This window comes from Pseudomonas lactucae, assembly GCF_016937615.1.
Lineage (GTDB): Bacteria > Pseudomonadota > Gammaproteobacteria > Pseudomonadales > Pseudomonadaceae > Aquipseudomonas > Aquipseudomonas lactucae.
In genome coordinates, this window is record NZ_JAFHKI010000024.1 from 1 (window position 1) to 56,448 (window position 56,448).

Consider the following 56,448-nt stretch of genomic DNA (forward strand, 5'->3'; position numbering starts at 1 on the left):
GATGGCGATCAAAGTGCGGCAACTGATCGCCAGCGACCTGGCAAACGACTGGAGTGCGCTGGATGTCGCCTCCACCTTTGCGCTCAGCGAAGCCACGCTGCGGCGCAGGCTCGCGGAAGAAGGCACCACGTTCAGTCGCTTATTGATCGATGCACGCATGACCCTTGCCCTGCAACTGTTGCAATCATCCGCGCAGACCGTCATGCAAATAGCGCTTTGCGTCGGCTACCAGACGCCGTCGCAATTTGCCGTGCGTTTTCGTGATCGGTTCGGCTTCCCACCCACGGCGGTCAGAGGGCATCGACGCTGATGTTGCAGACCACCAATTCAACGGGTCGGCGCCATAGCAGGCTTGAGTCCGCACGGCACGCCGAACTCAGAATGCCATTGGCGGCGACCCACAACGAGAGCGTTGCCAAATCGCGTCTACAGGCCTTGTTTCGTGACAGGCGCCAAAGCGAATGGCCCTCATCAGTCCAGAATCTGATGCCCCGCCACGCGGAGCACAGCAAGCCCTTCGGCAAACTGATCGGCCTTGAGCAGCAGGAAGTCGCCGTCGAATGTCGACACCACAAAAACCCCAAATCCGGCTTCGCTGAGAGGGCGCACCACTGACAGCACGATACCGGTTTCGTCGAAGGCGAAAGGGCCGACAAATTGCACACAATTCCAGTCCCGGTCGATTTTGACACCTTCAGGCACTCGGCTCTGATGGCAGACAATCGACAGTTCATCGGCAGAGCGGGCAATGTTTACAAACCCGTCACCATCGGCCCAAGTCGGGATCGGGGCTTTACTGTCCAACCTGGAAATTGAGTAGCGTTCGGGTAGGACTTTAAGGCGGATGCTTTTGACCAGTTTCATAAAATCTCCAGTTAGATAAGGTTAACGCTATTTCAAGTGGGTAATGGCAGACAGGCCTCTGCCAGACGAACCCAATAGGTCGCGCCGATCGGCAGAATATCGTCGTTGAAATCAAAACTCGCATTGTGCAGCACACACGGCCCGGGACCATGGCCGACGTTGCGATGCCCGCCCTCACCGTTGCCGATGAATACATAGCAACCCGGTTTATGTTCGAGCATGTGGGCGAAGTCTTCGGCGGCCATGGTGGGCTTGCCATTGGTGAGGACTTGCTCTTCACCGACCAATTTGCGTAGAAGCTCGATACAGATGTTTGTTTCGCGTGGATGATTGATCAGCGGTGGATAGTCCGATTTGAACGAGGTTTCAACGCGGCAACCGAAAGCATCGGCAATGTTGTTGGCGATTTCCGTCATGCGCATTTCAATCAAGCTCATGGCTTCTCGGGAAAACGCCCTGAACGTGCCTCCCAAGCAGGCGTCATCTGGAATGACGGTGAGACTGACATCACTGCCTGCATGCATGTTTGTGACGGATATGACCGCCGGATCCTGAGTGTCCACATTGCGCGTGATGATGCTCTGAAACGCTTGGGCAATGTGCACCAATGGCTGCAAAGGATCAGTGCACTGATGCGGCAGGGCGGCATGCCCTCCCTTGCCGAACACGCGAATTCGAAACTCCGTGTCGGAGGCCATCATCGCCCCTGAATGCACAGCGAACTGCCCCGCCGCCAAACCGGGCCAATTATGCATGCCAAACACCGCATTCATGGGGAAAAGGTCGAATAGGCCGTCTTCGATCATGCGCCTGGCCCCGGCATCACATTCCTCGGCGGGCTGAAAAATAAAATACAGCGTGCCATCTAACTGGCGGGTATGCGCAAGCTCGAACGCCGCCGCCAACAGCATTGCACAGTGCCCATCATGACCACAGGCATGCATTTTCCCCACATGGGCGGAGGCATGCTCGAATTGATTGAGCTCCTGCACAGGCAGCGCGTCCATGTCGGCGCGCAAGCCGATAGACGCATCGCCTGTGCCACAGCGCAAAACTCCGACTACGCCGGTCCCCGCCAGCCCGCGGTGAACCGTCAAGCCCCATGACTCTAGCTGGCTCGCGATCAGGTTTGCGGTCCGGCGCTCTTCGAAGGCCAATTCCGGATGCCGGTGGATATCCCGTCTCAGGGCGTAAATGGCTTCGGGCACCTGGATCAAGGCAGCGTTTTTCATTGGCACTCTCCGCGAAAAAGATCGTTTGTCACTTGAGGTCCAATGCCAGAAACTGGCGTAACCGCTCGCTTTGCGGGTTGTCAAAGACCTGCTCGGGCCTGCCCTGCTCCTCAATCTTGCCACCGTGCAGAAACACTACCTGGGTAGAGGCATGACGCGCGAAACCCATCTCATGGGTAACGACAATCATCGTGCGTCCTTCCTGCGCGAGATCCTGCATGATCTTCAGCACCTCGCCGACCAGCTCCGGGTCGAGGGCGGAGGTCGGTTCGTCAAACAGCATCACCTGCGGTTCCACCGCAAGGGCTCGTGCTATGGCCACACGCTGTTGTTGCCCACCGGACAGATGGGCCGGGTAGCTGTCGTGGAAACGGGCATCGAGCCCGACTTTATCCAGGTACCTGATAGCGCTGGCACGCGCCTGTTCCTTGTTCATGTTGAGGGCATATACCGGCGCCATGCTGACATTTTCCAGCACGGTCATATGGGCCCAGAGATTGAAGTGCTGAAACACCATTGCTAAACGCGTACGCAGCGCCTGCAAGGTGCGGCGCTCGGGACGCAACGGTTTGCCGACGCCCAGGTCGATCGTCAGATGGTCCAGGCTGACGCGGCCACAGTCCGGCTGTTCGAGAAAGTTGATACAGCGCAAAAATGTACTTTTGCCCGAGCCGCTGGAACCGATGATGCTGATGACCTCACCGCGCTTGGCGCTCAAGGAAACCCCATGCAGGACTTTATGATTGCCATAGGATTTGTGGATGTTTTCAACGGTCAGGGCATTCATACCAGGCTGCCTTCTTTTATGGGGAGGACGGAGTGCTCAACGGCGGCTTTGGCCACACGCGGTTTGAGATGCCTCAGCCAACGTTTTTCAGCACGATTGAAGCCGGCGATGATGCAGAACGAGATCATCAGGTAGAGCAAGGACGCCAGGCCATAGGTAGTGAACGTCGCATAGGTTTCAGCATTGACGTCACGGGCAACCTTGAGGATGTCAGGCACCGTGGCGGTGAACGCAAGCGTGGTGCCGTGGAGCATGAAGATCACCTCGTTGCTGTAGGCAGGTAGTGCTCGACGCAACGCGCCGGGCAGAATCACCTTGAAGTTGAGCACCGTCGCGCTCAAACCGAAGGCCCTGCCCGCCTCGACTTCCCCACGACTGCTGGCACGAATCGAACCGACCAGGATCTCGGTCATGTAGGCGCACTCGTTGAGCACGAACGCAAACAGCGTGCAGCAATAGGCATCGCGAAAAAAACTGTTGAGTAGCGCCGTGTTCTGGATGAACGCGAGGCTGTACAAGCCGCTGTAGATAATCAACAGCTGTACGTAGAGCGGCGTTGTGCGGAACGTGTAGGTGTACAGCCAGATCATGCCACTCAGGGTACGCGAAGAAGATACGCGCCCCAGTGCCAGCGGGATCGACAGCACAAAACCGCCGAGTGTCGCGACGATAAGCAGCATTAACGTGACGACAACCCCGCTCCACTGCTGCCCATCGGTCCAGAGAAAACTCTGCCAATAGGTCTGGAAGAGATCGATCATAGCTGCGCCTCCCGAACCCAAGCGGCCGAACGATGCTTGAGCCAGTACAGCAACAGGCTGGAAAACCCCGACAGACAAAAATAAACCGCACCGGCCAGCACCATGAACATCAACGTGTTGTGGGTGCTGCGCCCCGCCTCCTGAGCCGCCATGACCAGATCGCTCAGGCCTATGATCGACACCAGCGCAGTGGCCTTGACCAGCACCTGCCAATTGTTACTGATGCCGGGCAACGCAAACCGGATCAGCTGCGGCAACACAACCTTATGGAAGGTTTGCCAGGCCGATAGGCCATAGGCGCTGGCAGCTTCGGCCTGGCCCGGGTCAATGGCCAGAAACGCACCGCGCAAGGTTTCGGCGAAATACGCGCCGTAGATAAAACCCAAGGTCATGACACCGGCTACAAAGGGATCAATCTCGAAACGCCCGAGCCCAAACTTGTCGGTGATCTGGTTCACGCCGATCTGGATGGTGTAGAAAATCAGCAGCATCAACGCCAGATCCGGAATGCCGCGAATCACGGTGGTGTAGCACTGGGCAGGCAGGATCAGCCAGGGTTTGCCCGACAACTTCGCCAGTGCGGTCAGCAGTCCCAGGAACAGGGCCAGCACCAGCGCCACCAACGCCAGTTCGACCGTGCTCAAGGCACCTTTGGCAATCAAGGGTAAATATTCAAGCCATTGCATGGCGCATCACTCGCAATAGGTGGACGTACAGAAGCCGCACGATATCGGCCATGACTGCAATACACAGTCATGACCGGCACAGCACCCGCCATCAGCCGCCGTAGATGTCGAAGTCGAAATACTTGGCGGCGATCTTCTGATAGGTACCATCGGCCAGCATGGCGGCGATGGCAGCGTCGATGCGCAGCTTGAGTGCCTGATCTTCCTTGCGAACGCCTATCGCGGTGCCGCTGCCCAGCACTTTTTCGTCGACAATGATCGGTCCGGCAAACGCATAGCCTTTACCCTGATCGGTACGTAAAAAGGCATAGGTGGCCTGCACTTCATCCTGCAACGAAGCGTCAATACGTCCATTGAGCAGGTCGGCGTAGACCTGGTCCTGGCTCGCATAGGCCTGCAACTTGATGCCAGGGACTTTCCAGTAGGTACGCGCGTAAGACTCTTGGATAGTGCCTTGCTGATACCCCACGGTCTTGCCCTTGAGCCCCGCCGCTGTCGGCGTAATGCCGGAGCCGTCGCGCGCCACCAGGCGTGTAGAGGGGTTGGAAAGTTTGCTGCTGAAGTCAATCTGCTTCAGGCGTTGCTCGGTAATGGACAGGCTCGATAACACCCCGTCGAACTTGCGTGCAAGCAACCCTGGGATCAGCCCGTCGAAGCTGCTTTGAACGTACTCACATTTGACCGCCATGCGCTTGCAGATTTCATCACCCAGGTCGACATCGAAACCGATCATTTTGCCTTGCGGGTCGCGGTACTCAAGGGGTGGGTACGTCGGGTCAACACCCAAACGCAGCACGTCTTCGGCCTTTGCCCAAGTTGAACTCAGGAGCAACACTACGCAAGCTACAACGAGATTCTTGTTCATGACTATTTCTCTATGTGGTAGTTGGCAGATTTCAGGGATCAACGATCTGATTGTTATTATCCAGTGCCGGTCAGGCAGCAGCCGGCACTGGGTGGAGCACTTAGAACAGGCTGATCAGGTCCGGGCAGGCTTTGACCAGCTCACGACTACGGATCAACTCGGCCACACTGGCCATGTCCGGCGCGATAGGCCGGTCGACATTCATCGCCGGCACACAGTCGCGAATGCACTCGACTACTGGCGCCAGGCGCGCGCTGTATAACTTGCCGCCGCGCAGGTCCAGGCCCTGGGCCGCGCACAACGCCTCGATAGAGAGAATCCCGCGCAATGTGCACGTCATTTCCAGCAAGCGGCGTGCGCCATGGGTGGCCATCGACACATGGTCCTCCTGGTTACCCGCCGTAGGGATGGTGTCGATGGAGGCCGGCGTTGCGCGCTGTTTATTTTCCGAAGCCATGGCAGCGGCCGAGATGTGCGCCGTCATGTAGCCCGAATGCAAACCGGCATCGACCGTCAACATGGGCGGTAGTCCGGAAAAGCCTGGGTCCAGCAGCAGGTTGCAACGACGCTCGGACAGGTTGCCGATCTCGGTAATGGCGATCGCCAACATGTCGGCGGCAAATGCGACCGGTTCAGCATGGAAATTACCGCCGGAGATGACTTCACCGGTCTCCACGAAGATCAGCGGGTTGTCGGAGGCTGCGTTGCTCTCGATCTCCAGGGTGACACTGGCGTTGCGAATCAGGTCCAGGCACGCGCCGAGCACCTGTGGCTGGCAACGAATGCTGTAGGGGTCCTGAACCTTGCCGGACGCTTGTGAAATGGCGCGCATCGGGCTGTCATCCAACAACCGCTTGAACGCAGCGCCCACCGCGATCTGGCCCGGGTGGCCACGCAGCGCCTGGATACGTGGATCGAACGGACTGGCAATACCCGCCAGCGCCTCGGTGGTCATGGTGCCGATTGCAATGGCTGCCATAAAGGCGTTTTCCAGGGCAAACAAGCCGGTCAGCGCAAGGGCCGTCGATACCTGAGTACCGTTCATTAACGCCAAGCCTTCCTTGGGTGCCAGCACAATAGGCGTCAGGCCGGCACGCGCCAGTGCTTCAGCGCCATCGAGCAACTCGCCCTCATACCACGCCTGACCCATGCCGATCATGACAGCGCTCATGTGCGCCAACGGTGCCAGATCGCCGCTGGCACCGACCGAGCCTTGGGCAGGAATGAAAGGGATGACGCCCCGTTCGCGCATGTCTTCCAGCAGCGCGACGGTGCCGTATTGCGCCCCCGAAGCACCGCGCCCCAGGCTGGCGACTTTCAAGGCCATGACCAGGCGAACCACATCGGCATCCAGTGCCGGGCCGTAGCCAGTCATGTGCGACATCACCAGGTTTTTTTGCAGTTGGCACAGGTCGGCATCACTGATGCGTACATTCGCCAGCTTGCCGAATCCGGTATTCAGGCCGTACACCGCGCGACCGCTGTCGACCAGCGTATCAACCATCTTTGCCGCCGCCTCGATACCGGCCCGGGCGCTCTCGCACAGGCGCGCCGGCGCACCGTTGTAAATCGCACGCCAGGTGGCAATACGGGTTTCACCGGGAACGATTTTTTGTACTGTGCTCATGGTTTTTCTCTCTGTTCATAAAATGAGTTGAAGCAGGCCAAACCGGTCAGGCGCCGCGTCTGGATCGGTCGAACTGATTGATCGAATGGCGCAGACCCACCATTTGCGGATCAGCCAGGCAGTCGTTATAAGCCCCCACCAGATAGGGTCGCAGCGTATCGCTCGCATCCTGACCGCCTTGAATCCGCCCTTGCAGCGTGGGCATGCGCTCCATCAACTCAAGCATCAGCGCCTCTTCATCGATGCGCGTGATCCGGCCGTGATCCACCAGCTTGCGTCCGCCAACGTAGACATCACGCACAGCGCTGCCCTGTTCGCAAAAAACCAACTGCGTCAACGCATCATTGAGGGGTGTAAAGGCACTGGTCTTGAGGTCGATCAGGCAAAAATCCGCCTGTTTGCCGACCTCGATGGATCCGGTCTGCGCACCGCGCCCGATGGCCCTGGCGCCGCCGAGCGTGGCCATGTTGAACGCCTGCAGTGCCCCCACCGGGCAAACCTCGTCCTGATCGAGCAGCGCGTTGGAAAGCGCCGCCAGACGCATCGCGTCAAACATCGAGTTCAAGTCGTTGCCGTTGTTGTTGTCGGTACCCAGGCCGACGTTCACCTCACGGCGCAACATCTGCGCAATCGGCGCCACACCACTGCCCAACTTCAAATTGCAGGCGGGGTTGTGCACCACACTGGCGCCGCGTTCGGCAATCAGATCGAGTTCCGCCGCCGACAGCCAAACGCCATGTGCGAGCACGCTGCGGGGTGTTAACAGTCCCAAGTCGTCCATGTACGCGGCCATGGGTTTGCCATAAAACTTGGCCGCCGTGAGCGCTTGTATACGGGTTTCCAGCAAATGGATCAGTACCGGGCGGTCGTAATGTTCGGCGAGCGCCCAGGTTTTTTGCAGAAAGTCGGCACTGCAGCGTTGCGGGCCGGAGGGCGAGAAAACAAAGCGTACCCGGCCATTCCAACTGCGCGCCAGCTCCTGCCACTGCTCCAGCACACGCGCTGCGGCGTGGGCCGATACCGTGCCCTTGAGTGTATCGGGCAGCCGCTCGGCCAGGTAAGGAATCCCCTCCTGAAACGGTTTGTCGGACCACGCCACGCTGACGTCGGCGCGAATTCCCAGGTCGGAATAAGCCTGAAACGCCGCATGCACGACTTCAGGCTCAAAGAGGCCACCGAAGTGAATATCATCGACCACTGTGGTTATGCCATTGCGCAACATCTCGATGCCGTTGAGCAAGGTGCGCAGGTACACCTCACGCGCCGTCCAGCCACGGCGATAGGACGGTGGATTGTACAAGCCCATCCAGATCTCCAGAGGGATCCCGGAGAAACGTCCCTTGTCGAAACGGTCGTGAGAGTGATGATGGGCGTTGATTAGCCCCGGTATCAGCAGTTTGCCGCGCCCATCGGTACGCTCGTCGAGGTTGACCGTGGACAAATCGATTTTGGGTGCGAGACCGACGAAGCGATCACCGTCGATCAATACGTCCATGACTTGGGCGGTCGAGCCGCCCATGCCGACGACGCTGACCTGTTCGATCAAATGCAGAAGGGCCATGAGGCTTTCCTTACGCGCGGTACTGGGTGGCCTGAGGCGACCACCACAGCGGTATTTGAATCGCGTTGTCGGTCAACGGCCCCTCACCCATGGACACGGTCTTGGCCATCGGATAACCGGCTTGTGCGTGGCGCACCACACCAATCCCGGCGTCAGTGGTCAGGCATGCATCCAGGCGCAGGTCAGCCTCCTCCGAGCCGTCGGCGATCATCGTGACACCGGTGTGCGCCGAGATCCCCATGGTGCCGTTGGATTGAATCGCCACCAGGTCCGCCATCGCCGAAACGTTGAGCAATGCATTCAGGTAGGGCCAGTCGGAGATCGCGTCGGAGCCATCAAGCATGTTTTCGGTTTCAAACGCCGGGTTGGCGATCGAGCCGGTGTCCAGGTTGTCTCTGGAGAACGCCACCGGACCCGCCAGCTCACCCGAGCGCACCAACGCATTGACCGCGAGACCAAAGGCACGTCGCTGGCCAAAACCGAGGAAACAGATACGTGCCGGCAGGCCTTCCACGGGTAAACGGTGACGGGATGTAGTGATCCAACGAGTGACCAGGGTGTCATCCTTGAACATCTCCAGCGCCAGATCATCCAGGCGTGTCTGGTCTGAGACCTCACCGGACACGCAAGTCCAGCGAAACGGGCCTCGCCCCAGGAAAAACAGCGGCCGCACGTATTCGGCGATGCAGCCCGGATAGGCAAAGGCTTCCTCCTTGGACATCCCCGCGTCCACCGCCTCCTTGCGTACGAAGGTGCCATATTCGAATACGATCGAACCGGCTGCCTGCAAGCGCGTCATCGCCCGCACTATGCGGATCATTGATTGACGCGAAGCGGCCATGTAGGCGTCGCGGTCGGTCTCCAACAACGCTGCGGCCTGCTCCAGCGTCAGCCCGCAAGGAATCAGCGCGAACGGGTCATGGCACGGGCACATTTCAGTCACAATGTCCGGCTTCCAGCCGCAGTCGAGCGCCTGTTCCAGGGCATCGACCATATTGCCCTGCACCACGATCGAGAGTGCGCGCCCTTCCCGTTTGGCGCACTCAGCCATGTCAATCGCGTCTTGCAGGGACGCCGCCTGAACATCGGCATACCCGCTAGCCAGGCGGTCCACAATGCTTTGCTGGCGGACTTCCACGGTGACACTCACACCGCCGTGCATGCTCATCGCCAGGGGTTGCGAACGGCCCATGCCGCCGAGGCCGGCCGTGAAGAAAATACGGCCCTTCAATTTCCCATCGAAATGCCGATCGGCAACCAGCGCGAGCGTTTCAAACGTGCCTTCGATCACACCCTGGCTGCCAATGTACTGCCAAGGCCCGGCGGTGTAGGACGCAAACGCCGTCAGATTCTGCGCGCTCAGGTCATAGAACTTCGGCCAGTCGGCCTTGATCACGTTACTGTTGGCCATGACCACCCGGGGTGCCAGCCGGTGGGTTTTAAACACGGCAACCGGCATGCCCGACTGGATCGCCAGGGTTTCATTATTCTCCAGGTTCTTGAGCGACTCGACGATCGCGTCATAACTTTCCCAGTTACGCGCCGCCTTTCCGATGCCGCCATAGACGGTCAGGCGCGAGGCGTCCTCAGCGTTTTCAAGGTTGTTTTCCAGCATGCGCAGAATGGTTTCCTGCTTCCATCCTTTACACCGCAGGGTACTGCCACGCGCAGCCATGATTGGTTTGGCTTTTTGCTGAGTCATCTAAGGCCACTCTCGCTGAGGTTAACGCGAAAGCCTGTCGGCAGGCTTTCCCTGGTATGGCCCGAATTATTCGAATCTGCTGCACGCAGAACCATGCAAAAAACAGCAAGTGAAGTTGTCATTCGCTGCATGGATGGCGTGACACGCCCTGCTGATACTCACTGCCTGCGGATTGACCCGATGACGAGGCTGACAAATGAGTGATTTCGATCTGGTGGTGCGGGGACGTATCGTCGACAGTGAACAGACCCTTGAGAATGGCTGGCTCGGTATAAGTGAGGGGCGTATCGCCGCGCGAGGCACCGGTGAGCCGCCTGCCGCAAAAACCACACGCGACGAACGCGGGCATTGGATCTTGCCCGGCGTCATCGACGGTCAGGTCCACTCGGGAAGCCAGGCCAACCAGGAAGGACTGGGATGGGCCAGCCGTGCCGCCGCTGCGGGAGGCATCACCGTGATGGTGGACATGCCTTACGACGACCCGGAGCCGGTGGCCTGCGCCGAGCAACTGCTGCGCAAGGCCCAGGAGGTCGAAGACACTTGCCACGTTGATGTCGGATTGTTTGCAACCGTCAATGAAACTCACGGCCTGGCGGCGATTCCGGGGCTGATCGAGGCCGGCGCCTGTGCGTTCAAGTTTTCGACCTTTGAAGCAGCGCCGGGCCGCTTTCCGCGCATTGAGGAGGACCTGCTGGCAGAACTGTTCGCCCTGATCAAGCCGTCGGGCCTGGTCTGCGGTGTCCACAACCAGATGCAGGAATTGACGCGTAAAAATATCAACCGCTTGATCGAAGCCGGTGATACCGGCTGGGATGCATTCCTGCGCGCCCATCCACCGCTGGTGGAGGACCTGGCAACCGCGTTGATTTATGAGATCGGTGCACAAACCGGCGCACGCGCCCATCCGGTTCACGTCTCGACCAGCCGTGGGTTTGAGCTGTGCGAAATGTATCGCCGGGCCGGGCACGACGTGAGCATCGAGACGTGCATTCAGTACCTGATGCTCAACCATGAAGACCACACACGGCGCTTTGGCGCCAAAACCAAGCATTACCCACCGATCAGGCCCAAAGCCGAATCCGACAAGCTCTGGGCGCACATCGCCCAGGAACGCTGCACCTTTGTGTCTTCCGACCACGTCAGTTGGGGGCTGGAGCGTAAAGGTAATCCCAACGTGTTCCGTAACGCTTCAGGCGGACCGGGCCTGGAGACGCTGCTGCCCGCGTTCTGGACCGGTGCCATGGCACGCGGACTGTCGCCCTCGCTGGTGGTTCGACAGCTGAGTCGCAACCCGGCCAGGCATTTTCTGCTCGATAACCGCAAAGGTGACTTCGTAATCGGTCTGGACGCTGACTTCGTGGTGCTGGCCGACGAGCACTATCGTTACGACCCCTCTACCAGCCTGAGCGCGGTGACATGGAGTTCATTCGAAGACATGCCCTTTACGGGCAGGGTCAAGACCACTTACTGCCGTGGCCAGTGTGTATTCGATCAAGGCAGGATTCTCAATGAGCCAGGTTACGGCCATTTTTTGCGCCCTCGCGCACTGACAACAGGTACGTATTGAAATGAGCGTCCCCTTGCTGCAACTGAACATTGAACGTCTGTGGAATCGAGTCAATACGCTGTCGAACTTTACGCTGCCGGACGTACCGTGGACCCGACGCGCCTTCTCACCCGAGTTTGAGCAGGCAAGGCTGTGGTTAAGGTCTGAATTCGAGTCTGCCGGGCTGAGCGTCACGCTGGATGCCGGCGGCAATCTGATCGGTCAGCTCAACGGCAGCGAACCTGACCTGAAACCGCTGATCAGCGGCTCACACTGCGATACGGTGGTCGGTGGAGGCCGGTTCGATGGCATTATCGGCGTGTTGGCGGCGCTGGAAGTCGCCCATGCCTTGAAGGACGCCGGCCGATGCTTGCGTCATTCACTTCAGGTGATCGACTTTCTCTCGGAAGAACCTAGTGATTACGGCATTTCCTGTGTCGGCAGTCGCGCATTCGCCGGGCAGCTGAGCGCCGACATGCTCGCCTCGCAAAACCGCGCCGGTGAAAGCCTGGCACAAGCGATGAAGCGTATTGGAGGTGCCCCGGAGCGCCTCGACCAGGCTCTACGGGAACCCGGCAGCATCGCAGCGTTTGTTGAGCTGCACATCGAGCAGGGCCCGGTTCTGGAGAGCCAGGGATTGCCCATCGGCTCCGTCACTAATATCGTCGGCATCCGCCGTGTCGGGATCACCGTGTGTGGTTTGCCCGACCATGCCGGCACGACCCCGATGGATCTGCGGCGTGATGCGTTGGTCGGCGCGGCAGAATTAATCCGCGAAGCACGGCGCATGGCCATCGACATGAGTGGTCGTCCTCATTATGTCGTCGCGACGGTGGGTCGGTTGGATGTGAGCCCTAACGTGCCCAACGCCGTACCTGGCAAAGTCGACATGGTGCTCGAAGTACGCAGCGACTCCAAACAGGTGCTGCTCGACTTCCCGGAACAGCTGCTGGAGCGCTGCAACGCGGCGCTGACAGACCTGAGGCTGACCGTCGACTCCGTACCGTTGACGTATGCTGACCCGACGGACTGTTCGCCCATTGTCATCGAGGCTGTCAGCAAAGTGGCGGAACAGTTGGGCTTGCCGCACATGACCCTACCCAGTGGTGCCGGGCATGACGCAGTCTACGTCGGGGCCACTGGGCCGATGGGTATGGTGTTCGTCCCCTGTCTCAACGGCCGCAGCCACTGCCCCGAAGAATGGCTGGAACCCCAACAGTTGCTCGACGGCACTCAAGTGCTGGCACAGACCCTGATTTATTTGGATGGCCAACTGCGTTGATCGACGAACTTGGTGTAAAACAATTCAACAGCCGAGCGCGTAAGATCAGACGGACTCATGCGCTTCACTCCCCGCACCTGGAGTACCCCATTGAACACAACATCTGTTCCCCCGTTACACGACATCGACTTGAAACACTGGCGACTATTCAAGGCCGTTGTCGAGTGCGGGGGGCTGTCGGCTGCCGAGGAGGCCACGGGTATGGGTATTTCGGCCATCAGTCGGCAATTGTCCGACCTGGAGAGTCGTTTCGGCAGCCAACTCTGCCATCGTGGGCGTAGTGGTTTCCAATTGACCGAGGAAGGCCAGGTCGCCTATTCGGCGCTACTGCGTCTGCTCGATTCGATCGATGAATTTCGCGACACCCTGGCCAGCTCCAAGGCAGAGGTCAAAGGCGAACTGAGCCTGTGGCTGATCGATCACTGTACCTTCACGCCCAGTAACCCCATCGCCAACGCACTGAAACATTTTCGTCGCGATTATCCATTGGTCAACCTCAGTGTCGGGGTCGCCCCGCCGGATGCAGTAGAGCGCGCTGTCGCCGAGAAAAAGGCAAGCGTAGGCTTAACCATTTGCAAGTCGGACCTGCCCGACCTCAACTATCAAGTGATCGGCTCCGAGGCCTCGGCCTTGTATTGCGGACGAGACCACGAAGCATTCGGCAAAAGCGAAGAAGAAGCGCGCCGGATTGTCGAACAAACCGCCCACTATGTGCGTCGTGGCTATTTGGTGCAGGACACTGCACCGGCGACTTTTCTACAAAACGCCAGCACCCTCGCCCATCACGTTGAAGGTACGATTCAATTGCTGCTCAGCGGCGGCTATGTCGGCATTGTGCCTGACCATATCGCTCATCCCTGGGTGGAGCATGGCGCCTTGTTTCGATTACCGTTGCCGGAGTTCATTGCGCAGCGACCGGTGTTTGTGGTTTCACGGGAATCGCAAGGCGCCAATCGAACGGCCAGTTTGATGCTTGAGGCGATTATCAGGTCGTTTCAGGAGGCGGCGTCCTGACCTTGCATACAGAAGCAGGAACGCACGACAACTGCGTTCCGCGATCTCTGCGAATCAGGCATCCAGCCAGACCTGTTCGGCGAACATGAAGCCCATGAAACCGCCCAACGGATTGCTGCCATAACCTTTGACGCGTTGGTCAATGCCATCGATGTTGCTGATGAACACAGGAATGCCTATACCGCTGTGTTCATGCACCAGGGTCTGCATGTCCGCGTACATTTTGCCGCGCTTTGCATCGTCGGTTTCACCCCGGGCAAGCAGCAGTAGCTGATCGAACTGCTCGTTCTTCCAGCCTGACTCGTTCCAGGGCGCGCTCGACTGAAAGAACTGAGAGAACATCACGTCGGCGCTTGGCCTTGGATTGATGTTGCCGAAACTCAGCGGGTGCTTCATCCAGTGATTCGACCAGTAGCCGTCACTGGGTAAGCGGCTAACGTCAAGTTTTAGCCCGACTTGGCGCGCCGACTGCTGCAGGAGCACCGCCATGTCCACCGACCCGGTGGCGGCCGGCGATGCAATCAGCGGCATAGTGATGCTCTCCATGCCGGCTTTTTTCAACAGAAATTTGGCTTTTTCGGGATCGTATACCGTTTGCGGCAAGTCGGTATTGTAGTAACGCGCACCTGGGGAAATCGGATGATCGTTACCGACGACTGCGAAGCCACGAAACACGGCGGATTTGATTTGCTCACGGTCCAACAGGTACTTCATCGCCTGAGTGAATTCCGGGCTTTTACCCGGCATTTGATCCTGACGGATGATCAAATCCGAGTAATTGCCCGACGGTGCAGAGATCACTTGGTGCTTACCGCTGGCCTTGATGCGGACCGTTGAGCGCGGATCCACTTCATTAGTGATCTGCACATCGCCCGAGAGTAGCGCGTTGATCCTTGACGGTTCGTCGGCAATGCCGATGAACTCGATCTCGTCCAGATAAGGCAAGCCTGGTTTCCAGTAATTCGTATTGCGCACGGCGAGTGAGCGTACGCCGGGTTTGAACTCCTTGACCTTGAATGGCCCGGTCCCTACTCCCTGATTAAAGTCGGTGGTACCTTCAGGGACGATCAGGAAATGCGAGACAGCGAGAATCGACGGCAGCTCGGCATTCGGGCCGGTGAGGCGGATTTGCACTTCGTTGGGGCCGGTCGCCTTGATCTCGCTGAACTGCTGCGCCAATGGCTGGACTTTGGAACCGGTGATGGGATCCTTGTGACGCGAAAGCGAAAACACCACATCGGCGGCGGTCAGGGGCTTGCCGTTGTGAAAGGTCACCTCTTTACGCAAGGTGATTACCCAGAGCGTTGCATCAGCGGAATCGAAGCGCTCGGCCAACTCCAGTTGCGGCACCATATGGCTGTCAAAGCGGGTCAGCCCGTTATAAAACATGTATTGGCGCGTGTAATCGGTAGAACCCGACCCCTTGGCGGGATCGAGGGTGTCGGCGGTGGAGCTGTTCATCCCGGCCACGCGGATCCGCCCGCCCGGCTTACCTTTGCCGGGAGCGGTGGGCTCGTCGGCAAGCAGTTTTCCGGCAGCACCGAACAGGCTTCCCGTACCCGCAGCGACGACGCCGGCGACCCCCAGCATTTGCAAGGCGCTACGACGGGAGACACCGCGATTGAGGCTTTCAAAGATGCTCAGGCTTTCCCGGCCGCTGATTAATTGGGCATCGACTTTTGTGTCAGTCATGTCAGTTATACCTGTCGAGAATCAAAAGTATGGAGTGCCCCGGTTGACCGGGACGTCCTGCAAACGCAAACGACGGTGATGCCAACCTCAATACCAAATACGGAACCCGCGATGGGTCTCAAGCGACATGGCACCCTTGCAGTCTCTCAGTCGAGCCAACAATCAGCGGCCGATCCGCCTAGCGGCACAACGTTACGGATGTATCAACGCTTTGCTGCACCATAAATTGATTACAGCACCACCCGACCATGCAAAACGTTTGGAATGAAACCCCGCCTGGCACAAACCACCGTTTTCAGCCTCGCCATCAGTAGAGTTTGCGGAGTGCACCACGCACGGGCAAATCCATCCTCCGTGCACTTTTCCGAGTATTTTTTACAATGTCTGCGCGGTGATCAGCCGTCGAACCGAATCAAACAGCGAGTCGGCGCAGATTGCTCATATATCGGTACTTCGGTTCAGCGCACCAAATCCTGAAACCGGTAATACGCACCCACCAACGGTAAAAACCAGGGATTCCCGAAATGCCCGGGGATCGCCGGCCAACTGAAGTCCCGCCATGGGTTCAGGTCGGCGCGACCGTCAAGAACTTCGGCCATGATCGCGCCCATATAGGTCGACATATGCGTGCCGTGGCCGCTATACCCCATCGAGTAGAACAACCCATCGTGCTCACCGGCCCGTGGCAGGCGGTCACGGGTCATATCGACCATACCGCCCCAGCAGTAATCAATGCGGGTGTCGCTCAATTCCGGAAAAACCTCGATCAGCGATTTCTGCAGGATGATTCCGCTTTTCATGTCGGAGGCGGGATTGGAGGTGGCGAAGCGCGCACGCCCACCGAACAGCAAACGATTGTCGGGGGTTACCCGAAAGTAATTGACGAAGTTTTTCGTATCGACAGTCATGCGCCGGCGCGGAACCAGACGGTCAAGCACCTCGACTGAAAGGGGCTCTGTAACGATGATAAACGCCCCCACTGGCACGATACGCCGGCGAAACCAGGCCAAGGGGCCCACCGAGGAGGTGCCGGTCGCCAGCAGCACCTGCTTGGCACGCACTTCACCGCGCGGCGTTTTGACCTGATGCACGGTGCCGGTCTGACGCGAGAGGCCAAGCACCGGTGCATTTTCATAGATACGCACGCCACGCCGGGCAGCCGCCTCCGCCAGACCCTGACCGTAGCGGCCAACGTGCATACCGGCGCTTTTTGCGAACACCAGGCCACCAAAATAACGATCTGAGCCGATCTCGCTGCTCAATTGCTCGCGCGTCAGCATGCAGGTGTCAGGATCGCATTCCTGCTCCATGAGCGCCTGCGACCGGGCCAGCTTGTCAAAGTGCTCAGGCTTCGCCGCGAGCTTGAGCTTGCCAACGCGTTTGAAATCGCAATCGATACCCTCCTCCGCGATCAGCGACTCAACTTTGCTGACCCCGGCATCAAAGGCGCGATACAACATATTGGCGCGCTCACGCCCAATGGCCGTCGACAGTGCGTAATAATCCTGGGCAAAGCCGTTGTTGCACATTCCGCCATTGCGACCGGAAGCGGCGTTACCGACCAGGCCGGATTCGAATACGGCCACTCTCGCGCCTTTTTTTGCCAGTGCTATAGCGGCGGACAAACCGGTAAAGCCAGCGCCGACGATGGCCACATCCACCTCACCACTAGGCGCATCGCGTTCACCCGACGCAAATTTGGGCGCGGTATCCAGCCAATAGGGCATCAGTTTCATAAGGGCTATCCATCATCTCAGGGTTAATCATCAGGTCGCGAATTCCGCAAGCTCGCGGTCAATACACCTCAACCGATCGACTGGTTGGACAGGGCAAACAACTGCGCACCAGTTTCAGCGCGGAGAACCTGTGATTGGGCAGCGCGCACCATGGGAATCGCATGACCAACACAGGGCAGGCCCTGCTCGGTCAACCAAGGCGACAAGCCTGTGTCTTCAGTGACATCGATCCGCACGAACCTTCCTCGATGGGCATTAGCGAGTGCCGTGATCAGTGTTCGGGCATCCACTATCGCAGTCGCGCCCCTGGCGATCACCGGGCCGATGACCACGCCGCGCCCGAACTCGCGCGCACAGCCGTAGGCTAAAACACCCGCGCCGCGGTCGATGACCAAGGTATTGGCGACGTCGAACAAGGCATTGAGCAATTCACTGCGGTCGCGGCCCGTGGCGGCCAGATCCAGTTGTCGCAGCGCTTGCTGGTCCTCGGCCTGCATGGCACGAACCTGCCCCGATACGGGAACAAAATGCACCGCGTGTTCAAGCATCGCTTGATGCTGGTTGACCTGCCCCTGGGCAACGAAACCCAGTCGTCTATACAGCGCCAAGCCTTCCTGGGTGGAATTGAGGATCAGCGTTCGCTCGCCGGCCTCCTGCATCAGGCGGTCCATCAGGGCGCGCCCGAGGCCCTGGCCCTGCAACACCGGAGAAACAATGATCATGCCCACCGAGGCATGGGTCTGGCCTTGTGACCACCACAAAGCCGTCGCCACCAGCCGTCCCTCCACTTCCACAGCAAGGCCAGCGCCAAGGTCGAAGGCGAATCGCCAGTCCGCCTCGCGATACGGCCAGCCCAAGGCGGATGAGAGGCCGACCGCCTGTGGTAGATGATCTGCGCGCAGGGGCATCAGACGCGGTGCCGCCGGGTCTGACGCCGTGACGGAGCGTGGCTGGGATCGGGCCGTCTGGTCGGAATCCTTCAACATACAGGCGATACCTCTGGTTCAAATGGAGGGAAAACGCTTAGAAGTCCGCAACTTTGCCCCAGGCCGACGCTTGAAAGCGGTCCGGGTGATAAGGTTGCGGATCGACAATGGGGACGGCACCGCTGACGATATCGGCAATCAAATGGCCCGCGCCCGACCCAATACCGAAACCATGACCACTGAACCCCGCCGCCAGTACCAGGCCCGGCAGGCTGGCTATCTCGCCGATCCCTGGAACACCATCAGGCGTACTGTCCACGTAACCCGCCCAGGCTGTAGTGAGCGAAGACGCCTTTAATGACGGAACCAACTCCACCGCGCGTTTGTAAGTCAACTGGACAATCGCGGCGTCGACCTTCGGATCGAGAATTCGCATCTTTTCCATCGGTGTCGGCTGGTCCAGGCGCCAGCGTTTCCAGCTTTCATGCCCCGAACGCACCCCCTCCAACCCACCAGGCGCCAGATTGCGCCATCTCCGTTGAAACATCGGCAGGAACTGCGTAGCGAAACCAAGCAGTTGCGGTGTGAAGTCGACACGTCCCCGGCCACTGATCGCCAGTGTATAACTGCCATCGAAACGCCGCGTCATGGAGACATCGGACGTGTGCAATGCACTGGGTATCGCCTGGCTTGGTGGAGAAACCGAAAGCACGGTCTGACGAATGGTGGCTTGGGGAAAACGAATACCATATTGGCGACAGAACGAAGACGCCCATGCGCCGGCGGCAAGAACCGCGAGGCGGGTGCGGATGATGCCCTTTTCGGTAACGACCGCAGAGAGTCGACCGGCCTCGGTCTCAAGGCCACGGACGGCGCAGTCTTGATGGACAGTGCTGCCAAGGGCCAGGATGGCACGAGCCACCGCCGGTGCGGCGCGAGATGGGTCCGCAGTGCCGTCGGAGGGGGCAAATACCCCTCCCTTCCAAGCCTTGCCGGTGGCCCTTGCGCGTTCGGCTGCTTGCTGCGCATTGAGCATGTGGGTCTCGACATTGACCGTACGGGCGAACTTCCCCCAACGCGCCCACCCCTCAAGCTCAGTTTCATTATTGCTCAGGTAGAGCAGCCCGCACCGAGTAAAACCTGTTTGCTCGCCGGTCTGCGCGCCGAACTGCTCCCACAACTCCAGGCTTTTGGTCGCCATCGGCAGCTCACGCGCATCGCGATTTTGCTGACGGCACCAACCCCAGTTACGACTCGATTGTTCAGCGCCTATACGGCCTTTTTCGACCAAAGCGACCTTCATGCCGCGTTTGGCCAGGTAATAGGCGGTAAACGCCCCGATAATACCGCCGCCAATCACGACCACATCAGCGTCCGTCGGCAAATCTGGAGAGGTAGATACGGAGGTCAAAGGAGCTGGCATGTTCTGGATCCGTTGAGGAGGAAAGTGGCGTAGGCATCCGAGCCCAATGATTCGTGCTACGAACAGGCACGTTGTCAAAACTGACGCGATTTCGAAGTTGCAACACACTTTTATTACAACACCGAAAAATCAGCAGATAGCGTTAAAAGAGTCGTGAGGCTGATAGAAAAAGCCGTATTGCCTCTGTGCTTCAGCAGACTTTGCGGACTGCGCCAAGCTTGGGCAAAACCACGACTCATGCGCTGTTCTGGAGCCAGTCAGAGGCCAAACATTTACTGCCAGCCTTACCCTTCATTAAACCGGCAACTCCCGCCCGCAGGACCGACGAAGCCTGCGGCTGGTGCAAACATCCAACGCCCAACGGCGTGGAGTATCTGATACCAACCGGCGACCAGTCGGACGGCCGGCACACGCGTCGGATAAAAAGGAATTTGGCGCATCTTATCTGCCTACATCAGGCCGATGTGCGGGAGTCTGCCCTGCGACCACTTGCACCACGTATTTGCCTATATAGGACGCCATAGCGACGCCCGTGCCGTTGTATTCAATGACCGAGACTTGGGAGACTTTCAGAAAGCCACCATCAAGTGGGCGGTGCTGCTCTCACTCTTGATGACAATAGCGTCGCGGCTGACGGGCGCAATTACGCTGTTCACCTGAAAGCAAAAGCGGTCGATAAACTCTCACAGTGCTTTTGGGCGCTGGCATCGTCGACGGGCCGCTTCACAACCACGAGAAAAACCTTCCAAGTAGTCGATAGGAAATCATCGACAACACGCCATTCACATATATTTTTCAATATCACTTCTATTCATGGAAATAGCTTCTAACACACGAATGTTTTCTGCAAAAAAACAGAAAAAGTTTCGGGGTCAGATGCCCTATATTTTTATTGAAGCCCAGGTGTCGTAAATCGCGCGTAGCTCAGCACCACTTTGAGTTTTTAGCCAAGCCGTGGGACGTCAAAACCATTAGCAACTGAGAGGTGATCATGGAACAAATACCACTGTTTATTGGCGGTGTATGGCGTAACACGCATCCCAATGAATCGATCCCTGTAGTCAATCCGGCAACTGAAGAGCAGATCGGACTCATTGCGAAAGCTAGCTTGACTGATATCGAAGACGCGGCGATCGCTGCCGAAAAAGGTTTCGCTGCTTGGAAGCAGGTCAGCGCACTTGAGCGCGCGACGATTATGCACAAAGCCGCGAATTTGATTCGTGAGCGCGCGGAACATATTGCCCGTACCCTAACCATAGAGCACGGGAAGCCCTTGGCGGAAGCGATGGGTGAAGTCGGCGCAACCGCAGACACAATCGACTGGCACGCAGAAGAAGGCAGGCGTACGTATGGGCGCGTCATCCCATCTCGCGCGTTAGGTGTTCATCAATTCACCCTGATGGAGCCTATCGGACCTGTAGTGGGATTCGCCCCATGGAATTTCCCACTTATTCAAGCGGTTAAAAAAGTCGCCGGTGCACTTGCCGCTGGCTGCTCGATCATTTTGAAGGGTGCAACAGAGGCACCTACATGTGCAGTCGAGTTGGTCAAGGCGTTCGCTGACGCTGGCGTCTCTCCTGGAGCCGTCAACCTGTTGTTTGGCGATTCGGGCCAAATTTCTGAGCATTTGATCGCCCATCCTTCTATCCGGAAAGTAACGTTCACCGGATCGACGCCAGTAGGCAAAAAGCTTGCGAGCCTTGCAGGGCTTCATATGAAGCGATCCACGATGGAACTGGGTGGCCACGCACCTGTGATCGTAATGGATGACGCGGACATCGCCACAGCCGTCAAGATTTCTGTCGCGGCCAAATACCGCAACGCAGGCCAGGTTTGTGTTTCCCCCACTCGCTTCCTCGTTCATTCGAAAGTGTTCGACGAGTTCGTTAGCCGCTTCGTAGACGGAGCGCGAGCGATCAAGGTAGGTGACGGTCTCGACCCCCAGGTAAATATGGGCCCTATGGCACATCGTGGGCGTCTTAAAGCGACAGAAGAGCTCGTGGCTGACGCCGTATCGCAGGGTGCGAAGCTTGAGACTGGCGGTAATCGCGTAGGCGATAGAGGTTATTTTTTCGAACCTACCGTTTTGACAAATGTGCCGGTGACCGCCCTGGCGATGATCGATGAACCTTTCGGCCCGATTGCTTTGATCAATTCCTTCGACGACATCGACGAAGCCATCAAGGAAGCGAACAGATTGCCCTATGGCCTCTCTGCATACGCCTATACACGATCACTCAGTTCGGCCAATAAGCTATTCAACGGCATCGAGTCTGGCGCCATCTCGATCAACCATCACAGCGTAGCCCTGCCCGAACACCCATTTGGCGGCGTAAAAGATTCCGGATACGGAACCGAAGGAGGCCCTGGGGCACTGGATGCGTTCATGACCACGAAATTCGTTTCGCTTGCGAGCGTTCTTTAACCTAGGGCGAACATTTGCGGTCCTGTCCAGCATAGCTGTACTCAGGAAGTTACGCGTCGCTAACCATTGGAACTTATATGCTTACTCCGAATATTATCGAGCGTCTTGTTGGCGCAAACGAAAACTCTCCAATCGCGATGGCCATTGCGCAGCGCTCGGAAATTATGGCCCTCAGTCAAGCGAGCCATGATGCTGTGATCATTCCTAAAGATCCGGGTGGTCTATCACATGCAGAGCGTGCAGCGCTTGCGGAACGAATCGCCAGGTTGAGCGATTCTGAAGAACTGGCTGATCACTATCATGTGTGTCTTGAATCAGCGGATGGCGACGAAGGACTTTACGTTGCGGCCAATCCTCAGCAGACCGCCTATGGGGATGAGCGCTTCATGGCAATCATCCGATTCACTGATCTGGTTACTCAAAAGCCGCGCGAAGCGACCAAGCAAGACATCGACACATTGAAGACTGTCGGAATCACAGAGCCGGATATCGTGAGGCTGACTGAGGTTATTGCGTTCGTTAACTATCAGCTTCGGGTCGTTGCTGGATTTAAAATCGCGGGAGAAATCGAATGAGCCAAGTCGTGCATAACTTCACGGTATCGGTGCCTCACTGGTCGCCGTACATCAAGCCTGTTGAGTTGGAAAGCGCAAGCCAAGAGCAGCTCGATGCGATGAAAGTGACCCCATCGAGCAAGAAAATCTCGGAGTATGTGCTCACTCTTGCTCATGACCCTGAATCGCTCGCGGTACGATCCCCTTTGTTTAACGCCATCATGTACGGTCGCGCCGGCTTGCCTCCAGCTGAGCGTGAACTGGGAGCGATTGGTTCCTCAATCGTCAATCGATGCGTCTACTGCGCAGCAGTACACGGCGCCCGATACAATCAGTTGACCAAAAGTACAGAGCTGGTCGCAAAAATCTTTGCCGACGAAACCGAAGCGCAATTGGATGATAGGCCTCAGGCGTTGTTCGACTTTGCGGTCGAGCTGGCCAAGTCACCCCCAGTGCTGACTACGCGGCATGCCGACGCCTTGAAAGAGCTTGGCTTTGATACGCTTGGGGTCGTCGACCTTGTGCTGGCCACAGCCATCTTCGGATGGGCGAATCGCCTGATGCACGTTCTAGGCGAACCTGTAAAAATCTGATGAGCACATCGTTCACTAACGAGCAGCCACGAACTGCCCGTTAGTGAACAATCAAGATGCATCGCACAATTCAGTCCCTCCCCTTCGTTCCCCATTCGCGCCGCTCACTCAGCTCTTAAACGCGTCCGCGATAGCCTTGGAATATTCATGTCTGCCGTGCTAAACATTCGTAAGCGTCTGCCCAAGTCACCTTGCGTGACTCAGGTAAGAACCCGCTGAGTCGGCAACCTCATCAGCGCAGAAGTCGAAGGTCAGTCACCGCTGTGGCATACGCAACATATCTTGTTGCCGTCGGGGTCTCTGATATAAGCACCGTAATAATCTGCAGAGTACTGAAGACGCAGTCCTGGTGCGCCTTCGTCTGATGCCCCATTAGCCATAGCGATCGCGTGAAAGTCATCAACCTGCGCCCGCGTTTGGGCTTCGAACGCAACCATCGACCCGTTACCTGGCGTCGCGCGTTCGCCATTTAGAGGGCTATAGATGCAGAACGCCGTACCTGAGTCAGTCGTGCTTTGGGTGAATAGAGCGCGTTCAGGATTGTGCTTGAGGGCAAGCAACGTGATGCCTAGCGGTGCAAGTAGCCGCCCATAGGAGTTTGTAGCGCTGGCGAGGTCGTTGGTGCCGATTGTGATATGGCTGAACATGACGCACTCCGATGGGATTAGGGTATGCGTCTACCTAACTTACCTCGTGTAGACATGCATCAGCAGGGGGGCAGTTTTCAGTCGGCAGAACAGCCTTTACCGGGTCAGTTTTCGGTCAGCTGCAACACCTCAATCTCAGATTTGGGCTCAGAGGCCCATTTCTATGGTCTCAGGGTCAGGCCCCAGGCGGCCGGTTTGCTTGAGCTGTGCAATCGCCTCAAGCTCGTCGCTGCTCAGCTCAAAATTGAATATATCAAGGTTAGCCGCCATGCGCTGAGTATTGGTGGAGCGCGAGATCGGCACATGGCCATTTTGCAGGTGCCAGCGAAGGATGACATGGGCAGGTGTTTTGCCGTGGCGCTGGGCGATTTCGGCGAACAGGGGCATTTTCAGCAACTCGCCACCTTGGCCCAACGGGCTCCAGGACGCGGTGATAATGCCTTGCTGGTGGCACCACTTGCTCAGGTTGGCCTGGTTAAAATCAGGATGGACTTCGATCTGGTTGACTGACGGCACCACGCCGGTGTCATCCATGATGTTAGTCAGATGCTCCACATTGAAGTTCGACACACCAATGGAACGCACTCGACCTTCCTGCTTCAAGCGCACGAAGGCTTTCCAAGTCTCACGATACGCACCTTTCTTCGGGATGGCCCAATGAATGAGGTACAGATCCAAGGTTTCGAGTCCTAGGCGCTGCATACTGACGTCGAAAGCTCGTAGGGTGCTGTCGAAGCCCTGGTCGGTATTCCATAGCTTGGTGGTGATAAAAATTCGTTCCCTGGGTAGTTCGCTTTCAGCGACGGCGCGACCAACTCCGGCTTCGTTACCGTAGCTCACCGCTGTATCGATATGCCGGTAACCAGCTGCCAATGCAGCTTTGGCCGCCTCGTAAGCCTGCGCATCATCTAGTTTCCAGACCCCGAAGCCGAGTTGCGGAATTTGTACGCCGTCGTTTAGAAAGATCAGTGGAGCAGATGCTATCCGAGGGACGAGTTCCATGTTCACAACGTCCTATATAGTTTTTAGTGGAGGCAAGTAGCATGTGAGAGTAGCGCTGCGTCAAATTGCTTTTCAAGCGCGCCAAGGAATTCTTCATGTTGGTGTCTTTCTTCCACCTCGGGGAAATTGTTGTTCTCTGTCGGCCGTCACTACGGCGCGTGGTGAACAAATCGAATGCAAGCGAAGGGTTAGTGGCAATGCAACTGGGTGGTCAAACTCATGCAATTACGGTAAGCGCCCAGCGTAAGCTCCTGGGCAACCCGCCTTGTAAAGTGCGCGCTGAGGATGGGTACATTTTCTTCAAAATGGCAGTGTCACACGAGTGGTGTAATCTATTTCAGAACTCAAGATACGCAAGCCGATAACCTATGCCCTACATGAGCAATCTTGAGCCAGAACCACCCTATGTTAGAGGAGTTCGCATGTGACCGTACCACCGGACGATCTGCCAATTTATCGTATTCTTACTGGCCCTGACGATGCAGCTTTCTGTCACCGTGTGAGTGCTGCATTGCAGATGGGTTACCAGCTCTATGGTAGCCCTGCTGTCACCTTCAATGGGCAAAATGTGATAGTGGCGCAAGCGATCATTTGGGGCGGATCTACCCTTGTATCTGTTGGGTAATCAGTCTGTATCGATGATGGTTAGAAGTATGCCTCCGGCATCACGCCTTGCGTAAATAGACCGGATGCCACCTATGCGGCAGTAACTGATCGATTTCGCTCGCCCGCTGCGTCGGCAGGCGCGTGAGGACGTCCTTCAAATAAGCATACGGATCATGCCCGTTGAGCCGCGCCGACTGGATCAAGCTCATGATCGCCGCCGCCCGTTTTCCGCTGACGGTAAAGCGGCAGGTGGTCGGCAAACTTGGCAATCATGACGTGGGCCAGCAGCCCGGCGGTTGGGATACCCTTGTCGATGATCTGGGCCGGAACCGGTGCCTGGATCAACGTTTCGCAGTCATCGCAGACCCATTTGCCACGCACATGACGCTCGACGTTGAACACGCCCGGTGTGTATCCAGCTTTTCGCTGACGTCCTCGCCGATGCGCTTCAGGGCGCAGCCGCATGGGCAGTGAGTGTTGTCAGGTTCGTGATGGATCAGCGTGCATGGAAACTCAGCCGGCAATGCAGTGCGCTTGGGTTTCTGTTTTTTCTCGGTCAGAGTTATCACTACCTGCAAGCTTTGAAACTCTGCTTCAATTGCCGCGATATCGGTGTCGATCAGGTCATCGAGCAAACTGGCCTGCTCGGGATTCATCTGCTCGCTGCGCTTGGCAAACTTCAAGCGCTTGAGTTGGCGATCTCATGGGTCAGTTTTTCGATGAGTGTTTGGTCGTGGTGGATCTTCTTGTCCATGGTCTCGACTGTCTTGCCCAGAGTGTCGACCTGGTGGTCGAGCGTCTCGACACGCTGCATCAACTGCGCAGCTAAGGCACGCAGTTGGTCAGGAGTCATTTGGTTGAGATTGGGGAGAAGAAGTCATGCGCCGAATTTTGCCAGAGCAGGCGTTTTGCGGCGATAGACCGATAGGCTAATGGCAGCCGTTAAAGCAGTGTGATCAAGCCGCCAGAGCCTGCGCGTTGCCATGGCAGACCCAGCACCAATGCTTGAAGTTGCTCGGTATCCAGCTCCATTTCAGAGCCATTGCGAATACCAGGCCAGTGAAACTTGCCTTGGTTTAACCGGCGCGCCGCCAGCCATATTCCGAAGCCGTCATGCACCAACACTTTCATACGATTCGTGCGGCGGTTGGCGAACAGATAAGCACAGTGCGGCTTCGCTGCACCGAACACCGTGATCACCCTGGCCAACGCCGTCTCAGTACCGGCGCGCATGTCCATCGGCTCGGTGGCGAGCCAGATGGAATCGATGCGCATCATCGCAGCAAGTCTCGAAGAAAGGTCGCGCAGGCAGCAGCACTTTCAGTCGGCCAGCTCACTTTGACAGAGCCACGCGGGTGCTGGATTTCAACACAGATACTCAACGATGCAGCTTGCGTATTTGCTCCGGCCAATGGCATGTGGAGCGGAAAAAAGGCAGGTTTCAGCGCGGTACTGTTCTGCGTTTGCAGGCGAATCCATTTGTGGACGAGGTTTGTATTGAGTAAGGGGCCGGCGAACACACCTTCCGAACCCCGGCATTAAGGTCGATTGTGTCCGCGTAATTTAAGCGGACGCAATTACCCTTAATATCAGGATCGCCATGCGTGAACGTAAGTCCTACTCAAAATCCTTTAAAGCCCAAGTGGCTCACGAATGCCAACAGCCTGGTGTTTCCGTGGCGGCCATCGCGATGAGTCACGGTATCAACGCTAATGTCGTACGCCGCTGGTTACCGATTTTTCGTGATCAGCAAGCAGTCGTGTTGCCAGCGTTTGTTCCCGTCAACGTCGCGCCGGTCAATCCCAAGCCAAAGGCTCAAGCGTCGGCGGTTATTGAGCTGCCATTTGGCGAGCAAACCATCACGGTGAAATGGCCCGCTTCCGATCCCGAGGGCTGTGCTCAGTTTGTCCGTGGATTTGCCCTATGATCCGCATCGACAGCATCTGGCTCGCCACCGAGCCCATGGATATGCGTGCTGGCACCGAGACCGCTCTGGCCAAGGTGATTGCGGTGTTCGGTGCGGCGAAGCCGCACTGTGCTTATCTGTTCGCCAATCGCCGTGCTACCCGCATGAAAGTCCTGGTGCATGATGGGATTGGTGTCTGGCTGGCCGCACGACGGTTGAACCAGGGTAAGTTTCACTGGCCAGGTATTCGACAAGGTTGCGAGATGGAACTGGACGCCGAACAACTTCAGGCCCTGGTGCTTGGCCTGCCTTGGCAGCGTGTCGGCGCAGGAGGCACCATCACACTGCTTTAAAAATGTAATTCGCGTCTTGGTGTGCTGTCGCCAGCGATCTGCTTTGGTAAAATCCAGGGCATGACTTCCTTGCCCAACCTCGACCAAATGACCTCCGACCAACTGCGTGCGTTAGCAGCGCAGTTGATGTCGAAGGTCGACACCATGGGTAGGAAGATCCATCACGATCAGATCCTCATCGAACAGCTGACTCATGAAATTGCCGTCCTCAAGCGGCATAGGTTTGCCAAACGCAGTGAGCAGATCACCCCCGAGCAAGGCAACTTGCTTGACGACTTGCTCAATACTGATCTTGAAGCTATCGACGCCGAATTGAGCGCACTCTTGCCGGCCCCGGCTCCTGAGCAAACACGTCAAAAACCCAAGCGTGCACCGCTGCCAGCCCAGTTTCCACGTACCGTGATTCATCACGAACCGGAAAACACGCAATGCTCTTGCGGCTGCCAGCTTCAGCGCATCGGCGAGGACGTGAGCGAGAAGTTGGATTACACGCCGGGCGTGTTCACCGTCGAACAGCATGTGCGTGGAAAATGGGCCTGCCGTCAGTGCGAAACACTGATCCAAGCGCCAGTTCCGGCTCAAGTGATCGACAAGGGGATTCCGACCGCAGGTTTGCTGGCTCATGTGATGGTGGCGAAGTTTGCTGATCACTTGCCGCTGTACCGGCAGGAGAAAATATTTGGACGCGCCGGTTTAGCGATCCCGCGCTCAACACTGGCTCAATGGGTCGGACAGACCGGTGTACAGCTTCAGGCACTGGTTGATGCTTTACGAGAAACGGTTCTAGCGCAACGAGTTGTCCACGCCGACGAGACGCCGGTGCAGATGCTTGCGCCCGGTGAAAAGAAAACCCATCGAGCCTATGTTTGGGCTTACTGCACTACACCGTTTTCGGCACTTAAGGCGGTCGTCTATGACTTCAGCCCGAGTCGCGCCGGTGAGCATGCGCGTAACTTCCTTGGTTCCTGGAATGGCAAGCTGGTGTGCGATAACTTTGCTGGCTACAAAGCCGGTTTCGAGAAAGGCATGACCGAAATTGGCTGCATGGCTCATGCGCGTCGCAAGTTTTTCGATCTGCACGCGGCGAATAAAAGCCAACTGGCCGGACAGGCACTGCACTCGATTGGCGGTCTGTACGAAGTTGAGCGCCAGGCGCGCGAGATGAGTGATGAGGATCGCCGCCGAATACGGCAAGAAAAAGCAGCGCCGTTGGCGAAAGCACTGCACGAGTGGATGCTGACTCATCGCGATCTTGTGCCCAACGGATCAGCAATAGCCAAAGCCTTGGATTACAGTCTTAAACGCTGGGTAGCGCTGACGCGCTACCTTGAAGACGGTGCTGTGCCTATAGATAACAATGCCGTCGAAAACCAGATCAGGCCATGGGCTCTTGGGCGCTCCAACTGGTTGTTCGCCGGTTCGTTGCGCAGTGGTAAGCGGGCGGCGGCGATCATGAGTCTGATCCAATCGGCGCGTATGAATGGGCATGATCCGTTTGCATATCTGAAGGATGTGCTGACACGACTGCCGACACAGCGGGCAAGTGAGATTGGGGAGTTGTTGCCACACAATTGGAGCCACCCTTGATAGCCCGGATATGTAAGGATGCTTCCATCACAGGGATAGAAAAAAGGAAGATGCCATGGACGCAGTAATCCGGCTTGCCAAACTTGCCGATATCGATGCGATTTTTAAGATTCGAACCAGTGTTCGGGAAAATCACTTATCCCAAGATCAGTTAACGGAGATAGGCATAACGCCTGAAGCTATAAGTCAGGCAATTTCAGAGACTCAGTGCGCTTGGGTCGCGGAGGTCAGTGGTGTTCCAGTCGGTTTTTCGATGGTCGATATTGAAGATGGTTGCGTGTTCGCGGTCTTCGTCTTGCCGGAATTCGAAGGGTACGGGTTGGGGCGCAATCTGATGCACAAAGCAGAGACTTTTCTATTTCAACGCCATCAGAAGATATGGTTAGAAACCGCTGAAGCAAGCCGTGCGAGCGGATTCTATAGAAACCTTGGCTGGCAGCCCGTGAAGAACCTACCAGAAGGTGACATTCGTTTTGAGAAGCAACTGAAGTAAAGCGAGAATAAAGGTATTGAGACGGTTAGATGGCGCCCGGCCAATTGCGCAAGGTGCGTTTGGCGGACGCTTATAATAGAGGTGTGGCTTGAACGACCTAGCCATTCGAAACGCGTTGATCACTGACGCAGTTGTGCTGTGCAACGCTGAACGAGAAACTGCTCGGTCGCCTGGGCTGCTGATCTCCCGTCCGAGTGAATTCAGCTGTAAATCCTTTGAGGACAAAATCAACGTATTAACTCGTGAGGGTCTGTATGTGGTGGCAGAACGAAACGGCTTGGTGGTCGGTCATGCGCTACTTGAGCCTCATAGGCTTGAAGCACTCGCACACGTATATAGTCTGACTATCGTTGTGCATCCCAATAACCTGGGGCAAGGTGTGGGCCAAGCACTCATGACCGCGCTTCTGGAATGGGCCCAAGCCCGGCCCGGCCTACTTAAGATCGAGCTACGGGTGCGTGAAACCAATTCGCGTGCCCGGCGCCTGTACGAAAAATTTGGCTTTGTTGAGGAAGGACGCTTACAAAAGCGAATCCTACTGCCAGACGGCACTTTGATTGCCGATATCACTATGGCCTGGTTTGCTCCTACTTAACGTTTTCCAAGTAATGTGTGTTAACCGACGCTTACCGTTCTCACACGTTTGCCGACGCAGCGGGCGAGAAATTAGCGATCTACTGCCATATAAGTGGGCTGTGGAAAACCAATGCAAGGCTTGTTAGAGGCGCATTCCCATCTCGAATGCACGAATCTCGAACCCCAGTTCTGCATACAACCGAATTGCCGGTGCATTGAAAGCCCAGACCGACAGTCTGATGTCTTTAGCGTCGCGCTCAGCAGCCCATTTTTGAACGTTTTGGACAAGGCCCCGCCCGATACTCTTCCCCCAATATCTCTCTGCTACACACACAGATCCAATGCGCACGAAGCTCAGCGGTTTCATCAGTGGCCCGGAGCTTGACGATATGCTGGCAGTGATAAAACCTGCCGCTTGGAGGCCTACATGCGCTATAAAAACAATCTGTGCCGTATTGTCAAAAAAACTCATCCAGTGTGGCAGGTCGCGCGTAGGTTCAGGGGTTGCAGCGGCGTAGATATCAGGGCGTGCAGCATGGTGAACCGAGTTGAGCAATTGTCCCAACTCACAAATCGTTGGCGCGTCCTTTTCTGTTGCTTCTCGATAACTTATGACTTCGTCCATACGTGTAGCCTCCATGTTAAGGCGCTCCTGAAAAGTGTCTTTGTCTCATACTAAACAAGCCATTCCAACGGTTGTTCTGATCGATTGCTGGCATGGGACGGTGTGGGCCAAGCGTGGGCATGAGGAAGGAGTCAAGCGTGAGAAAAATGACTGTTCACGTCGTATTCAAACGTTCGCAAGGTGTGTTGGGCAGACGCTTACTGTATTGAGGTCATGGCTGAGTGCGATGCTGGCAATCGAAGCCCCTGGCTGGGCACACTCTTGAATGACTTTGGCTTTGAAGGACTTAGAGTAGGAACGGCGTGTTGGCTGCATGAAATACCCGCTTAAAAGGCTAGAACTGGTGTCCACTTAAATTTAAGTGCACACCATGTCTGGGCTTTGCGGAGCTGGATAGATGACTTGGCCGGACGCATACAAAAATTCTTCATATTGCCTTGCTGAATTCCAATGTAAGAGAGCAATACTGAGCCTATACAGCTGAGTTTATCTTTTTAACCAAGCATCGTAAGGCGGATAAAGGACTTACTATGATTCGACCTCTCACCGTCAGCGTTACCTGGCTTATAGGTGTCATAGAGGAACTCACTCGGCAAGGCATCGAACCTTTCCGCTTGGGTGCTCCCTGGACTCAACACTGGCAAGACGTGGCGCCTACCAAGCAGCTGCAGCTCGTGCAGGTGAGAAGGCTTTGGCAACGAGCGATGCAACTGTCCCAAGATCCGCTGCTCGGCTTGAAGGTTGGCGTAGCATTGCCGCTGCAGTCAATGAATGTCGTAGCGCTGGTGTTGATGCACAGTGGCTCACTACGCCAAGCACTCGCCCACACGGTTAGGCTGCAGCAATTAGTTAGCAACTCTGGCCGCTTTTTTGTAGAACCTGCTACCAACAACGGTGTAGTGCTGGCCTACCACGCAGCACCAAGTCCTGTGGCCATGCATCCCGCACAAATCGATTCGCTTTTTGCCGCGTACATGCGTCTTCTCTACAACTGTATGCCGGCTGACCGTAGACCAATCAGAATTGAGCTACCAGGCACTGACGCGTGTTTAGCAGACCGCTACCAAGTCTATTTTGGATGTCCTGTCATTCTTGGAGTGGAGCACGCTCGCGTCGTATTTGACGATGAACTGTTGGACTTACCTTGGCACGCCGCCGATCCAACACTGCTTCGCATCGTACTCGGTCGCGCGGAAATGATGCTTAAAACCCAAGGGCACTCGGACACGCTCGTCGATTACGTAAGTGCTGCCATCGCTGCGCAGGGATTTGCGCAAGCGAATTGCGATAACGTTGCGCGCTCGCTGGATCTGAGCAGGCGCACTCTTCAGCGCCGATTGGCTGAGCGCGGTTCATCCTTCCGTTTACTACTGGAAGCGGTGCGTATGGGTGAAGCATTGGAAGGACTAGCTGACCCCAATCTGCCGCTTGTGATGCTAGCAGAGCGGCTGGGCTACGCAGAGCCCAGCGCATTTTCGCATGCTGTGCGAGGTCATTTCGGTAAATCACCTAGTGCGCTGCGCCTTGAATTAATAAGCAGCTTGTCTGCAGGAGGAAAGGCCCCTGCAATCAACAGTACTGAGAGTTTTGACCACCAGAGGACGCCGTGTAATGCCGATTCGACGCGGCGCGAACTTGAGGACTAAAGCTCCCGAAAAAGGTCACGTCCAAGAACGGCACTCGCCGCAACCAGCCCACTCACCATCGCGCCACTGACTCCGGCAGCCGTCACATCTTGCCCGCCGAAGAACAGCCCTTTAACAGGGCCGTGTGCGCGCATCCAGCGTTGTGCAAAACGCAGCGGTGTTTGCTCATATCCCATGAAATTACCATGGCTACGGTTTAGAAAGTGGTTGAAGGTCAGAGGTGTAGCCAACTCGGCATGAGCAATGCTTCCACCGATCTGAGGATAATGTTCCAACGCTACGGCCATGAGGTCTTCGCTCAGTCTTGCCGTCATGTCCTCGTACTCTGCGCCTCTGTGCTTCCACTTCGTGCCAGTGAAACGCTCGAAGACTGACCAATCAGTCAGGCCGCATATATCCATCGTGCTCTGCTTAGGGTGACGGTCATGCCAACTCGGATCCCGCAGTGAAGGATGGGCAATGAAATGCAGGGGCATAGGCTGCCCCTCTGGATCAGCTCTGTACCTTGCGAGGTTCGCTGGGAGATCGTTGCTTGGATGTACCCAAAGATTGGCTGGGTGAATGTTCAGATCGGCGTTTGCGATGTCGATGCCAAGGTTAAGCACAGCAAAACATTGAGTGGTACCGATGCTCTTAGTTACCTCGCCCAAAGGCTGGGCTAGTTCAGAATCAGCATGAGCCAGAAGCGGTACGGTCTGAGAGATACCAATCGCACTGACGACTCTGTCCGCGCGAATCTGGCTTCCAGCAGCGGTTTGTACACCCACCACACAACCATCACACATTTCGATGCTCACAACTTCTGCCGCCACCAGGCAAGCTCCTCCTGCAGCACGAACCGTGTCGGCCATTGCCGTGACGATGCGTTGCGAGCCGCCAACGGGGTAGCTAGCGCCATCGATGTAGTGACTGAATACCATTGCATGAATCGCAAAAGAGGCCTGCGCAGGGGAATTGCAGTAGTCGCCGTAGTTCCCACACCAGACTGCTTTGAGGTCAGCGTTGTCAGTCAATTCGTCCAGAACATCCTGCACTGTGCGCTGTGCAAGTGGCATGAATGCAGTCTGAGCCCTGGTAAACGCTGCCTCAGATGCTGAACGTGGTAACGCCCGCTCTCCAAAGAAGGATTTCGCAGCCCGGCTTGCCTCACCCACTAGCTCTACGTAACGATCGATCGCGCTCGCTTCGTTCGGAAAGTAGTCCTTAAGCCGATCCTTGTAGGCTTGTGCACCGGCCATATGATCGTAGCTATTGCCACCTACGATAATGCGATTGTAGTTTTCGGGCATGGGCGCCCATTCAAGTTGCCCACCTGAGACCTTGTCGAAAAGGCGATAGAGTCCACTCGTCTTGCGGTGTACCTCACCCATGTAGTGCAAGCCTACGTCCCACTCGAAGCCTTGGCGTTTGAAGGATTGCAGACAACCACCCAACACCGCGTGGCGTTCGAGCACCAAAACGCGCTGTCCTTCGAGCGCCAACAATGCGGCTGTGCTTAAGCCGCCTGCGCCAGAACCTATGACAATCGTGTCGAACCTGCTGTCTAGCTCGCCCCGAGCCAGCGCGCGCTTAAAACTCAGATCGTAATCGCTCATCGTTCGTCCCTTCCCTGCCCTTTCCGGGATCTTTATTAATCACTGCTGCGCAATCGCTATGCAGCCCGGCTGAGTGTGGGTACGTGGGGAATCTGCGTGAATGGCGCCACACGCCAAAGATTTGTTTCGACACGACAATCTAAAAGGAGGAACAACAACCGCCCAAGGTATTGGCATCCCAAATCAATTCTCTGTCGCACGGTAGCAACGACGGCAGAGGACTGGCATTGGAGAATCCCTCCATGGTCTTCCTGTGATTATTTATAAAAACGAGAGAAAGGGACTGCGATGATGGACAGCAACTTTAGGCATATTCATGTGGAACCCGAGGCTCACGGTTTCGGAGCCAGCATTACTGGAATCTCGATTGATAAGCCACTCGCGGCAGATGTACTAGGAGAGGTGAAGGACGCGTGGGCCAGGCATTCGGTAATTTACTTCCCGGATCAGCCGCTCTCTCACGCACAACTGGAGGCATTCACTCTTCAGTTTGGTGAGTTTGGAGTAGATCCATATATCGTCCCGATGGAGGCTCATCCGCACATTCTCGAGCTCAGACGCGAGGCTGATGAAAAGGCAGTTAACTTTGGTGCCCAGTGGCACTCAGACTGGAGCTTTCAGGAACAGCCGCCTGCGGGAACCATCCTGCATTCCAAAATCACCCCGCCCGTGGGTGGCGATACGCTATTTGCCGACGGCTATCGTGCCTACGATGACCTTTCTGAGACGATGAAAGGACTCATGAATCATCTCGTCGCGATACATTCTGCGAGCATGCCCTATGGCAAAAATGGCCTATTCGCAAAAGAGACTGAAGCACGCTCAATGAAGATAGTGGTCAGTGAAGATGCCGACAAAACCTGGCCACACCCGCTGGTACGTGTACATCCCGTAACGGGTCGCAAATCCCTCTACGTGAGCCCTGTCTACACGCTGGGTATTCAGGGTTTGACTCATGGGGAATCAACGGCGCTGCTGAGTTATTTGTATCAGCACATGGTGCAGGATACATATGTCTACCGTCACCGATGGGCGCCGAACATGCTTACTCTGTGGGACAACCGCTGCACGCTTCACAATGCAGACGGTGGCTACGACGGCCACCTGCGCCTCATGCATCGAACCACCATCTCAGGCGAACGCCCTGTAGGTGTTGCCGCCGTTAATCAATAAACCAAGGGAATACGCTCAATGATTGATGTAAGCATTCTGTACCCGAATGAAGCTGGCGCTACCTTCGACTTCGATTACTATCGTGAAAAGCATATGACGATGATTCAGCAGAAAATGGCCGGGGCCTGCAGCCACTTCACTATTGAAAAAGGCCTTCAAGGCCCAGTGCCTGGAAGCGCTCCGACCTACCTTGCGATAGGCCATCTCTTCTTCGAATCACTTGACGCATTCGCGACCGCATTCGGGCCGCATGCGAAGGCCATCGGGGCGGACATCGTCAATTACACCGATCTCAAGCCCATCATTCAGATCAGCGAAGTGCTTGTGGGCTAATGTCCGCTCGCTTCAGAAATCGCTACTGTCCTAAAAGCACCTGCTCTTACAGAGTCAGGTGCTTCTTGTGCACGTGCATAAGCGGCATCCACTTTAATGGCTTCTAAGGTGTAACAAACAGCTAATCACTTCGAACATTTTTACAGAGGTCGATCAGCGAGACATCCGCCCCCTTACCATCGAGAAACGCATTCAGATATTTCTCATACGGTCGGATGTCAATATTGGCTTCTTTAAGCCAATCAGCATCGTAATATGTAGAGGCGTAACGATCTCCCGAATCGCAAATTACCGATACGATCGAACCTGTCTGTTTCTGGGAAAGCATTTGCTCCGCGATACAACAAACACCAAAAAAATTCGTTCCTGTAGAGCCACCCACACGGCGTGATAATCTTTCTGAGAGAACGTGCATGGCAGCAAGTGAAGCGGCGTCTGGAATCTTGATCATGTGATCGATGACATCAGGGATGAACGAGGGCTCAACCCTAGGCCGACCGATACCTTCGATGCGGGATGGAGTCGCGCAAATGCTCCCCTTGTCCCCAGTATCGAAGGATTCGTAGAAAGCGGAATGTTCCACGTCAACGACGCAGAGTCGCGTATTCAAATGCTTGTACTTGATGTATCGCCCTATTGTGGCGGAGGTGCCTCCTGTTCCGGCACTCATGACCACCCAGGCAGGCTCAGGATCCTGTTCCATTGCCATCTGGGAAAATATACTTTCAGCGATATTATTATTGCCACGCCAGTCTGTGGCGCGCTCGGCATTTGTAAACTGATCTAAATAATGGCCGCCCGTTTCACGGGCAAGTTGCTCAGCGACCGTGTAGATAGCGCCAGGATTGTCAACGAAGTGACATGTGCCTCCTAGTCGATTAATAGCATCGATTTTCTGGCAGCTAGTGGAGCGCTGCATTACTGCAGTAAAGGGTAGATTTAGTAGCTTAGCGAAATACGCTTCGCTGACAGCTGTTGAGCCAGAAGATGCCTCGACTAGCAAGGTACCTTTCTTTATCCAGCCATTGCAGATGCCATACAGGAAAAGCGATCGTGCCAAGCGGTGCTTCAGACTACCTGTAGGGTGAGTAGACTCATCCTTTAGATAAATCGATATCCCAGGCAGCCCGTTAAAATCTAAAGGAATCAGATGTGTATCGGCGGAGCGATTGGCATCCCCCTGCAACACGCCGATCGCCCAGCGAGTCCACTCTTTATCCTGATTACCGAGATTAAGATTCATAAATATCCTGTATATGGCTACTGATTCAACATTCAGTCCAGCGCGACGATGGCATCTACTGCAACGAGGGCTCCTTTGGGTAATGCGGAAACCTCGAACGTGGCGCGAGCAGGGAACGGAGAAGAGAAATAGGTAGCATATACGTCATTCAACTTCGCAAAACCACTCAAATCCGTGACCATTATTGTTGTCTTGATAGTCTTTGAAATATCTGTACCCGCTGCCTCAGCAATCGCTGAGATATTACTGAGGCACTGTTTCATTTGAAGCAAAGCATCGTCCGCCACCAGCTCTCCTTTGGCTGGATCAATGCCTAACTGCCCCGAAACGAATAGATATTCACCATGACAGACCGCCTGGGAATAGGGGCCAACGGCAGCAGGGGCTAACAAAGTTGAAATATTTCGCATAAAGGGATCCCTATCCATTATTTATGGATATTAAGAATTTATAATTTTATGTCAGCAAAGGTATCGACCTTCGATACCTTTCATGGGCCAAGCAAGGACAAATAATTCAATTAGCGTAAATCTTGCTTATTTTATTTGAATTATTAAAGGGAACAACCCCTATCATCTCAAGGTCGGCATAATCGGTGAATTTATTATAAATCTCCTCAGCATCCTCAAGATAAAGCGACTTTGTGATACCACGTACCGCGCGAGGAACTGAGTATTTAAACCCGCTAATAGCCGAACCGGAAAGCCCCATGCTTACAAGGGCGCTATAGGTAAAGTTGAACACATTCTTAATATAGGGGGCTTCCCCAGGTCTTTTTTCGACAAACTCAAAATTCTCGCCCAGGTAGGGATGGCTGGATATTTGAGTATCTTCCTCCCCATGGACAGGACTATATTTGTCTCGCCACAGCGCTATGTCATTGGCAATACTTGAAAGCTCTGAGCGTAGTGAAAAATCGTTCACAAACCCAACAGCAACTATCAAGTAGTCAACCTTGAGCCTATCTCCAGATGCAAGGGTGACCTCAACTTGTTCTTTTCCGTCTTCAATGACGAGTTTCACCCCTTCCCAGGCCGCATTGGTACGAACGCTCGCACCTTCTAACCCTGACAATCGATTGTAGGCGTCCTGGGGAGCTGGAATGTTGTACCTGAACATGTGCCGCATATATTTCCACTTCAGGGAATCATCCATATCAGCGTAATGATTAAGGAACCCTGCTTTTGCCATCCAGATCTGAGGATTAATCCGCTGGATATCCTTGCGGCGAATACAAACAGTAGCCTCCAACGCACCAGCCTCAAGCGCGGTCGACGCATTGTCGAATGCAGATGCGCCGGCACCGAGAACAGCGATCTTTTTGCCTACAAGCTTTGAAAAATCAATATGCTCTCCTGAAGAGGCATATCGTTCTTTAGGCAACGCCGATGAGATAAACTTGGGTACATGCCAGGCTCCACTGCCATCAACCCCTGTCGCAACAACCACTCTACGAGCATAAACAATCTCGCGAGCCGATACTTCTCCCTGACCATCGTATCTGTTAAGTTCCAGTCGAAATAATTTGTCATCTGGAATCACGTTGGAGACACCAGTAAGATTTTCGACTGGAATCTTGAGAGTATCGCGGCACCATGTCAGATATTCTTGCCAGTCCCCTTTCGGGATTTTTACGAGTTGCTCCCAAGCCTCTTCGCCGTATTTGGCTGTGTACCACGCTTGAGGTGCCAGACTGGTTAATGTCGCATCGATACCTGGCAAATGTTTTACAGTACGCAAAGTACGCATGCGTGCCGTATTGTTCCATGGGCCTTCCAAGCCTTTGGGCTGCCGATCAAAAACAACGATGTTATCAACCCGTTCCCGCAAGAGACCTGCAGCAACTGCCAACCCGCCTTGGCCTCCCCCGATGATAGCTACGTCGTAGACATGCTTACCGCTAGGGTGTGCCTTAGGCAGAACCCAAGGGTCATGAGGAAAGCGTAAGACGTGGAGATCTGCCTGTACCCTGGACGCCAATTCATCAAGAGCACTGTACTCTGTTGATTTCACACTCATTTTCTTCACCTATCTACTAGATCCGAAATATAGGTCATCTCGTCGCAAACCGCCCAGAGGCCGCTCATATCGCCATTTCGCTAATTGGGCGCGATAAAGTCAGTGTATTCTTCCTTCACCAGAAGCCGCTTCCAATCTTCACCGCTAAAACCAAGCAAAAATGAATAAACTTCTAAAAAAAACCAAACCCTTGGAATTATTTTTCCGACACTTGCAAGAGCGCTAGAAAATATCTCTAGCCACAACCGAAAGCCAGCAATTTTGTCGTTGTTACCTACGTAAAAAGCAATGTATTGCGATAGAAGCGAATTCCAGCGTCATATGCTTCTAACGCAATCTCACGCATTGGATATTTCGTAGACTTTCTCAGCGGCAACGGAGTAACTACGTCATCGCCGAGTGCGATCTTAGCCAGCATTTTTCCGAAGTAAGCGTTTGGCGCAATGCCTCGCCCATTGCACCCGATGGTTGCATAGATACCTGGACGAGGTTCAACAAGATGCGGCAATCTGTCGACGGTTTGGCCAAGCGTGCCCGACCACCGATAGCCCCATTTGAATGTAGGCGCGAATGGGTAGACAAACTTCATTGCGCGGTTTACCCAGTTATCCCCTTCTGAATGAATGGGAAGGAACCCAATAGATCCAACATGAAGACGCCCTACCGGGTCATATCTGAACCACAGCGGTATCTTATGGGTGTCCCACATGGCTATGTAGTGAGGCAAAATTCGCTCTCTCCACTCAAGAGGTAACGGATCTGCAGTGGCGATACCAAAAGCACCAAGGGGCATTATTTCTTCTTTGAAGCCTGGTACCAGATCATTGCTGTATGCGTTGGTTGAGAGAATGACCTTGTCGGCTTTTATGGTCGTATCGCTGGTAGTAGCGATCCATCCACTACCTGAGGGTTCCAGCGAGGTAACCTTAGAGCCCGTGGAAATCCGAAGGCCTCGAGCGACTGCAGCTCGCGCTAACCCGCGCACATAAGCAAGCGGTTGAAGGGTAAATCCACGGTGATCGATTAACGCAGCTTTGTATCGAGTCGAACCGTTCATCTCTTCGAGTTCAGAACCGTAGACCATCTGCACATTCGCGCCCAAGGCTTGCCAATCCGAAGCCTGAGCTTCGAGTTCTCGAGTTTTCTGAGGAGTCGTTGAGCAGCGGATGATAGGTCTTTCGTCAGCAGCACAATCAATACCGTAATCGCGTATCAGCTGACGCACGATATCGGGCGAGCCACCGAGCTCTTTCAAAAATAGAGGGCCATAATCTGGGCCTAACGCACGAAGAATTTGTTCCGGCGAAAGAAACTGTCCAGGGTTAACCTGGCCTGCATTTCGGCCACTTGCACCCGAGCCTATCTCCTGAGCCTCAACCAATATTGTTTTGGCGCCGCGTTCAGCACAGTGAAGCCCAGCTGTCACCCCATTGAAGCCGCCACCAATGATCAAGACATCACAAGATTCTTGTCGCGCCAGGGATACGCTCTCTGGTCTCTCCCCTCCGGTCGCAGACCACATTGAATGGTGGATTTCAGATTCTTGCCCACTAATGAAAGGTCTATCGCCATTAAACATAGTCAATCCTACTTCGCTACGAGCGCTTAATTTATTAACTGTTTTTGATCGCTACACAGGGTTGGTTTTTTTGCTTAACTAAATAGCCATGGTATGCAAAATTTTCCGCTCCAGCGCCGTGACAGCACGGGTGATAGGGAACGCAATCACAAAATAAATGACGGCTGCGGCGGTCAAGAGCTCTACCGGATGGCCCGTTCTATTAGATATATTTTGACTAACGAACATTAAGTCAGCCATACCCACGGCTGAAACGAGAGCGCTTTCCTTAAACAGGCTAGTGCAATTGGATAGCAGTGTAGGCGCCGCCCTGAGGAGCGCTTGTGGTAGAAGAACGTACAAGGTATGAACACGATAAGTCAGCCCGAGAGCAACCCCCGCGTCATGTTGCTCTTTGCTAACGTAGCTGAATGATGCACGAAACGTTTCACTCGTTATCGCAGCCATGTACAACGTCAGCGCGATGATGCCGCACGCCATATTCGAGAGCTCAATACCCAAAATCAGAGGCAAGCAGAAAAATATCCAAAACAACTGAATCAGTACTGGGGTACCGCGAAATAGCGCTACGTACACAGTGCTGACCCCATAAACAATTTTGCTTTTGGAGCTTCTTGCAATCGCCACCAAAAAACCTAAAGCACACCCCAAAACAACGCAGATCGCTGTGAGTTTCAGCGTTAGTAAAAGCCCATAAAACAACGCAGCCTTGTAATCAAAGATCACTGAAAAATCTAGTTCCATGGTCGCGTCCTCATGAATTTTCCGCTTTACGGCGCCGCTCTATATACTCTACGAGCTGAGAGACAGGGAACGAAATCGCGAAATATATAAGAGCAATTACGGTAAACACTTCGATAGGTCGATAAGTGTCGGTCGCCAATATTTTTCCCATGTACATGAGATCTTGCAAGGCGACGATAGCAACCAACGCTGTTTGCTGGAACGCACCAATGCCGTTTGCAACCAATACGGGCAACGCCGAACGGAATGCCTGCGGAAGTACCACATATACGGTGCGTTGAAACGGCGAAAGTCCCAGAGCAACAGTGGCATCATACTGATTGCTTTGAACGCCTTGGATGGCAGCCCTATACGCTTCCGCGTTAAACGCTGCCAAATTGAGTCCAATCGCCAAAATCCCCATCGTCAGTGCGTCTATGTAAACATCGAATATGATGGGTATACAGTAAAAAAACCATACGATCTGAACAATTGCGGGAGTACAGCGGAAAAACTCGATGAATAAGGTAAACGGCCAACGGATAATCGGATTAGGGCTCATCACCAATAGCGCAATAATGAACCCCAGGCTCAATCCGATAATATTCGCGGCCACCGTGAGCTCCAGGGTTACAACTAACCCTTTGAGCAATGGCCAGAGACCGTTCGCAATAAAGAACAAATCAAATTGATAGTTCACGTTCGACTCCTGCCGCCTCGCCAATATGAAAGACTCGCTGTATGAACTCTCTCGTTCGAGCTTCCTTCGGTCTACCGAGTACCTGCTCAGGTGGGCCGTCTTCGACGACCACACCACCAGCACAAAAGATCACCCGTGAGGCGATATTTTTGGCAAAGTGCATATCGTGAGTCACTATTACCATTGGCATGGATTGTTCAGCCAAATGCATAATAACTTGCTCAACCTCGGCAACCAGTTCGGGATCGAGTGCAGAAGTCACTTCATCAAACAACATCAGCTTAGGATCGAGCATCAAGGCCCTAGCGATGGCGACGCGTTGCTTCTGCCCACCAGACAGGTGAGCTGGATAGGCTTTTTCCTTCGCATCCAGCCCAAACCTCGTCAACAACCCCCGTGCTCGAAGTTCTGCTGATTGTTTTGATTCACCTCTCACCTTAATTGGTGCAAGGGTCAGGTTCTGAAGAATATTCAGATGCGGGAACAACGTATAATGCTGGAAAACCATTCCAATGTTACGGCGAATATCCTTATCAATTACCGTTCTGCCGAACTTGTCGGTTGTAATATAGTTCTTGCCTTGAAACAGCAATTGGCCCTTATCAATATCCTCTAGCCCCATCAACACGCGCAGCAACGTACTTTTCCCACCACCACTCGGCCCAATCACGACGACACGGTCACCGGGGCACATGCTAATATCCAAACCTTGCAACACAGGTTTTATGCCGCCTGCATAACTTTTATGCAGCCCCTTCATTTCGACGAGATAGTTTGCATTTGCCATTAGCTTCTACTCCAAGTTCAGACAGCCTCTAACAACCACTAAGACAAATTACTTGGTCTCGTGCGCGATAGCTTTTTTGATCAGCTCATCCATGTGACCTGATGTAACGGCTTCATTGATATAAAGGTCTAATACTTGAAGGTCAGCATATGAGGTATCACGTCGCAGGCCGAACGAAACACCTTTTTTGTCGATTGCCGGCACCGGCTTAAGGACGACAGCCCAGTCGGTATGTGAAGCAGCAAATAAGTCATTGGCTGCTGCCGTATCGAAAATCACATCAGCGCGTTTAGACATTACAGCCAAACGGATTTCGTCCGGACCAGGCAACCGCATAATCGATGCGTTTTTGATAATGGCCGTCAGTGACTTATCTTGAGCAGTACCCGACGAGACAGCGATGGTCACGCCTGGCTGGTCAATATCCGCAAGGCTTTTCGGCTGGTTTGTCTTGGGGTTTTTTTGGTTGTAGATAAAGGTCGATTCGGTAGCTGATAAGTTTTTTGAGAAGACGATAGACAGAGCACGTTGCGGGGTAGCAGTCAGTGCCGGTGCCAAATCCCATTTTTTGGATTGCAAGCCGGCAATCATGTTGTCCCAACTGGTGTCCACAAATACAGGCTTGACCTTGAGGATCTCCGCAAACTCTTTACACGCATCAACGAAGAAACCTGAATACTCGCCGGTGGCCGGGTCTTTCATGATGTATGGCGGAGCCTCCGCCGTGCCACATCGAATAGCCCCCGATTTCTGGGCAGCAGCCCAAACGCCATCCCCCTCACCCTCGGCGTAGACGCCTGACGATCCGAAAACCACTCCTGCCAGAACCAATGCCGGTAACAGACGCACGCCCATACGTTTGAAAATCATATCGGTATCTCCCAGTGATGCGCCGGCCAAGCGCTGATTCGAGGGGATGGCCCCCTGAGCCTTTTGTTATTTTCAGCGCGCCTGCCCAGGGGCTGGGACGCACCTCTTTTTTTCTTCCTGTTGAAGCACTCTGCTCGATCCGTTTAGCTGATGAAAAAAGACTACCATTTGACAATAGGTAAACTATTGCAAAATTTCCACACCTCTACCTCTTGACATAGAATCACCTTCCAATGTTTTCTGTATCTCTGCAATATTTTTCCGAGGCCCTGTAAATGACCAGTTCTTCAAAGCTGACGGATCGCTCCTCCCGCCTAGATCGTATCGATCGTCGAATATTGGCAGGCCTCCAGCGGGACTCTACTCAGCCCGTGACCGAGCTCGCAGAGCAAGTCGGGCTCTCGATGACGCCATGTTGGCGCAGAATTCAGCGTTTGGAGCAGCAAGGTTTCATCAAAAAACGGGTCGCCATCCTTGACCGAACGACGCTGAACGCAAAAGTGACAGTGTTCATCATGATCAAGACCAGAGAGCATTCCATTGAATGGATAGATCGCTTCTATCAAGCGACGCGCGACATGACAGAAATCGTTGACATCTATCGGATGAGTGGTGAGGTTGATTATTTGATACGCGCTTTTTTGCCGGATATCCAAGCCTATGATGTGCTTTATAAAAAGATCATTGGTCAATTACCCGTAGCCAACATCACGTCGATGTTTGCAATGGAAGAAATAAAATCAACAAGTGAAGTCCCACTTGATTTCATTCCTGACTAAATCGGCCCGATAGCAGCTCTTCGTATCCAGATGAGTTGCTGGGTCTAAGCGCTTAACTATCACGATTGCCGATGGCGGATCTTTGGAAAAAAACCATCCAGAGGGCAATCGAACTATTAATCCAACCTACTGATACCTAAATACTTTCAGATACAATAGCAGGCTGGAGGTCGCATGCTAGACTCGTCAACTCCCGGCCCCGCCATGCAAAACTACCATTCACTAGGTAGGTCTTCAACACTAAATTTAACACTCCGCTATATTAGCTCGTCTGCCAAACGCTCCGCTATGCCCCCCACGTATCGTTCGTGCGCTGTATGACTGCAGACCGAGATGTTTTGACTGTAATGAACGCTACCGTAAGCGCCGCGGATGGCTACGGTTGACGGTGTGCCTGAGATACGGAGCCAGCAGTGCAAACGCTTCTGCCTCAAGATCGCCGGAGCTTAACCATTGAGGGCACTCAATCACTGCGCGATGAGTGAGCGCTTCGACAGTCGTTTCGATGATGAAAGCAAGCATCTGAAGTTGGGACGTGGCCAACTGAGGAAAGTGTTTTGCCAGATGCTCCTGAAGTAAAAACGACAGTTTTTCGCTAAGCTCAATTGCCTGTTCATAAAGCCCAACACGTGGGACCTGCTCTATCAGGACTTTATGCAGCTCAGGCTGCAGTCGATGTGCGTCCAAGCTTGAACGAATGATTGCAAGCAGAAACACATCGAGTGAGGAGTCGCAATGGGTTTGCAGCGCAGACTCAACGACTGCGAGCACTTCACGAAAATGCCCCTCAATGACGCTCGCCACCAACGACTCTTTATTTGGAAAATATTGGTAAAGCGTTCCAATGCTGACGCCTGCGCGTTCGGCAATGGCCCCCGTCGTTGCGCGCTCATAGCCACACCGGACCAAAACCTGAGAGGCAGCCTGCAGAATGGCCTCAACGGTACGCCTGGAACGTTCCTGCACGGGCACCTTTCTCGCGGTGGTACAGGCCGCTCTGCTGTTAGTCGCCATGTCGCCTCCAAACGCGAGTTGTGAACCTGAGGGCTCCCTCATATTGTAAATGAAGCCGGCAATGGCCGCCCTCTTGTCTTTTGATCGCCATAACGTAAGGAGCATTGATGAACATGACATCTACCCTCTCGCCAGGTATCGACGCGACCCGGATCGCACGGCTGTCAGCTGCCATTAATGAAGACATTGAGGCCGATAAGTTCGACGGCGCCGTGGTACTCGTCGCCCACCGTGGCACCGTTGTGCTTCACGAAGCATTCGGATATGCAGACCGGGCCGCTAACAAACCAGCCCGACTCGATTCCGTGTTTATCACCATGTCCATCTTCAAGCAGATGGTAAATGCTGCTGTGCTCCAGCGGATCGATCGAGGTGAAATTGGTTTCACAACGCAGGTGCGAGAGTTGATTCCCGACTACGCGGCCAATGGAAAAGGCGCCACGACCATCGCTGATTTGATGCTGCACAAAGCTGGCCTCCCGTTAGGAGCGCCGGGAATACCGCCCGAGAAAATCGGCGATATCCAAGCGGTGAGCAACGCAGTGAGCGCCATGGTGCCCCAATCGGTTCCGGGCACGAGCATCAGTTATGCGGCGGTGCTCGGACACGCTGTGCTCGCTGAAATAGTACGTCGACTCGATGGCGGGCATCGCTCATTCGGTCAGATTCTCAAAGAAGACCTTATCGAACCTCTAGGAATGACGGACACATCACTGGGCTTCGGACTGCGGGAAGACCAAATCGAACGTGCGGTTCCGGTGGTGGTAAAAAATCATGCTCCAGCGCTATTGGACCCTGCGATGCTGGAGGGCGCAGGGAAGCATGCGGCGGTGCCCGGGTTTGAGATTCCCGCAGGTAGCGCCTACACCACCGCTTATGACTGGTTTCGCTTTGCCGAGGCCTGCCGTCGAGGAGGCGAGATCGACGGGGCCCGCATCCTTAGCCCAGCAATTTTGCGCTTCGCTCGCACGATCGCAACGGCCGATATGACAAACAGCCTTTGGGACTATGCACAGAACATGAGAGGGTGGCCAGCGATCCCGGCAAACCTCGGACCCGGCTTTTACGTCAGGGGAACTGGAATCACTTCACATGCTTTCGGCCAGCTCTCCTCCCCTGCAACCTTCGGAGGCATCGGAACCGGCTCTACCTGTTTCTGGGTGGATCCCGAGCGAGAGCTCACTTATGTGTTTCTTTCAGCTGGGTTGATGGAGGACTCCTACAGCTGGGAAAGACATCAGCGTTACGCGGACCTCGTACAGTCTTCGGTAATTGACTGAACAATCCTCTAACTGGAGCGGATCAATTCGTGCTGAACAATAGGCCCGCCTCGGCGGCCAACAGCACCGATCCCCGTTCAGAATCCGTGCCTGTCGACACGCGTTTGAATAACTCAAACACCTATCGACGAGCTGATTTTCGGTAACAATCAAAGGGTCAATGAACGATGCCCAGCTTGAAGAAGTGGTTTTCCCTGCTCATCTGGCTCTTGCTCTCGAAAGAAGCACTGGCGAAACCGGCGCTCGATGAGCAGAGCATTGTCTCGTATGTAGACAGTCACCATGCGGCACAGATCGACCTGCTTAAAAAACTCGTCAACATCAACAGCGGAACGGACAACGTCGAGGGTGTGGTCGAGGTTGGCAATCTGATCAAGCCAGAGCTTGAAGCGCTTGGCTTCGATACTCGATGGCATGATTTGCCTGCTGAAATGAAGCATGCCGGAAGTCTCGTAGCCGTGCATAACGGTGCAAAATCTGCCAAGCGACTCTTATTGATAGGCCATTTGGATACTGTTTTTCCCAAAGCCAGTGCGTTCCAGACATTCACGTATGTCAATGACGGAAAGAGAGCCAAAGGCCCCGGCGTCATCGACGATAAAGGCGGTATCGTCACGCTGCTGTACGCCCTGCAAGCGTTGAAGCAAAACGGATCGCTGGACACTATGAACATCACTGTGGTCCTTATCGGTGATGAAGAACTCGCGGCAAAGCCGACCAGTGTTTCCAGAGCAGTGCTGATCAGCGAAGCCAAAAAAAGCGACATTGCGCTGGGGTTTGAATTTGCTTTATCGCCCAATCAGTTGATTACCGAACGCAGGGGATTAAGTGAATGGTTTCTGACCAGCACCGGTGTCGACAAACATTCGGCAACCCTCTTCGAGCCTGAAACGGGTTTTGGTGCGATCTATGAATCGGCCCGTGTTCTGGATGAGATGCGATCCAAGCTCTCCAATGAGCAAGGACTGACCTTGAACCCTGGACTCATCGTGGGCGGCTCCACTGCCGTAGAAGATGTCGCCAGCGGACAAGGTAAAGCCTCAGGCAGAAAAACGACGGTTGCCAGGGTTGCATCCGTACATGGCGATCTGCGGTTCAGTAATGAAGATCAAAAAAATGCCGCACAAGCGCAATTGCGAGAGATCGCAAGCCGTCCGCTGCCGCAGACCAGCAGCACGCTTAACATGAACGACATCATGCCGGTCATGGCTGATCGCGAAAGCAACCGAAAGCTTCTGCAAGCTTATAGTCAAGTCAGCGTTGATTTGGAGGGCCCTGTGCTAGTTTCGGCATCATCCGCGGAGCGAGGCGGCGCTGATATTTCCTATGTGAACAAGTATGTGACGGCGAGCCTGGACGGCCTCGGTGCTTGGGGCGAAGCGGCTCATAGTGAAAATGAAAGCATTGATCTGGATTCCTTGCCCGTGGTCACGAAGCGCGCCGCTATTTTCATGAGTCGGTACGGTAAGTAGCTGTTTCTTTTCAGGCAAATGGGTTTGCACATTGCCGATTCGCCCTAGAACGCAATGTTGCGTTAAACCAGGCAGTCTAAGTTCTCCGGTTTATGGCCCTTGGCGGGCCATAGACAGCGGCCCAGGCGCTGCTTCAAATCCCCTTCATTAGGCGGATTCTATGGATAATCCATCCAGCCAAACCTCATTTATCCGACGCCTACAGACGCCTATGCTTAAACTTCTCATACTCGCACAGGAGAGTTTCCCATGGCAGACCATTCCATCAAAGGCAAGGTAGTACTCATCGCCGGCGGCGCCAAGAACCTTGGCGGCCTCATCGCTCGCGACCTGGCTGCGCAAGGCGCGAGGGCCATCGCCATTCATTACAACAGCGCGTCCTCCAAGGCCGATGCCGATGCAACGGTTTCGACCATCCAGGCCAGCGGTACCCAAGCCGTGGCATTACAGGCTGACCTCACCACTGCGGGCGCCGTCGAGAAGCTGTTTGCCGACGCCATCAGCGCTATAGGCAAGCCGGACATCGCCATAAATACCGTCGGTAAAGTGTTGAAGAAACCCATGGCCGAGATCAGTGAAGCCGAATACGACGAGATGACAGCCGTCAACTCCAAGACCGCGTTCTTCTTCATCAAGGAAGCCGGGAAAAATCTGAACGACAACGGCAAAATCTGCACAGTGGTCACTTCGCTGCTGGGCGCGTTCACGCCGTTCTACGCTGCTTATGCCGGCACCAAGGCACCGGTCGAGCACTACACGCGTGCGGCCTCCAAGGAGTTGGGTGCGCGCGGCATTTCGGTGACCGCGGTCGGCCCCGGCCCGATGGACACGCCGTTTTTCTACCCGGCCGAAGGTGCAGATGCCGTGGCGTACCACAAGACAGCGGCGGCGCTCTCGTCGTCCAGCAAAACCGGGCTCACCGATATCGAGGATGTAGTGCCCTTCATTCGCCACTTGGTAAGCGACGGCTGGTGGGTCACCGGGCAGACCATTCTCATCAACGGCGGCTATACCACCAAGTAAGCCACTTGACCAAGGCCAAACTCTTGCGGCGTGGCATCGCCGATATCACCTATTGAGGCACGATATGTCGATCGAAGGCGGTGCGGGTGATCTGATCAGGATCGTAACCTTGCTGGGTGCGGCAGTGATCGCGGTGCCGTTGTTCAAGCGCCTGGGGCTGGGCTCGGTACTGGGCTATCTGGCGGCGGGCCTGGGGATTGGTCCGTTCGGGTTGGAGCTTTTCAGCGACCCGCAGACCATCTTGCACACCGCCGAACTTGGGGTGGTGATGTTCCTTTTCGTCATCGGCCTGGAAATGCGGCCTTCCCATCTGTGGAACATGCGGCGCGATATCTTCGGCCTGGGCAGTTTGCAGATTCTGGTCTGTGGTCTGTTGCTTAGCGCAGTGGGCCTCGCTTTCGGTTTCTCGCTGGCGGTGTCTTTCGTCAGCGGCATGGGCTTTGTGCTCACCTCCACCGCTATCGTCATGCAACTGTTGGGTGAACGCGGCGACATCGCAGCCCCACGCGGTCAAAAGATAGTGGCTATCTTGCTGTTCGAAGACCTGCTGATCGTACCGCTGCTGGCACTAGTGGCATTCATCGCGCCCATCGACCCATCCGCGCCAGCGGACGGATCTCGCTGGCTCGGCATTGCCGTCGCGGCCGGCGCGCTGGCAGCATTGGTTGCGGCGGGCATTTGGCTACTCAATCCGTTATTTCGAATCCTGGCCAATGCCAAAGCCCGTGAGGTGATGACCGCTGCAGCCCTGCTCGTGGTGTTGGGCGCGGCACTGCTTATGCAACTGGGTGGCCTGTCCATGGCCATGGGTGCCTTTCTGGCTGGCGTTTTGCTTTCCGAGTCGACGTTTCGCCACCAACTGGAGGCCGACATCGAACCCTTCCGCGGTTTGTTGTTGGGTCTGTTCTTCCTCGGCGTGGGCATGTCGCTGGACCTGGCGGCGGTAGGTCGTAACTGGCCCATCGTCATCGCCGGCGTTCTCGCGATGATGGTGAGCAAGGGCGTATGCATCTACGCCGTGGCGCGGCTGGCGAAAAGTTCGCACACTGACGCCCTCGACCGCGCCGTGCTGATGGCCCAGGGCGGCGAGTTCGCTTTTGTGCTCTTCGCCGCCGCGCTGGCCAGTCGCGTAATCGATCCGACGGTCAACGCCAACATGACGGCCATTATCGTGCTCTCCATGGCGCTAACCCCGCTGGTGGTGCTCGCACATCGACGATGGGGGCCGAGGACCGGGGCGTCCATGGAGGGTGCGCAAACCCCGGAATCACTGGCAGGCAGCGTGCTCATCATCGGTTTCGGTCGCTTCGGCCAGATCGCCAGCCAGCATGTGTTGGCGCTGGGAGCGACTATTTCCATCATCGACCATGACCCTCAAGTGGCCAGAGACGCCAGTGACTTCGGTTTCAAGGTGTACTACGGCGACGGCACTCGCCTTGATGTGTTGCATACCGCTGGCGCGCACCATGCCCGCGTCATCCTGGTCTGCGTGGATAACGCACGGGCCGCCACTCAGATCGTCCAACATGCCAAGACGACGTTCCCCCACGCCCGGGTGCTTGCACGCGCTCATGACCGCGAACATGCCATCGAACTGATCAAGGCCGACGTGGATTACCAAGTCCGTGTCACCTTCGAATCGGCCATGGCTTTTGGCTACGAAGCCTCGATGGCGCTCGGAGCAACGCCCGAGGCGTCCGAAATACTCGCCGCGCGGGTACGCCGCACCGACGCTGAACGACTGGCCATCGAAGTATCGGGTGGCATCTATGCAGGCAAATCCCTGATTCAGGGGAATGCGCAACCGAAGGGCTGACACGATGACGAAAACACCCTTCCTCCCCCCCGAAATGCAGCTCGATAGCAGCATACGCGCGGCCGAAGTGGTCCAATTCTGGCGTGACGTCGGCGCGGCGAGATGGTTCGACAAGGACCCAGCCTTTGATCAGCGCTTTCGCGAACGTTTTCTGACGCTGCACCTGACGGCGGCCCGACGAGAGATCGACCACTGGGTAGATGAACCGGAAAGTGCGTTGGCGCTGATGATCCTGCTCGATCAATTCCCGCGAAATGCTTTCCGCGGCACTGCCCACATGTACGCAACCGACCCGCTGGCCCGGCACTTGGCACGCATTGCTCATTCGCAACGACATATGGACGCCGTTGCACCGGAACTGCGTTTGTTCTTCTGTCTGCCCTTCGCGCATTCGGAAGACATCGCCGACCAGAACATCTCCGTAGCACTCAATACCCGACTGGGTCCGAACGCCCGCTCCCACGCCAAGGACCATCGCGAGATCATCCGCCGTTTCGGCCGCTTTCCGCACCGTAATCCATTACTGTTGCGCCAGACCACGACGGCGGAGCAAATCTTCCTGGATCAGGGAGGGTTCGCGGGGTGATCATCCGCCCGCCCCACGGATACCAACTTCGCGACCAGGATTGGCAGCGCCCCGAGGATTGAATGCCCCTATGGATAAACTTGATCAATACCGCGTCTTCGTACAGGTCGCCGAAATGGGCAGTTTCATCAAAGCCGCCCATGCGCTGGAACTGCCTCGCGCCACCGTTTCTGCGGCGATTCAGCAATTGGAGGAGAAGATCGGCGTGCGCCTGTTGAACCGCACCACACGCCAGGTTCATCTGACCGCTGACGGCACTCAACTGATAGAGCGCCTGCGTCCATTACTGGCGGACGCCGAGGACGTCGAGCAATTGTTCCAGAGCAGTCAGCGGCAAGTCGCCGGCCTGCTCAGGATCGACGCGCCCAGTCGCATTGCGCGACGCCTCATCGCGCCGGCGTTACCGGGCCTGTTGCGCCGCTATCCCAAACTGCAATTGACACTCGGTTCCAGCGATCGCGCCATCGACCTCGTGCAGGATGGCGTCGACTGCGCGATACGCGTAGGGACCCTGCAGGACAGCAGTTTGGCGGTGAGACCCATCGGGACTATCGCCCTGATCAACTGCGCCAGCAAAGCCTATCTCCATGAGCACGGCGTGCCGGAGCAGCCAAACGACCTTGCCTGGGGGCACTGGGCGGTTGGCTACGCCTCGCCCACCACAGGTCGGGAATTACCCTGGGAATACTGTCCGGCCGATGGGCAGGCGCAGATGAGCAGCGTGCCCAGCCGGGTCGTCGTCAACAACGCCGAGAGCTACATTGCCTGTTGCCGTGCCAGTCTCGGCCTGATCCAGATACCCCGCTTCGACGTAAAACACTTGCTGGACAGCGGGGAGTTGATCGAGGTCATGCCTGCGTTTCGTGCAGCGCCCATGCCTGTGTCCCTGCTGTACCCGCACAGACGCCAGAGAACGCGTCGACTCGGGGCATTCATCGAGTGGTTCGAGAACTTGATCGGGCCGCATCTGGAACCGTAATACGCGATCGCACACCAGTACCAGATCAGGTGAGCGATAGTATCGGTTGGCTAGAATTCAAAACTATGCCCAAGCTCTCCTTCCATCCATTCAAGGAATCGCCGAACCCGGGGAAAACTTGAGTGCGCCTTGGGGAACACCAGATGATGGGCGGCTACCTGAGAACTCAGCGTCTGCGGCGCGACCTCGATCAGCGAACCGCTGACCAGATACTTCTGCGCCAGTAGCGTGCTTTCGAGGGCAAATCCCAAGCCGTGGCTCGCCGCTTCGAGCGTCATATATGACCGGTCGAAACTCAGCGCATACGGATTTTCCGGACGTGCCAGCCCATGTTGCGCGAACCACTCCGGCCACCGCAGCAGCGTGGCTTCGGATAGAATCAAATCCTCCGTCAGAAGATCGACGGCGCCTTTGATTGGGCGACGCAAGAGCAGCTTTGGCGAGGCCAGGACAGCAAAATTTTCGTTGCGCACCGTACGCACTTCATAGCTTGGCCAGTTAGGCCGGCCATGACGAATGTCGACGTCGATCTTGTCGCGGCTGAAGTGCAGCGATTCGTAGGAACACGATAAATTTATCTGAACGTCCGGGTTGCTCATGCGAAATGCCTCCAGGCGCGGCATGAGCCAGAGCAGTCCGAAACTGGGGGCGGAATGCAGGCGCAGGCAGTCCAGACTCACGTCGCTCGCGGCCCGCTCTGTCGCGGCTTCCAGGCTTTGCAACAGCCCGGAGATGTCCTTCAGATATTGCTCGCCCACCGGCGTCAGAGTCACGCCGCGCGCCGCGCGTACGAATAATTGGCGACCAATCATAACCTCCAGCTTGGCGAGTTGATGACTGATCGCCGACGGGGTGAGATCCAGTACTTCGGCCGCTCTTGCCAGATTGCCAAACCGAGCAGTTTGTTCAAAAGCCTGAATTGCTCTCAGCGGTGGCAGGCTGGATAAGGTGTCGTCATCTCGTCGCATCAGTGCTCCGCCTGTTATTCAGCTGGTTGCCGGGCAATATCATTCAAACATTTGTCCTTTGCGTTGACGAGAGGTGAATTTTATTCACTCAGCAGTGACGTTTGCGTTATTGCTCGACCCGTCTGCCGAGAACACTCTGAACCCATCGATCACTGAATCGAACCATAAAAACAATCAGAGGGACTCGCTATGCTTCTCCAAGGCAAAGTCGCCATCATCACTGGCGCGGCATCCGAACGTGGCATCGGCCGCGCAACTGCCAATACATTCGCCAGACACGGCGCCCGTGTCGTCATCCTGGATCTCGACGAGTCGGCCGCCCGTGACGCTGCCGCTGCTCTCGGCGAAGGTCATCTGGGGCTTGCCGCCAACGTCGCGGACGAGGCTCAAGTCAAAGCCGCGGTTGCCAAGGTCATCGAACAGTACGGGCGCATCGACGTACTCATCAATAATGCCGGCATCACTCAGCCGATCAAGACCCTGGATATCCGCCCTGGCGATTACGACAAGGTTCTGGATGTCAGCCTGCGCGGCACACTCTTGATGTCGCAGGCGGTCATTCCAATCATGCGCACGCAGGCTGCAGGCAGCATCGTCTGTATGTCTTCAGTGTCTGCTCAGCGCGGCGGCGGTATCTTCGGCGGGCCGCACTACAGTGCCGCGAAAGCTGGTGTTCTGGGCTTGGGCAAAGCAATGGCACGGGAGTTCGGCGCGGACAACATCAGGGTGAACTCCATCACGCCTGGTCTGATTCATACCGACATCACCGGCGGCCTGATGCAGGACGAACGTCGCCACGCGATCATCGAAAGTATCCCATTGGGTCGGCTCGGCGCAGCGCAGGACGTGGCCAACGCTGCGTTGTTCCTGGCCAGTGATTTGTCCTCCTATCTCACAGGGATCACCCTGGACGTAAACGGCGGTATGTTGATCCACTGAGTGCAAGTGTCATCAACCGCTGACTGTTAAGTGCTGGATCAAAGATACGCCGGGCTTCGCGCCTGACGGTCTATAAAAATAAGAGATCAGACCATCATGATGACCACCATGACGCTGGACACTGTGTCAACTGTGCGCTCAAGCGCGTACCGCAAAACTGCCTGGCGATTGATGCCTTTCTTGATGCTGTGCTACCTGTGCGCCTATCTGGATAGGGTAAACGTCGGATTCGCAAAGCTTCAGATGATGAACGACCTGTCCCTGAGCGAGACCGTCTACGGACTCGGCGCAGGGATGTTTTTTCTTGGCTATTTCCTTTGCGAAGTGCCGAGCAACCTCATCCTTCACAAGGTCGGAGCGCGCCGCTGGATTGCGCGCATCATGATTTCGTGGGGCATCATTTCCGCACTCTTCGCCTTCGTGGAAACTGCCTGGCAATTCTATGCGTTGCGCTTTCTTCTCGGCATCGCCGAAGCAGGCCTCGCACCAGGGCTGTTGCTTTACCTCACCTATTGGTTCCCCTCCTACCGCCGCGCGAAAATGACCGTGCTGTGGTTCATCGCCATTCCATTGTCGGGGATGATTGGCGGGCCGCTATCAGGTTACATCATGACCAAGTTCGCAGGTCTGCATGGCTGGGCAGGCTGGCAATGGATGTTCGTCATTGAAGCCATTCCGACGGTGATCGTAGGTCTGATGGTGCTCGCTTACCTCAAGGACGGCGTCCATCAAGCGACCTGGCTTACCGAAGATGAAAAGCAGCTGATCAGCAAGGAATTGGCCGAGGATAACAGTCGCAAAGTTACCCACGCATCGGTTGGCGCTTTCTTGCGCGATCGACGCCTATGGATGCTCGCCTGCATTTACTTTTGCGTCGTCATGGGTCAGTACGCAATCACCTTTTGGTTGCCGACGCTTATCCGCAACGCAGGAGTTTCCGACCCGATGCACATCGGTTTACTCACCAGCCTCCCCTACCTGTGCGCCATTGTCGCCATGGTGTTGATGGGCCGTAGCGGTGACAAGCACCGGGAGCGCCGCTGGCACCTCGTAGGGCCAATGGTTGCCGGCGCCATAGGCCTCACGTTGGCGGCGATGTTCGGCGGCAACCTGGTGCTGTCGGTCTTGAGCCTTTGTCTTGCGGCGGCGGGTGTTCTTTCGGCCTCGTCATTGTTCTGGATGCTGCCCACAACACTGCTCGGTGGCGTCTCCGCCGCAGCGGGAATCGCCGGCATCAACAGCTTTGCCAATCTAGCTGGGTTCTGCTCGCCTTACCTGATTGGCTGGATCACCACCGCCACCGGATCGAGCGCGATTGGCATGTACCTGATAACTGGCGTGCTATGCCTCGGCGCCTGTCTGGTGCTGCGCATTCCGGCCGCTTCGGTCAATCGTTGAGTTAACGGAGAATTTACCCATGACTGCCAATCCCTCACTTGCATCGTCCACCACGTTGCTGCAGCGCGCCCATAACATCCGCCGCCACGCGCTGCGCATGGGTCAGGTCCAGGGCCAAGGCTATGTCGGCCAGGCACTGGGCGCGGCAGACTTGCTGGCCGTGTCGTACTTCCATGCCTTGAACTACAAACCTGAAGATCCGGAATGGGAACATCGCGATCGCTTTTACCTTTCCATCGGTCATTACGCGATTGCGTTGTATGCCGCACTGATCGAGGCGCAGATCATTCCTTTGGATGAGCTCGAAACCTACGGCTCGGACGACAGCCGCTTGCCCATGTCCGGCATGGCCGCCTATACCCCTGGCATGGAGATCACAGGCGGCTCTCTTGGCCAGGGCCTGGGAATCGCGGTGGGGGCCTGCCTGGGTCTTAAGCGTAAAAAATCCGCCTCCT

The 56,448-nt window shown here is 55.6% G+C and carries 56 protein-coding genes and 1 pseudogene (1 of these 57 only partly in view); 26 read left to right on the forward strand and 31 right to left on the reverse strand.

The features are described 5' to 3' along the window. Nucleotides 1-310, forward strand: a 310-nt coding sequence (locus tag JWR98_RS05040; protein WP_205489407.1) for a helix-turn-helix transcriptional regulator, incomplete at its 5' end; no start/stop codon positions are given. A 161-nt stretch (nt 311-471) separates the two neighbouring features. On the opposite strand, the gene JWR98_RS05045 is transcribed toward JWR98_RS05040, so the two are convergent. The 9 genes from JWR98_RS05045 to JWR98_RS05085 all read right to left on the reverse strand — a co-directional run bounded on the left by JWR98_RS05045 (nt 472) and on the right by JWR98_RS05085 (nt 10,085). Then, entirely contained in the window at nt 472-864 is a 393-nt protein-coding gene (locus tag JWR98_RS05045; RefSeq protein WP_069787399.1) for an ACT domain-containing protein, read from the reverse strand. Between the two features lie 32 nt (nt 865-896). Beyond that, nucleotides 897-2,096, reverse strand: a complete 1,200-nt coding sequence (locus JWR98_RS05050; RefSeq protein WP_205489408.1) for a M20 aminoacylase family protein — start codon at nt 2,094-2,096, stop codon at nt 897-899. 28 nt (nt 2,097-2,124) lie between these two features. Continuing rightward, the gene (locus JWR98_RS05055) at nt 2,125-2,883 is read right to left on the reverse strand and encodes an ATP-binding cassette domain-containing protein (RefSeq protein WP_205489409.1); all 759 of its coding nucleotides are present in this window, start codon (nt 2,881-2,883) and stop codon (nt 2,125-2,127) included. Next, nucleotides 2,880-3,644, reverse strand: a complete 765-nt coding sequence (gene hisM, locus JWR98_RS05060; protein ID WP_205489410.1) for a histidine ABC transporter permease HisM — start codon at nt 3,642-3,644, stop codon at nt 2,880-2,882. The genes JWR98_RS05055 and hisM overlap by 4 nt, the downstream gene beginning before the upstream one ends. Further along, nucleotides 3,641-4,330 carry an ABC transporter permease gene (locus tag JWR98_RS05065; protein ID WP_205489411.1) on the reverse strand — a complete coding sequence of 230 codons (690 nt, stop codon included), beginning with the start codon at nt 4,328-4,330 and terminating at the stop codon, nt 3,641-3,643. Before JWR98_RS05065 ends, hisM begins: the two co-directional genes overlap by 4 nt. Before the next feature lie 91 nt (nt 4,331-4,421). Then, entirely contained in the window at nt 4,422-5,195 is a 774-nt protein-coding gene (locus JWR98_RS05070) for an ABC transporter substrate-binding protein (RefSeq protein ID WP_205489412.1), read from the reverse strand. Between the two features lie 100 nt (nt 5,196-5,295). Beyond that, nucleotides 5,296-6,822 carry a histidine ammonia-lyase gene (gene hutH / locus JWR98_RS05075; RefSeq protein WP_205489413.1) on the reverse strand — a complete coding sequence of 509 codons (1,527 nt, stop codon included), beginning with the start codon at nt 6,820-6,822 and terminating at the stop codon, nt 5,296-5,298. Nucleotides 6,823-6,868: 46 nt separating this feature from the next. Beyond that, entirely contained in the window at nt 6,869-8,383 is a 1,515-nt protein-coding gene (locus JWR98_RS05080; protein WP_205489414.1) for an amidohydrolase family protein, read from the reverse strand. Nucleotides 8,384-8,393: 10 nt separating this feature from the next. Further along, nucleotides 8,394-10,085: a urocanate hydratase gene (locus JWR98_RS05085; protein ID WP_205489415.1), complete on the reverse strand. Its 1,692-nt coding sequence runs from the start codon at nt 10,083-10,085 to the stop codon at nt 8,394-8,396. 196 nt (nt 10,086-10,281) lie between these two features. Here JWR98_RS05085 and JWR98_RS05090 point away from each other — a divergent pair, with 196 nt between their 5' ends. From JWR98_RS05090 to JWR98_RS05100, 3 genes are read left to right on the forward strand one after another with little or no spacing between them, the layout of a single operon-like run. After that, a complete protein-coding gene (locus JWR98_RS05090; RefSeq protein ID WP_205489416.1) occupies nt 10,282-11,652 on the forward strand; it encodes a dihydroorotase in 1,371 nt (456 codons plus the stop codon). Nucleotide 11,653: 1 nt separating this feature from the next. Continuing rightward, complete coding sequence (locus tag JWR98_RS05095; RefSeq protein ID WP_205489417.1) at nt 11,654-12,913, forward strand: Zn-dependent hydrolase; 1,260 nt, start codon at nt 11,654-11,656, stop codon at nt 12,911-12,913. A gap of 57 nt (nt 12,914-12,970) precedes the next feature. Continuing rightward, a complete protein-coding gene (locus JWR98_RS05100) occupies nt 12,971-13,927 on the forward strand; it encodes a LysR family transcriptional regulator (RefSeq protein WP_225908574.1) in 957 nt (318 codons plus the stop codon). 54 nt (nt 13,928-13,981) lie between these two features. Here the strand turns inward: JWR98_RS05100 and JWR98_RS05105 are convergent, their stop codons facing one another. From JWR98_RS05105 to JWR98_RS05120, 4 genes are all read right to left on the reverse strand, one after another. Next, nucleotides 13,982-15,619, reverse strand: coding sequence for an ABC transporter substrate-binding protein (locus tag JWR98_RS05105; RefSeq protein WP_205489419.1), 1,638 nt, complete (start codon nt 15,617-15,619; stop codon nt 13,982-13,984). 458 nt (nt 15,620-16,077) lie between these two features. Further along, nucleotides 16,078-17,355 (reverse strand): NAD(P)/FAD-dependent oxidoreductase, encoded by a 1,278-nt coding sequence (locus JWR98_RS05110; protein WP_205489420.1) that lies wholly within the window; start codon nt 17,353-17,355, stop codon nt 16,078-16,080. A 68-nt stretch (nt 17,356-17,423) separates the two neighbouring features. Beyond that, entirely contained in the window at nt 17,424-18,341 is a 918-nt protein-coding gene (locus tag JWR98_RS05115; protein ID WP_205489421.1) for a GNAT family N-acetyltransferase, read from the reverse strand. A 37-nt stretch (nt 18,342-18,378) separates the two neighbouring features. After that, complete coding sequence (locus tag JWR98_RS05120; protein ID WP_205489422.1) at nt 18,379-19,704, reverse strand: NAD(P)/FAD-dependent oxidoreductase; 1,326 nt, start codon at nt 19,702-19,704, stop codon at nt 18,379-18,381. 991 nt (nt 19,705-20,695) lie between these two features. Here JWR98_RS05120 and JWR98_RS05125 point away from each other — a divergent pair. The 3 genes from JWR98_RS05125 to JWR98_RS05135 all read left to right on the forward strand — a co-directional run bounded on the left by JWR98_RS05125 (nt 20,696) and on the right by JWR98_RS05135 (nt 23,276). Next, nucleotides 20,696-22,129, forward strand: a complete 1,434-nt coding sequence (locus tag JWR98_RS05125; protein ID WP_225908575.1) for an NAD-dependent succinate-semialdehyde dehydrogenase — start codon at nt 20,696-20,698, stop codon at nt 22,127-22,129. A 77-nt stretch (nt 22,130-22,206) separates the two neighbouring features. Continuing rightward, nucleotides 22,207-22,704 (forward strand): CMD domain-containing protein, encoded by a 498-nt coding sequence (locus tag JWR98_RS05130; RefSeq protein WP_205489423.1) that lies wholly within the window; start codon nt 22,207-22,209, stop codon nt 22,702-22,704. Next, nucleotides 22,701-23,276 (forward strand): peroxidase-related enzyme, encoded by a 576-nt coding sequence (locus JWR98_RS05135; RefSeq protein WP_205489424.1) that lies wholly within the window; start codon nt 22,701-22,703, stop codon nt 23,274-23,276. Before JWR98_RS05130 ends, JWR98_RS05135 begins: the two co-directional genes overlap by 4 nt. Before the next feature lie 251 nt (nt 23,277-23,527). Here the strand turns inward: JWR98_RS05135 and JWR98_RS05140 are convergent, their stop codons facing one another. After that, nucleotides 23,528-23,923 carry a VOC family protein gene (locus JWR98_RS05140; protein ID WP_205489425.1) on the reverse strand — a complete coding sequence of 132 codons (396 nt, stop codon included), beginning with the start codon at nt 23,921-23,923 and terminating at the stop codon, nt 23,528-23,530. Nucleotides 23,924-24,070: 147 nt separating this feature from the next. Next, entirely contained in the window at nt 24,071-24,925 is an 855-nt protein-coding gene (locus tag JWR98_RS05145) for an aldo/keto reductase (RefSeq protein WP_205489426.1), read from the reverse strand. Nucleotides 24,926-25,349: 424 nt separating this feature from the next. Between JWR98_RS05145 and JWR98_RS05150 the strand changes: the two genes are divergently transcribed. Next, nucleotides 25,350-25,550 (forward strand): DUF1737 domain-containing protein, encoded by a 201-nt coding sequence (locus JWR98_RS05150; RefSeq protein ID WP_205489427.1) that lies wholly within the window; start codon nt 25,350-25,352, stop codon nt 25,548-25,550. A 40-nt stretch (nt 25,551-25,590) separates the two neighbouring features. On the opposite strand, the gene JWR98_RS05155 is transcribed toward JWR98_RS05150, so the two are convergent. The 3 genes and pseudogenes from JWR98_RS05155 to tnpB (JWR98_RS29280) form a co-directional block, all read right to left on the reverse strand. Further along, nucleotides 25,591-25,740 (reverse strand): transposase domain-containing protein, encoded by a 150-nt coding sequence (locus JWR98_RS05155; RefSeq protein WP_205489428.1) that lies wholly within the window; start codon nt 25,738-25,740, stop codon nt 25,591-25,593. Nucleotides 25,741-25,747: 7 nt separating this feature from the next. Then, nucleotides 25,748-26,345 (reverse strand): annotated as a pseudogene (locus JWR98_RS05160) (transposase domain-containing protein); the annotation flags it as partial. A 128-nt stretch (nt 26,346-26,473) separates the two neighbouring features. Then, complete coding sequence (gene tnpB, locus JWR98_RS29280; protein WP_225908576.1) at nt 26,474-26,809, reverse strand: IS66 family insertion sequence element accessory protein TnpB; 336 nt, start codon at nt 26,807-26,809, stop codon at nt 26,474-26,476. 322 nt (nt 26,810-27,131) lie between these two features. Between tnpB (JWR98_RS29280) and tnpA the strand changes: the two genes are divergently transcribed. The 5 genes from tnpA to JWR98_RS05190 all read left to right on the forward strand — a co-directional run bounded on the left by tnpA (nt 27,132) and on the right by JWR98_RS05190 (nt 30,465). After that, a complete protein-coding gene (gene tnpA, locus JWR98_RS05170; protein WP_205489429.1) occupies nt 27,132-27,458 on the forward strand; it encodes an IS66-like element accessory protein TnpA in 327 nt (108 codons plus the stop codon). Continuing rightward, entirely contained in the window at nt 27,455-27,790 is a 336-nt protein-coding gene (gene tnpB / locus JWR98_RS29285; protein ID WP_225908577.1) for an IS66 family insertion sequence element accessory protein TnpB, read from the forward strand. Before tnpA ends, tnpB (JWR98_RS29285) begins: the two co-directional genes overlap by 4 nt. Before the next feature lie 60 nt (nt 27,791-27,850). Next, the gene (tnpC, locus tag JWR98_RS05180) at nt 27,851-29,377 is read left to right on the forward strand and encodes an IS66 family transposase (RefSeq protein WP_205489477.1); all 1,527 of its coding nucleotides are present in this window, start codon (nt 27,851-27,853) and stop codon (nt 29,375-29,377) included. A gap of 55 nt (nt 29,378-29,432) precedes the next feature. Further along, a complete protein-coding gene (locus tag JWR98_RS05185) occupies nt 29,433-29,870 on the forward strand; it encodes a GNAT family N-acetyltransferase (RefSeq protein WP_205489430.1) in 438 nt (145 codons plus the stop codon). A gap of 88 nt (nt 29,871-29,958) precedes the next feature. Then, the gene (locus JWR98_RS05190) at nt 29,959-30,465 is read left to right on the forward strand and encodes a GNAT family N-acetyltransferase (protein ID WP_205489431.1); all 507 of its coding nucleotides are present in this window, start codon (nt 29,959-29,961) and stop codon (nt 30,463-30,465) included. A 123-nt stretch (nt 30,466-30,588) separates the two neighbouring features. On the opposite strand, the gene JWR98_RS05195 is transcribed toward JWR98_RS05190, so the two are convergent. Then, nucleotides 30,589-31,071, reverse strand: coding sequence for a GNAT family N-acetyltransferase (locus JWR98_RS05195; RefSeq protein WP_205489432.1), 483 nt, complete (start codon nt 31,069-31,071; stop codon nt 30,589-30,591). A 165-nt stretch (nt 31,072-31,236) separates the two neighbouring features. Next, complete coding sequence (locus tag JWR98_RS05200; RefSeq protein WP_225908578.1) at nt 31,237-31,386, reverse strand: transposase; 150 nt, start codon at nt 31,384-31,386, stop codon at nt 31,237-31,239. 215 nt (nt 31,387-31,601) lie between these two features. Here JWR98_RS05200 and JWR98_RS05205 point away from each other — a divergent pair, with 215 nt between their 5' ends. Beyond that, nucleotides 31,602-32,717, forward strand: coding sequence for an AraC family transcriptional regulator (locus JWR98_RS05205; protein ID WP_205489433.1), 1,116 nt, complete (start codon nt 31,602-31,604; stop codon nt 32,715-32,717). Here JWR98_RS05205 and JWR98_RS05210 read toward each other — a convergent pair. Further along, a complete protein-coding gene (locus tag JWR98_RS05210) occupies nt 32,714-34,312 on the reverse strand; it encodes a phytoene desaturase family protein (RefSeq protein ID WP_205489434.1) in 1,599 nt (532 codons plus the stop codon). The genes JWR98_RS05205 and JWR98_RS05210 overlap by 4 nt on opposite strands. Before the next feature lie 288 nt (nt 34,313-34,600). Between JWR98_RS05210 and JWR98_RS05215 the strand changes: the two genes are divergently transcribed. Together JWR98_RS05215 and JWR98_RS05220 are read left to right on the forward strand one after the other, a co-directional pair. Continuing rightward, nucleotides 34,601-35,485: a TauD/TfdA dioxygenase family protein gene (locus tag JWR98_RS05215; RefSeq protein ID WP_205489435.1), complete on the forward strand. Its 885-nt coding sequence runs from the start codon at nt 34,601-34,603 to the stop codon at nt 35,483-35,485. An 18-nt stretch (nt 35,486-35,503) separates the two neighbouring features. After that, nucleotides 35,504-35,818 carry an EthD family reductase gene (locus tag JWR98_RS05220; RefSeq protein WP_205489436.1) on the forward strand — a complete coding sequence of 105 codons (315 nt, stop codon included), beginning with the start codon at nt 35,504-35,506 and terminating at the stop codon, nt 35,816-35,818. 121 nt (nt 35,819-35,939) lie between these two features. Here the strand turns inward: JWR98_RS05220 and JWR98_RS05225 are convergent, their stop codons facing one another. The 8 genes from JWR98_RS05225 to JWR98_RS05260 all read right to left on the reverse strand — a co-directional run bounded on the left by JWR98_RS05225 (nt 35,940) and on the right by JWR98_RS05260 (nt 43,739). Beyond that, nucleotides 35,940-37,061, reverse strand: a complete 1,122-nt coding sequence (locus JWR98_RS05225; protein WP_205489437.1) for a PLP-dependent cysteine synthase family protein — start codon at nt 37,059-37,061, stop codon at nt 35,940-35,942. Between the two features lie 32 nt (nt 37,062-37,093). After that, complete coding sequence (locus JWR98_RS05230; protein WP_205489438.1) at nt 37,094-37,471, reverse strand: Rid family detoxifying hydrolase; 378 nt, start codon at nt 37,469-37,471, stop codon at nt 37,094-37,096. 106 nt (nt 37,472-37,577) lie between these two features. Continuing rightward, nucleotides 37,578-39,080 (reverse strand): FAD-dependent oxidoreductase, encoded by a 1,503-nt coding sequence (locus JWR98_RS05235; protein ID WP_205489439.1) that lies wholly within the window; start codon nt 39,078-39,080, stop codon nt 37,578-37,580. 274 nt (nt 39,081-39,354) lie between these two features. Next, nucleotides 39,355-40,659, reverse strand: coding sequence for an NAD(P)/FAD-dependent oxidoreductase (locus JWR98_RS05240; RefSeq protein ID WP_205489440.1), 1,305 nt, complete (start codon nt 40,657-40,659; stop codon nt 39,355-39,357). A gap of 78 nt (nt 40,660-40,737) precedes the next feature. Continuing rightward, nucleotides 40,738-41,403 (reverse strand): amino acid ABC transporter permease, encoded by a 666-nt coding sequence (locus JWR98_RS05245; RefSeq protein WP_205489441.1) that lies wholly within the window; start codon nt 41,401-41,403, stop codon nt 40,738-40,740. 10 nt (nt 41,404-41,413) lie between these two features. After that, nucleotides 41,414-42,082: an amino acid ABC transporter permease gene (locus JWR98_RS05250; protein WP_205489442.1), complete on the reverse strand. Its 669-nt coding sequence runs from the start codon at nt 42,080-42,082 to the stop codon at nt 41,414-41,416. After that, nucleotides 42,066-42,869: an amino acid ABC transporter ATP-binding protein gene (locus JWR98_RS05255; RefSeq protein WP_225908579.1), complete on the reverse strand. Its 804-nt coding sequence runs from the start codon at nt 42,867-42,869 to the stop codon at nt 42,066-42,068. The genes JWR98_RS05250 and JWR98_RS05255 overlap by 17 nt, the downstream gene beginning before the upstream one ends. A 48-nt stretch (nt 42,870-42,917) precedes the next feature. After that, nucleotides 42,918-43,739 carry a substrate-binding periplasmic protein gene (locus JWR98_RS05260; RefSeq protein ID WP_205489443.1) on the reverse strand — a complete coding sequence of 274 codons (822 nt, stop codon included), beginning with the start codon at nt 43,737-43,739 and terminating at the stop codon, nt 42,918-42,920. A 275-nt stretch (nt 43,740-44,014) separates the two neighbouring features. On the opposite strand from JWR98_RS05260, the gene JWR98_RS05265 reads away from it, so the two are divergent. Further along, on the forward strand, nt 44,015-44,518 hold the full coding sequence (locus JWR98_RS05265; RefSeq protein WP_205489444.1) for an Lrp/AsnC family transcriptional regulator: 504 nt from the start codon (nt 44,015-44,017) through the stop codon (nt 44,516-44,518). 354 nt (nt 44,519-44,872) lie between these two features. Here the strand turns inward: JWR98_RS05265 and JWR98_RS05270 are convergent, their stop codons facing one another. Continuing rightward, entirely contained in the window at nt 44,873-45,532 is a 660-nt protein-coding gene (locus JWR98_RS05270; RefSeq protein WP_205489445.1) for a TetR/AcrR family transcriptional regulator, read from the reverse strand. A 107-nt stretch (nt 45,533-45,639) separates the two neighbouring features. Between JWR98_RS05270 and JWR98_RS05275 the strand changes: the two genes are divergently transcribed. From JWR98_RS05275 to JWR98_RS05300, 6 genes are all read left to right on the forward strand, one after another. Continuing rightward, nucleotides 45,640-46,812 carry a serine hydrolase domain-containing protein gene (locus JWR98_RS05275; RefSeq protein WP_205489446.1) on the forward strand — a complete coding sequence of 391 codons (1,173 nt, stop codon included), beginning with the start codon at nt 45,640-45,642 and terminating at the stop codon, nt 46,810-46,812. Nucleotides 46,813-46,979: 167 nt separating this feature from the next. Beyond that, complete coding sequence (locus JWR98_RS05280) at nt 46,980-48,284, forward strand: M20 family metallopeptidase (protein WP_425273154.1); 1,305 nt, start codon at nt 46,980-46,982, stop codon at nt 48,282-48,284. Between the two features lie 249 nt (nt 48,285-48,533). After that, nucleotides 48,534-49,307, forward strand: coding sequence for an SDR family oxidoreductase (locus JWR98_RS05285; RefSeq protein WP_205489448.1), 774 nt, complete (start codon nt 48,534-48,536; stop codon nt 49,305-49,307). Nucleotides 49,308-49,371: 64 nt separating this feature from the next. Then, the gene (locus JWR98_RS05290; protein ID WP_205489449.1) at nt 49,372-51,123 is read left to right on the forward strand and encodes a monovalent cation:proton antiporter-2 (CPA2) family protein; all 1,752 of its coding nucleotides are present in this window, start codon (nt 49,372-49,374) and stop codon (nt 51,121-51,123) included. Between the two features lie 4 nt (nt 51,124-51,127). Further along, nucleotides 51,128-51,709: a DUF924 family protein gene (locus JWR98_RS05295; protein ID WP_225908580.1), complete on the forward strand. Its 582-nt coding sequence runs from the start codon at nt 51,128-51,130 to the stop codon at nt 51,707-51,709. Nucleotides 51,710-51,779: 70 nt separating this feature from the next. Further along, nucleotides 51,780-52,688, forward strand: coding sequence for a LysR family transcriptional regulator (locus JWR98_RS05300; RefSeq protein ID WP_205489450.1), 909 nt, complete (start codon nt 51,780-51,782; stop codon nt 52,686-52,688). A gap of 50 nt (nt 52,689-52,738) precedes the next feature. Here JWR98_RS05300 and JWR98_RS05305 read toward each other — a convergent pair whose 3' ends face one another. Next, on the reverse strand, nt 52,739-53,656 hold the full coding sequence (locus tag JWR98_RS05305) for a LysR substrate-binding domain-containing protein (RefSeq protein ID WP_205489451.1): 918 nt from the start codon (nt 53,654-53,656) through the stop codon (nt 52,739-52,741). 189 nt (nt 53,657-53,845) lie between these two features. On the opposite strand from JWR98_RS05305, the gene JWR98_RS05310 reads away from it, so the two are divergent. From JWR98_RS05310 to JWR98_RS05320, 3 genes are all read left to right on the forward strand, one after another. Then, entirely contained in the window at nt 53,846-54,595 is a 750-nt protein-coding gene (locus JWR98_RS05310; protein WP_205489452.1) for an SDR family NAD(P)-dependent oxidoreductase, read from the forward strand. A 96-nt stretch (nt 54,596-54,691) separates the two neighbouring features. Beyond that, on the forward strand, nt 54,692-55,993 hold the full coding sequence (locus JWR98_RS05315; protein WP_205489453.1) for an MFS transporter: 1,302 nt from the start codon (nt 54,692-54,694) through the stop codon (nt 55,991-55,993). A gap of 19 nt (nt 55,994-56,012) precedes the next feature. Further along, a protein-coding gene (locus tag JWR98_RS05320; protein ID WP_205489454.1) for a transketolase crosses the window boundary here: on the forward strand, nt 56,013-56,448 show its 5' portion. It continues 413 nt past the right edge of the window; 436 of the gene's 849 nt are visible here — the first part of the coding sequence; its start codon is at nt 56,013-56,015; the stop codon falls past the right edge of the window.

What these genes read in the sequence shown, in the direction of transcription:
- JWR98_RS05045 (WP_069787399.1), bottom strand. Translation starts at nt 864, where the DNA reads ATGAAACTGGTCAAAAGCATCCGCCTTAAAGTCCTACCCGAACGCTAC.
- JWR98_RS05050 (WP_205489408.1), bottom strand. Translation starts at nt 2,096, where the DNA reads ATGAAAAACGCTGCCTTGATCCAGGTGCCCGAAGCCATTTACGCCCTG.
- JWR98_RS05055 (WP_205489409.1), bottom strand. Translation starts at nt 2,883, where the DNA reads ATGAATGCCCTGACCGTTGAAAACATCCACAAATCCTATGGCAATCAT.
- hisM (WP_205489410.1), bottom strand. Translation starts at nt 3,644, where the DNA reads ATGATCGATCTCTTCCAGACCTATTGGCAGAGTTTTCTCTGGACCGAT.
- JWR98_RS05065 (WP_205489411.1), bottom strand. Translation starts at nt 4,330, where the DNA reads ATGCAATGGCTTGAATATTTACCCTTGATTGCCAAAGGTGCCTTGAGC.
- JWR98_RS05070 (WP_205489412.1), bottom strand. Translation starts at nt 5,195, where the DNA reads ATGAACAAGAATCTCGTTGTAGCTTGCGTAGTGTTGCTCCTGAGTTCA.
- hutH (WP_205489413.1), bottom strand. Translation starts at nt 6,822, where the DNA reads ATGAGCACAGTACAAAAAATCGTTCCCGGTGAAACCCGTATTGCCACC.
- JWR98_RS05080 (WP_205489414.1), bottom strand. Translation starts at nt 8,383, where the DNA reads ATGGCCCTTCTGCATTTGATCGAACAGGTCAGCGTCGTCGGCATGGGC.
- JWR98_RS05085 (WP_205489415.1), bottom strand. Translation starts at nt 10,085, where the DNA reads ATGACTCAGCAAAAAGCCAAACCAATCATGGCTGCGCGTGGCAGTACC.
- JWR98_RS05090 (WP_205489416.1), top strand. Translation starts at nt 10,282, where the DNA reads ATGAGTGATTTCGATCTGGTGGTGCGGGGACGTATCGTCGACAGTGAA.
- JWR98_RS05095 (WP_205489417.1), top strand. Translation starts at nt 11,654, where the DNA reads ATGAGCGTCCCCTTGCTGCAACTGAACATTGAACGTCTGTGGAATCGA.
- JWR98_RS05100 (WP_225908574.1), top strand. Translation starts at nt 12,971, where the DNA reads ATGCGCTTCACTCCCCGCACCTGGAGTACCCCATTGAACACAACATCT.
- JWR98_RS05105 (WP_205489419.1), bottom strand. Translation starts at nt 15,619, where the DNA reads ATGACTGACACAAAAGTCGATGCCCAATTAATCAGCGGCCGGGAAAGC.
- JWR98_RS05110 (WP_205489420.1), bottom strand. Translation starts at nt 17,355, where the DNA reads ATGAAACTGATGCCCTATTGGCTGGATACCGCGCCCAAATTTGCGTCG.
- JWR98_RS05115 (WP_205489421.1), bottom strand. Translation starts at nt 18,341, where the DNA reads ATGTTGAAGGATTCCGACCAGACGGCCCGATCCCAGCCACGCTCCGTC.
- JWR98_RS05120 (WP_205489422.1), bottom strand. Translation starts at nt 19,704, where the DNA reads ATGCCAGCTCCTTTGACCTCCGTATCTACCTCTCCAGATTTGCCGACG.
- JWR98_RS05125 (WP_225908575.1), top strand. Translation starts at nt 20,696, where the DNA reads ATGGAACAAATACCACTGTTTATTGGCGGTGTATGGCGTAACACGCAT.
- JWR98_RS05130 (WP_205489423.1), top strand. Translation starts at nt 22,207, where the DNA reads ATGCTTACTCCGAATATTATCGAGCGTCTTGTTGGCGCAAACGAAAAC.
- JWR98_RS05135 (WP_205489424.1), top strand. Translation starts at nt 22,701, where the DNA reads ATGAGCCAAGTCGTGCATAACTTCACGGTATCGGTGCCTCACTGGTCG.
- JWR98_RS05140 (WP_205489425.1), bottom strand. Translation starts at nt 23,923, where the DNA reads ATGTTCAGCCATATCACAATCGGCACCAACGACCTCGCCAGCGCTACA.
- JWR98_RS05145 (WP_205489426.1), bottom strand. Translation starts at nt 24,925, where the DNA reads ATGGAACTCGTCCCTCGGATAGCATCTGCTCCACTGATCTTTCTAAAC.
- JWR98_RS05155 (WP_205489428.1), bottom strand. Translation starts at nt 25,740, where the DNA reads ATGAGCTTGATCCAGTCGGCGCGGCTCAACGGGCATGATCCGTATGCT.
- tnpB (WP_225908576.1), bottom strand. Translation starts at nt 26,809, where the DNA reads ATGATGCGCATCGATTCCATCTGGCTCGCCACCGAGCCGATGGACATG.
- tnpA (WP_205489429.1), top strand. Translation starts at nt 27,132, where the DNA reads ATGCGTGAACGTAAGTCCTACTCAAAATCCTTTAAAGCCCAAGTGGCT.
- tnpB (WP_225908577.1), top strand. Translation starts at nt 27,455, where the DNA reads ATGATCCGCATCGACAGCATCTGGCTCGCCACCGAGCCCATGGATATG.
- tnpC (WP_205489477.1), top strand. Translation starts at nt 27,851, where the DNA reads ATGACTTCCTTGCCCAACCTCGACCAAATGACCTCCGACCAACTGCGT.
- JWR98_RS05185 (WP_205489430.1), top strand. Translation starts at nt 29,433, where the DNA reads ATGGACGCAGTAATCCGGCTTGCCAAACTTGCCGATATCGATGCGATT.
- JWR98_RS05195 (WP_205489432.1), bottom strand. Translation starts at nt 31,071, where the DNA reads ATGGACGAAGTCATAAGTTATCGAGAAGCAACAGAAAAGGACGCGCCA.
- JWR98_RS05200 (WP_225908578.1), bottom strand. Translation starts at nt 31,386, where the DNA reads ATGCAGCCAACACGCCGTTCCTACTCTAAGTCCTTCAAAGCCAAAGTC.
- JWR98_RS05205 (WP_205489433.1), top strand. Translation starts at nt 31,602, where the DNA reads ATGATTCGACCTCTCACCGTCAGCGTTACCTGGCTTATAGGTGTCATA.
- JWR98_RS05210 (WP_205489434.1), bottom strand. Translation starts at nt 34,312, where the DNA reads ATGAGCGATTACGATCTGAGTTTTAAGCGCGCGCTGGCTCGGGGCGAG.
- JWR98_RS05215 (WP_205489435.1), top strand. Translation starts at nt 34,601, where the DNA reads ATGATGGACAGCAACTTTAGGCATATTCATGTGGAACCCGAGGCTCAC.
- JWR98_RS05220 (WP_205489436.1), top strand. Translation starts at nt 35,504, where the DNA reads ATGATTGATGTAAGCATTCTGTACCCGAATGAAGCTGGCGCTACCTTC.
- JWR98_RS05225 (WP_205489437.1), bottom strand. Translation starts at nt 37,061, where the DNA reads ATGAATCTTAATCTCGGTAATCAGGATAAAGAGTGGACTCGCTGGGCG.
- JWR98_RS05230 (WP_205489438.1), bottom strand. Translation starts at nt 37,471, where the DNA reads ATGCGAAATATTTCAACTTTGTTAGCCCCTGCTGCCGTTGGCCCCTAT.
- JWR98_RS05235 (WP_205489439.1), bottom strand. Translation starts at nt 39,080, where the DNA reads ATGAGTGTGAAATCAACAGAGTACAGTGCTCTTGATGAATTGGCGTCC.
- JWR98_RS05240 (WP_205489440.1), bottom strand. Translation starts at nt 40,659, where the DNA reads ATGTTTAATGGCGATAGACCTTTCATTAGTGGGCAAGAATCTGAAATC.
- JWR98_RS05245 (WP_205489441.1), bottom strand. Translation starts at nt 41,403, where the DNA reads ATGGAACTAGATTTTTCAGTGATCTTTGATTACAAGGCTGCGTTGTTT.
- JWR98_RS05255 (WP_225908579.1), bottom strand. Translation starts at nt 42,869, where the DNA reads ATGGCAAATGCAAACTATCTCGTCGAAATGAAGGGGCTGCATAAAAGT.
- JWR98_RS05260 (WP_205489443.1), bottom strand. Translation starts at nt 43,739, where the DNA reads ATGATTTTCAAACGTATGGGCGTGCGTCTGTTACCGGCATTGGTTCTG.
- JWR98_RS05265 (WP_205489444.1), top strand. Translation starts at nt 44,015, where the DNA reads ATGACCAGTTCTTCAAAGCTGACGGATCGCTCCTCCCGCCTAGATCGT.
- JWR98_RS05270 (WP_205489445.1), bottom strand. Translation starts at nt 45,532, where the DNA reads ATGGCGACTAACAGCAGAGCGGCCTGTACCACCGCGAGAAAGGTGCCC.
- JWR98_RS05275 (WP_205489446.1), top strand. Translation starts at nt 45,640, where the DNA reads ATGAACATGACATCTACCCTCTCGCCAGGTATCGACGCGACCCGGATC.
- JWR98_RS05280 (WP_425273154.1), top strand. Translation starts at nt 46,980, where the DNA reads ATGCCCAGCTTGAAGAAGTGGTTTTCCCTGCTCATCTGGCTCTTGCTC.
- JWR98_RS05285 (WP_205489448.1), top strand. Translation starts at nt 48,534, where the DNA reads ATGGCAGACCATTCCATCAAAGGCAAGGTAGTACTCATCGCCGGCGGC.
- JWR98_RS05290 (WP_205489449.1), top strand. Translation starts at nt 49,372, where the DNA reads ATGTCGATCGAAGGCGGTGCGGGTGATCTGATCAGGATCGTAACCTTG.
- JWR98_RS05295 (WP_225908580.1), top strand. Translation starts at nt 51,128, where the DNA reads ATGACGAAAACACCCTTCCTCCCCCCCGAAATGCAGCTCGATAGCAGC.
- JWR98_RS05300 (WP_205489450.1), top strand. Translation starts at nt 51,780, where the DNA reads ATGGATAAACTTGATCAATACCGCGTCTTCGTACAGGTCGCCGAAATG.
- JWR98_RS05305 (WP_205489451.1), bottom strand. Translation starts at nt 53,656, where the DNA reads ATGCGACGAGATGACGACACCTTATCCAGCCTGCCACCGCTGAGAGCA.
- JWR98_RS05310 (WP_205489452.1), top strand. Translation starts at nt 53,846, where the DNA reads ATGCTTCTCCAAGGCAAAGTCGCCATCATCACTGGCGCGGCATCCGAA.
- JWR98_RS05315 (WP_205489453.1), top strand. Translation starts at nt 54,692, where the DNA reads ATGATGACCACCATGACGCTGGACACTGTGTCAACTGTGCGCTCAAGC.